The 57671-nt window shown below is 40.9% G+C and carries 45 protein-coding genes, 1 pseudogene and 1 riboswitch (2 of these 47 cut by a window edge); of the genes and pseudogenes, 16 read left to right on the top strand and 30 right to left on the bottom strand.

The annotated features are described in order from the left end of the window. The 4 genes from EV194_RS11575 to EV194_RS11560 form a co-directional block, all read right to left on the bottom strand. Positions 1 to 474: the 5' portion of a fructosamine kinase family protein gene (locus EV194_RS11575; RefSeq protein WP_132434199.1), read on the bottom strand. Its footprint begins 378 nt before the window's first position; the window shows 474 of its 852 coding nt (coding positions 1–474); the start codon lies at positions 472 to 474; the stop codon falls past the left edge of the window. Positions 475 to 483: 9 nt separating this feature from the next. Then, complete coding sequence (locus EV194_RS11570; RefSeq protein ID WP_132434198.1) at positions 484 to 2844, bottom strand: glycoside hydrolase family 95 protein; 2361 nt, start codon at positions 2842 to 2844, stop codon at positions 484 to 486. A 306-nt stretch (positions 2845 to 3150) separates the two neighbouring features. Next, the gene (locus EV194_RS11565) at positions 3151 to 6591 is read right to left on the bottom strand and encodes a hypothetical protein (protein WP_243699400.1); all 3441 of its coding nucleotides are present in this window, start codon (positions 6589 to 6591) and stop codon (positions 3151 to 3153) included. A gap of 269 nt (positions 6592 to 6860) precedes the next feature. Continuing rightward, positions 6861 to 7562, bottom strand: a complete 702-nt coding sequence (locus EV194_RS11560) for a cytidylate kinase-like family protein (RefSeq protein WP_132434196.1) — start codon at positions 7560 to 7562, stop codon at positions 6861 to 6863. A 433-nt stretch (positions 7563 to 7995) separates the two neighbouring features. Here EV194_RS11560 and EV194_RS11555 point away from each other — a divergent pair, with 433 nt between their 5' ends. Together EV194_RS11555 and EV194_RS11550 are read left to right on the top strand one after the other, a co-directional pair. Then, entirely contained in the window at positions 7996 to 9093 is a 1098-nt protein-coding gene (locus EV194_RS11555; protein ID WP_132434195.1) for a glycosyltransferase, read from the top strand. A 50-nt stretch (positions 9094 to 9143) separates the two neighbouring features. Beyond that, the gene (locus EV194_RS11550; RefSeq protein WP_132434194.1) at positions 9144 to 9905 is read left to right on the top strand and encodes a tetratricopeptide repeat protein; all 762 of its coding nucleotides are present in this window, start codon (positions 9144 to 9146) and stop codon (positions 9903 to 9905) included. A gap of 156 nt (positions 9906 to 10061) precedes the next feature. Here EV194_RS11550 and EV194_RS11545 read toward each other — a convergent pair whose 3' ends face one another. Then, entirely contained in the window at positions 10062 to 11129 is a 1068-nt protein-coding gene (locus EV194_RS11545) for an AMP-binding protein (protein WP_132434193.1), read from the bottom strand. Positions 11130 to 11196: 67 nt separating this feature from the next. Here EV194_RS11545 and EV194_RS11540 point away from each other — a divergent pair, with 67 nt between their 5' ends. The 3 genes from EV194_RS11540 to EV194_RS11530 all read left to right on the top strand — a co-directional run bounded on the left by EV194_RS11540 (position 11197) and on the right by EV194_RS11530 (position 15063). Further along, positions 11197 to 11922, top strand: a complete 726-nt coding sequence (locus tag EV194_RS11540; RefSeq protein WP_132434192.1) for a phosphorylase family protein — start codon at positions 11197 to 11199, stop codon at positions 11920 to 11922. Positions 11923 to 12017: 95 nt separating this feature from the next. Then, positions 12018 to 13634, top strand: coding sequence for an ABC-F family ATP-binding cassette domain-containing protein (locus EV194_RS11535; protein WP_132434191.1), 1617 nt, complete (start codon positions 12018 to 12020; stop codon positions 13632 to 13634). Between the two features lie 160 nt (positions 13635 to 13794). After that, the gene (locus tag EV194_RS11530) at positions 13795 to 15063 is read left to right on the top strand and encodes a hypothetical protein (protein ID WP_132434190.1); all 1269 of its coding nucleotides are present in this window, start codon (positions 13795 to 13797) and stop codon (positions 15061 to 15063) included. Between the two features lie 53 nt (positions 15064 to 15116). Here EV194_RS11530 and EV194_RS11525 read toward each other — a convergent pair whose 3' ends face one another. From EV194_RS11525 to EV194_RS11510, 4 genes are all read right to left on the bottom strand, one after another. Beyond that, on the bottom strand, positions 15117 to 15986 hold the full coding sequence (locus tag EV194_RS11525) for a DUF4249 family protein (protein WP_132434189.1): 870 nt from the start codon (positions 15984 to 15986) through the stop codon (positions 15117 to 15119). 15 nt (positions 15987 to 16001) lie between these two features. Continuing rightward, positions 16002 to 18362: a TonB-dependent receptor gene (locus tag EV194_RS11520; RefSeq protein ID WP_132434188.1), complete on the bottom strand. Its 2361-nt coding sequence runs from the start codon at positions 18360 to 18362 to the stop codon at positions 16002 to 16004. 106 nt (positions 18363 to 18468) lie between these two features. After that, on the bottom strand, positions 18469 to 18879 hold the full coding sequence (locus tag EV194_RS11515) for an acyl-CoA thioesterase (RefSeq protein ID WP_132434187.1): 411 nt from the start codon (positions 18877 to 18879) through the stop codon (positions 18469 to 18471). A gap of 257 nt (positions 18880 to 19136) precedes the next feature. Continuing rightward, a complete protein-coding gene (locus EV194_RS11510; RefSeq protein WP_132434186.1) occupies positions 19137 to 20366 on the bottom strand; it encodes a glucuronyl esterase domain-containing protein in 1230 nt (409 codons plus the stop codon). 151 nt (positions 20367 to 20517) lie between these two features. Here EV194_RS11510 and EV194_RS11505 point away from each other — a divergent pair, with 151 nt between their 5' ends. Both EV194_RS11505 and EV194_RS11500 read left to right on the top strand, forming a co-directional pair. Then, entirely contained in the window at positions 20518 to 21294 is a 777-nt protein-coding gene (locus tag EV194_RS11505) for a class I SAM-dependent methyltransferase (protein WP_132434185.1), read from the top strand. A gap of 101 nt (positions 21295 to 21395) precedes the next feature. Next, on the top strand, positions 21396 to 22943 hold the full coding sequence (locus EV194_RS11500) for an AbgT family transporter (RefSeq protein WP_132434184.1): 1548 nt from the start codon (positions 21396 to 21398) through the stop codon (positions 22941 to 22943). Positions 22944 to 22975: 32 nt separating this feature from the next. Here the strand turns inward: EV194_RS11500 and EV194_RS11495 are convergent, their stop codons facing one another. After that, positions 22976 to 23680 carry a YkgJ family cysteine cluster protein gene (locus EV194_RS11495; RefSeq protein WP_132434183.1) on the bottom strand — a complete coding sequence of 235 codons (705 nt, stop codon included), beginning with the start codon at positions 23678 to 23680 and terminating at the stop codon, positions 22976 to 22978. Positions 23681 to 23804: 124 nt separating this feature from the next. Next, positions 23805 to 24137 carry a YegP family protein gene (locus tag EV194_RS11490; RefSeq protein WP_132434182.1) on the bottom strand — a complete coding sequence of 111 codons (333 nt, stop codon included), beginning with the start codon at positions 24135 to 24137 and terminating at the stop codon, positions 23805 to 23807. 192 nt (positions 24138 to 24329) lie between these two features. On the opposite strand from EV194_RS11490, the gene EV194_RS11485 reads away from it, so the two are divergent. The 4 genes and pseudogenes from EV194_RS11485 (at position 24330) to menC (ending at position 27772) form a co-directional block, all read left to right on the top strand. Further along, complete coding sequence (locus tag EV194_RS11485; protein WP_132434181.1) at positions 24330 to 25136, top strand: XRE family transcriptional regulator; 807 nt, start codon at positions 24330 to 24332, stop codon at positions 25134 to 25136. A 174-nt stretch (positions 25137 to 25310) separates the two neighbouring features. Beyond that, complete coding sequence (locus EV194_RS11480; protein ID WP_132434180.1) at positions 25311 to 26210, top strand: 1,4-dihydroxy-2-naphthoate polyprenyltransferase; 900 nt, start codon at positions 25311 to 25313, stop codon at positions 26208 to 26210. A 128-nt stretch (positions 26211 to 26338) separates the two neighbouring features. Next, a pseudogene (locus tag EV194_RS11475) lies at positions 26339 to 26656 on the top strand (GxxExxY protein); the annotation flags it as partial. A 78-nt stretch (positions 26657 to 26734) separates the two neighbouring features. After that, complete coding sequence (gene menC / locus EV194_RS11470) at positions 26735 to 27772, top strand: o-succinylbenzoate synthase (protein WP_132434179.1); 1038 nt, start codon at positions 26735 to 26737, stop codon at positions 27770 to 27772. Here menC and EV194_RS11465 read toward each other — a convergent pair. The 8 genes from EV194_RS11465 to thiS all read right to left on the bottom strand — a co-directional run bounded on the left by EV194_RS11465 (position 27741) and on the right by thiS (position 34686). Next, a complete protein-coding gene (locus EV194_RS11465) occupies positions 27741 to 28421 on the bottom strand; it encodes a HesA/MoeB/ThiF family protein (RefSeq protein WP_132434178.1) in 681 nt (226 codons plus the stop codon). The genes menC and EV194_RS11465 overlap by 32 nt on opposite strands. Before the next feature lie 95 nt (positions 28422 to 28516). Beyond that, positions 28517 to 29635 (bottom strand): 2-iminoacetate synthase ThiH, encoded by a 1119-nt coding sequence (gene thiH, locus EV194_RS11460; protein WP_132434177.1) that lies wholly within the window; start codon positions 29633 to 29635, stop codon positions 28517 to 28519. Positions 29636 to 29646: 11 nt separating this feature from the next. Beyond that, entirely contained in the window at positions 29647 to 30420 is a 774-nt protein-coding gene (locus EV194_RS11455) for a thiazole synthase (protein ID WP_132434176.1), read from the bottom strand. Further along, on the bottom strand, positions 30413 to 31042 hold the full coding sequence (locus EV194_RS11450; RefSeq protein WP_132434175.1) for a thiamine phosphate synthase: 630 nt from the start codon (positions 31040 to 31042) through the stop codon (positions 30413 to 30415). The genes EV194_RS11455 and EV194_RS11450 overlap by 8 nt, the downstream gene beginning before the upstream one ends. 366 nt (positions 31043 to 31408) lie before the next feature. Next, entirely contained in the window at positions 31409 to 32149 is a 741-nt protein-coding gene (locus EV194_RS11445) for a hydroxymethylpyrimidine/phosphomethylpyrimidine kinase (protein ID WP_132434174.1), read from the bottom strand. After that, on the bottom strand, positions 32137 to 32742 hold the full coding sequence (locus tag EV194_RS11440) for a thiamine phosphate synthase (RefSeq protein WP_132434173.1): 606 nt from the start codon (positions 32740 to 32742) through the stop codon (positions 32137 to 32139). The genes EV194_RS11445 and EV194_RS11440 overlap by 13 nt, the downstream gene beginning before the upstream one ends. A gap of 4 nt (positions 32743 to 32746) precedes the next feature. After that, a complete protein-coding gene (gene thiC / locus EV194_RS11435; protein WP_132434172.1) occupies positions 32747 to 34441 on the bottom strand; it encodes a phosphomethylpyrimidine synthase ThiC in 1695 nt (564 codons plus the stop codon). Positions 34442 to 34488: 47 nt separating this feature from the next. Beyond that, positions 34489 to 34686: a sulfur carrier protein ThiS gene (gene thiS / locus EV194_RS11430; RefSeq protein ID WP_132434171.1), complete on the bottom strand. Its 198-nt coding sequence runs from the start codon at positions 34684 to 34686 to the stop codon at positions 34489 to 34491. A gap of 309 nt (positions 34687 to 34995) precedes the next feature. Continuing rightward, positions 34996 to 35087: riboswitch (TPP riboswitch) on the bottom strand. A 626-nt stretch (positions 35088 to 35713) separates the two neighbouring features. Between thiS and EV194_RS11425 the strand changes: the two genes are divergently transcribed. The 5 genes from EV194_RS11425 to EV194_RS11405 are packed head-to-tail and all read left to right on the top strand — an operon-like array spanning position 35714 to position 39287. Beyond that, on the top strand, positions 35714 to 36397 hold the full coding sequence (locus EV194_RS11425) for a fumarate hydratase (protein ID WP_132434170.1): 684 nt from the start codon (positions 35714 to 35716) through the stop codon (positions 36395 to 36397). After that, the gene (locus EV194_RS11420) at positions 36394 to 37113 is read left to right on the top strand and encodes a DUF3307 domain-containing protein (protein WP_132434169.1); all 720 of its coding nucleotides are present in this window, start codon (positions 36394 to 36396) and stop codon (positions 37111 to 37113) included. The genes EV194_RS11425 and EV194_RS11420 overlap by 4 nt, the downstream gene beginning before the upstream one ends. Before the next feature lie 9 nt (positions 37114 to 37122). Beyond that, complete coding sequence (locus EV194_RS11415; RefSeq protein WP_132434168.1) at positions 37123 to 37461, top strand: CidA/LrgA family protein; 339 nt, start codon at positions 37123 to 37125, stop codon at positions 37459 to 37461. Next, positions 37454 to 38149, top strand: a complete 696-nt coding sequence (locus EV194_RS11410) for an LrgB family protein (RefSeq protein ID WP_132434167.1) — start codon at positions 37454 to 37456, stop codon at positions 38147 to 38149. Before EV194_RS11415 ends, EV194_RS11410 begins: the two co-directional genes overlap by 8 nt. 4 nt (positions 38150 to 38153) lie before the next feature. Further along, complete coding sequence (locus tag EV194_RS11405; RefSeq protein ID WP_132434166.1) at positions 38154 to 39287, top strand: DUF819 family protein; 1134 nt, start codon at positions 38154 to 38156, stop codon at positions 39285 to 39287. A gap of 11 nt (positions 39288 to 39298) precedes the next feature. Here the strand turns inward: EV194_RS11405 and EV194_RS11400 are convergent, their stop codons facing one another. The 11 genes from EV194_RS11400 to EV194_RS11350 all read right to left on the bottom strand — a co-directional run. Then, a complete protein-coding gene (locus EV194_RS11400) occupies positions 39299 to 39700 on the bottom strand; it encodes an acyl-CoA thioesterase (RefSeq protein WP_132434165.1) in 402 nt (133 codons plus the stop codon). 182 nt (positions 39701 to 39882) lie between these two features. Next, positions 39883 to 40575, bottom strand: a complete 693-nt coding sequence (locus EV194_RS11395) for a hypothetical protein (RefSeq protein ID WP_132434164.1) — start codon at positions 40573 to 40575, stop codon at positions 39883 to 39885. A gap of 149 nt (positions 40576 to 40724) precedes the next feature. Next, entirely contained in the window at positions 40725 to 42305 is a 1581-nt protein-coding gene (locus EV194_RS11390) for a glycoside hydrolase family 43 protein (RefSeq protein WP_132434163.1), read from the bottom strand. Between the two features lie 217 nt (positions 42306 to 42522). Continuing rightward, positions 42523 to 43533: a glycoside hydrolase family 43 protein gene (locus EV194_RS11385; RefSeq protein WP_207916019.1), complete on the bottom strand. Its 1011-nt coding sequence runs from the start codon at positions 43531 to 43533 to the stop codon at positions 42523 to 42525. 578 nt (positions 43534 to 44111) lie between these two features. Continuing rightward, the gene (locus EV194_RS11380; RefSeq protein WP_132434162.1) at positions 44112 to 45281 is read right to left on the bottom strand and encodes an MFS transporter; all 1170 of its coding nucleotides are present in this window, start codon (positions 45279 to 45281) and stop codon (positions 44112 to 44114) included. Positions 45282 to 45380: 99 nt separating this feature from the next. Further along, entirely contained in the window at positions 45381 to 48134 is a 2754-nt protein-coding gene (locus EV194_RS11375) for a phosphoenolpyruvate carboxylase (protein ID WP_132434161.1), read from the bottom strand. Positions 48135 to 48390: 256 nt separating this feature from the next. Beyond that, entirely contained in the window at positions 48391 to 51546 is a 3156-nt protein-coding gene (locus EV194_RS11370) for a right-handed parallel beta-helix repeat-containing protein (RefSeq protein ID WP_132434160.1), read from the bottom strand. A gap of 162 nt (positions 51547 to 51708) precedes the next feature. Further along, positions 51709 to 54102 (bottom strand): pectate lyase family protein, encoded by a 2394-nt coding sequence (locus EV194_RS11365; protein ID WP_132434159.1) that lies wholly within the window; start codon positions 54100 to 54102, stop codon positions 51709 to 51711. Positions 54103 to 54607: 505 nt separating this feature from the next. Then, on the bottom strand, positions 54608 to 55393 hold the full coding sequence (gene nagB / locus EV194_RS11360) for a glucosamine-6-phosphate deaminase (RefSeq protein WP_132434158.1): 786 nt from the start codon (positions 55391 to 55393) through the stop codon (positions 54608 to 54610). A gap of 242 nt (positions 55394 to 55635) precedes the next feature. Beyond that, the gene (locus EV194_RS11355) at positions 55636 to 56772 is read right to left on the bottom strand and encodes a polysaccharide deacetylase family protein (protein ID WP_132434157.1); all 1137 of its coding nucleotides are present in this window, start codon (positions 56770 to 56772) and stop codon (positions 55636 to 55638) included. A gap of 12 nt (positions 56773 to 56784) precedes the next feature. After that, positions 56785 to 57671: the 3' portion of a glycoside hydrolase family 88 protein gene (locus tag EV194_RS11350; RefSeq protein ID WP_132434156.1), read on the bottom strand. Its footprint extends 178 nt past the window's final position; only the last 887 of its 1065 coding nucleotides appear in the window; its start codon lies beyond the right edge, outside the window; its stop codon occupies positions 56785 to 56787.

The following is a 57671-nucleotide window of genomic DNA, read 5'->3' as shown; positions in this document are numbered from 1 at the left end:
ATATCCATTTCTTTCGGCCAGATCAAACTGATACCTCAGTCTCTTATTCCAATAAAAATCAATCCAACTTACAGATTCATTCCCTTCGGGAATGTTCTTCTGTGGAGTACTTCCTATAAAATTATCTTCAAAAAAGCCGAATTTATCACTTTTGAATTGGTGAAGATGCGCCATTTCTGCACCAAATTTTTTAAAAAATCCTGAATTGCGGGAACCTTCCTTTATAAACTCAATAACCAGGCAACTTTCATCAGCATACACAACCTCCGGAACTCTGATTGCATTGGCTTTCCGAAGCTCACGAAGCCCATTGGCTTCGTTTATAAACATTTTATTATGCGATGCCGTTTTAACGGCATACTCTTTTCCCATTTTAGTTGTTACTTTTTGAGTATTAGCAATACATCCCCCCGAAAGGGGGGATGTAGCAACTATTTCATCCTGTAATATCTCAGACAGTTTATTCTTGTCCATAAAACAAATTTAAAAACTTACAACACCTGACTCCGGTACAACGAACTCATGTGTGACGTCCGCTGTTATGTATACTCCCTTTGAACCAGGATTTCCTTTGATAACAGCTTTAAGAACCTCTCCATTTCGCCATGTAAAATCAACCTCAAAGCCACCACGCGCCTTTAATCCTTTTACACTTCCATTTTTCCAATTATCGGGCAATGCCGGTAACAAATGGATGGTACCATCGTGGGATTGCAAGAGGATTTCAGCCATTCCGGCTGCACCACCCATGTTTCCATCCAATTGAAACGGTGGATGCGCACACAGAAGGTTATTATAGGATCCTCCTCCGTCAGGACTTCCTCCTTCCATTCCTGAGGGTCGCAACAATCGTCTCAGCAAACTGTATGCACGGTTACCGTCCTGCAAACGTGACCAAAAATTAATTTTCCAAGCCAATGACCAGCCTGTGCCACCGTCGCCTCGGGCATTTAAACTTACGCGAGCAGCTGCAGCCAGATCAGGTGTGCTGTGAAGAGTAATCTGCCGGCCGGGATGCAAAGCATATAGATGAGAAACGTGCCTGTGTCTGCTTTCAGGATCATCAACATCCTCGCGCCACTCATGCAATTGACCCCAACTTCCAATCATAGGAGGGCTCACTCGGTCTCGGTACGATTCATATCTCTCAACAATATGATCACCCAAACCCAGAACCCCGGCGGCCGTTGCACAGTTGTTAAATAAATCCCAGGCAATTTGATGATCCATGGACGCTCCGGTAGATATACCTCCATGTTCCGGTGAATAGGAAGGTTTGGATATAAGATATCCATTTTCGTCTTCAATCAGGTAGTCCATCCAAAACAAGGCAGCCTCCTTCATTAATGGAAATCCATGTTCCTTTAAATATACCGTATCCTGATTAAATTCGAAGTGCTCCCAGGCATGCTGACAAAGCCAAGCCGCACCGGCAGGAAAAAACCCCCAAGGAAACTCCCAACCCGGAGAGGTGAAACCATAAGCATTATTCATGGTGTTAACAATCCATCCTCTCGCACCGAAAAAGGTTGAAGCCGACAACTGCCCGGGTTCTACAAGTGTTTCCATGTAGTCCATCAAAGGGCGATGAGTTTCAGCAAGGTTAAGCACTTCAGCTGGCCAATAGAGCATTTGTAAATTTATATTGGTGTGGTAATCGCATGACCAGGGTGGATTGGTGCTGTGATTCCATTTACCTTGCAAATGCATAGGCATGGTTCCGGGGCGTGTTGAGGATATCATTAAATAGCGGGCATATTGAAAATAGATCATTTCCAGACCAACATCTTCCTGCCCATTTGCATACATTAACAGTCGCCGATCCGTTGGAATGGAATCGTGAGATGCTCCTTCAAGATTTAGCTCAACCCTTTTGAATAAAGGCTGATAATCGTTAAGGTGTAATTGTTTTAACTCTTCAAAAGTCAATTCGCCAACAGATGCCAAAACATCCCTGTTTTGCTGAACGTAATTATTTCCACGATATTCCGGAAACTCTGGAACATATGCAGTTGCGGCAGTATGCACCAATTTCAGAAATTCCGCATTTGTAACCTGCAAAACATTATTATGAAAGTTTGTGACACCATCTGTAGTGACCTCTATCACAGTTTCAAACCCAAGTTGATTATCACCCAGATGTCCTTTAAGCCGAAGAACATTCCCTTCAAAAGTATAACCATCAATATTATGGGGAGTTTCAATACGCAAAGAATAATCAACACCTTCGGAGGAGTTGTTTTCGAACATATAAACCAACACCCGTTTAGGGTAACATCCAAAAAAAGTTCTTTTATGTTTTACCTCTCCGGAGCGATAATGAACACTTCCAATTCCAGTATTCAGATCAATCTCCCTCACGAAATCATAAACTTCTCCAGTTTCCTGAACAGTCACAAATAAGTCACCCATTGTTTGCTGAGCTCCGTAATCTCCACCAAATCCGGGAACTTCATGCACCGTACCAGTCATATGGGTTGAAGTCATTTGGTGCGCTTCATCAAATTTTCCTTCCTGCAATAAGGCTCTTACCTTTGGTAAGAACTCAGCAGCGCCAGGCCTCAAGCCAAAATTATAATAAGGACTCGAGCCGGGTCCGCCTGACCAAAGAGACTCTTCAGAAAACTGTAACTGTTCCTCGTGAGGTTGCCCAAAAAACATCGTTCCTATATAACCATTACCAATAGGCAACGCCTCAGTCATCCAATCTTCCGCAGGAGAATCGTACCACAATCTCAACTCAGTTAATGAATGCTTTTGATCTTCACACGATGCCACAAACACCATAAGAAGTAAAAAAATCACATACCTCCAATTACAACAAGAAAATAGTTTACCTGCCATTACTGAAATTATTTAGAAGTTAATAAGATGATAGTGGCATGGGCTTGTAAACTCAATTGAAACAAATATATTGACTAATTATTAAATAATAAAACATAGTAGTGCATAAAATCGTTTTAAAAACAGAAAAGAAAAATTCTATAAATGCTTGAATGAATTGTCAGAGTTGATAACCGTGATATTAGGGAACTACTGATGCAAAATTTGCAGAGCAGGAAGTCGAATTAACACATAGAAATCAGTTGCAAAACACTATTCAAGAGAGTGTTTTGCAACTAAAACTTATGGGACAAACTTCAGCAAATACTATTTCACGTATGAATCCAAGCCAATAAATCCATCCAATGATTTAAGGTACTCCGCAGACTTGTAATATTTTAACCGCTCTTCGGCACGTGTAATATCCGACACTATTCTCTGATGAATTAAATCATTAAAACTTTTTTTGTCACTATGACTTTTAAGATAGTCAAGATGCTTCTCCCATCGTGAAATATCGCTTAATTGTTTATTGAGGAGGCGCTCCTTATACCAGTCGCTTTCAAGCATATTTTCACGCTCAAACAACCTTCTAACCTCCGCATGAGAAGCTCCCTTTCCTTCGAAGTGGCCGTATGCCATGATGTTCAAAATGGCTTTTAATGGCGGGCACGCACCTTCTATGCTCCCATCTTTAAAATAACTTTCGGCAACCCATTGCTGAGCCTCAACGATGTTATTAATTCCATCAACAAATACCTCCAAATCCTGTAATTCAGGCTTCAACATCTCTTCATTGAATACTGCATCGGGATTTTCAAATACCCGTCCAAGGAATGTTCGGGCAAACTTGGCGGTAATACGATATCCCAATCTTGACCCAAGAATTGTTTCCCCTTTATGTTCAAAATCCTCCAACTTTTCAAGATAACCATGTTCAATTAAAAATTGAGGCTCAGCTTCTTCCGGTTTCAAACGACTCCACAGCTCTGGCACCAACAAACTGATATCATGATCGACCCTGTAATTTGGACCAACATATCCGGCAGCAGAAGTGAATCCTCCATAACCAGTTAATATAAACGAGACAATGGCATTATTCAAATCGGTAACCGGGCTTAACGCATTAAATGGTCCTTTGGTAAGTGCTCCTTCAGATCCTGCTCCAGTAGTTGAGGGAGATTTCCCTGTGAGACTGCAAACAAAATCCATGAACAACTCAGGGAGTTCCTGATAATGAATCGGATTATAGACAGCCAATGGCCGAACCCCGGGTTGTGGCGGGTTGTTTCTTCTTCCACCCAATACCGCATTCACCGGCATTAATACCGGCTCGTTGACAGGTACTTTACGAAACAACCTTACACCCATTTCAGCGATATGTTTTTCGCGATGATAAATCAGACCCGGACGGTTCTGTAGGTACCTCATGTTTACAGATGGTTTGCCATCATAAATCCTGGGATGAGATGATGAGACAAAGTAGGTGCAATCCTGTTTTTTCGCCACCGAGCGGATAAGTTTCTTCATGGGCAACGTAAACTTATCAAACTCAATTGCATCCTCAATTATCTCTTTGGCATCTTTAACCGTTAATGGTTGGAAATTTGATATAAAAGTATTCGGAGATGCCAAATCTGATTCAGCCTGTTTATCGTATCCACGATGTATTGCTTCATCGGGTCGCTGAAAAAATCTGTACTCACAATTGTAGGTAAACTTAGCCGCCGGTTTGTTAAAGTCTGGAGACAGATACTTTAATCTGTGGGTGGGAATCACAGTAGTAGCAGTAATATCGTCCTCCATTTGTAATTTATCAGCTGCAATAAAATCCTGCCGGAGTTTAAAGGTTCTCCAGGCTCCTCCTTCAGCAAGACCCACTCTTAAGTAACCTGCCACCAGCTTTCTGTTCCTGAATTTCAACTCATTACCATATCGACCGTCAATAACATCTACGGAGAAATATTTTCTCCAATCGTCTGACCACTCAGGTTTATAGAAACGCTTTACAATATAGACCAAACCCTTGATATGGTGAGGAATGGTTCGCAACCACTCATTATACTCCTCCTTATAACGAATAGGTGATGGGGTAAGAAGTTTTATAACAGATCCCAAAGATCGTTTAGAACTTAATATTTTACGATCTTTATCGGTTTTTATCCCTTCCAGAAAGATATCTGAATAATCTTTGGCAATAATCTCCTCTACTCTCTTAAAATCATTTTCGTAGTCGGCAGTAAAAAAAGGACCGTAAATTACGGCATCGTTTATCGATTTTGAGATTTCTGACTTACCGCCTCCCGACACAGTACATGGTTTATGACAAAATGTTCCCTCAGCGACGGAACCAATCAGACGCCATGACGGAACATGCTGATTTTTCTCCATGCGAACCTTATATCCGGCAGGCAATATGTATGTAAACCTTGGGTTTAACCTGATTTGATGTTCATTTTGGCCGGTGGTCCAGATCACCTTTTGCTCCATCAGATTAAAAGCAGCATTTTCTGGAACATATACAACATCTTTATATTTTCTATCAATGGCATACCCTTCCGGTTTTGATTCCATCAGATCGGGGTACATGGTGATCATTTTTTCATAAGGAAGATCATTGCTTTGAAAATGATTCCAATCAGAAAACTCATCACCCAGATTATACGATGGAAAGGCAATTGCTCCTCCGGCGTGCTCTTCTTCAACATTGCCGAGCAAATTGGCTGAATAGCCAATTTGTGTTTTCACCTCTTTTTTTGAATATCCATAATAATTGTCGGCAATTAATGTAACAATAACCCCCTCAGCTGTGCGTGCAGTAATTTTAAAAGCACCTCCATCATTGTAAAGTTCGTTTTCTTTCTCCCAACACATCCCATCATGCTTTTGTCGCTCGGTTGCCTCACTTACGTGAGGCAATCCTAACTCTTTCTTCTTCAACTTAATCAGATGAGGTGCCAAAATAACACAACCTGAATGCCCTGTCCATCCGTCAACATCCAAAGCTGAATCATTCTCTGGCAGAAATGGATCTCCTGCATTTCCAAAAATGGATTCTACAAAGTCCAGGTTGCTGACAAGATTGCCTGGAGCAAAAAAACGAATCTCCATGCGCTTTTCTTTGCAATCATTGGTTATACAGGGGCTAACAACAGGTTTCAGCAATAACGAGACAAACAAACAAGCTTTTTCCTTTTGTGTAGAAGTAAAAGGAATTTCCAGTAAATCAACAGGCGGATTAAGCGCCTGTTCCAACAACTTTGCAAAGGTAATTTTAGGAACTGCCTTTTTATCATGAGGAATTGGCAATCCTCCCTCGGCCACATGAAACACTCCCTGTGTGGTTCTGCGATCGTACTTGGGATTGTTTAAAATACCTTGTTTTAAACGATAGGAACTCACAATGTCCGACACAAATTCATCTTTATCGGGCGGTAAAGACAATGCTCTTGCAATACCATGACTGTCCACAATAAATGTTCCGGTGGGTAATCTAAGGTTCATTTGATCCTTGTATTCAGCAAGATAATTGTCGATAAAGTCCTGTATGCGCTGATCGGCCGGACATAAGTATGACTGTAACAATCGGTTTTTTTCCCTCATGTTGTTTATCAGGTCACCGGCAAGATCGAGTAATGAAGTTTTTGACGAGGACTTATAATAAGGTTTTCCCAGAGCTGCAAGTTTTAAATTAACATACTCTATTACTCTCTTAGGCTTTGGCAAATTATTCTTTCCGGCATCGGTGAAGCCGAACGACTTTTTCATATCCATAACAGACTATTTTATGTTATAGTCAAAGCTAAAGAACAAAGTCTGCAATGTCCAATTATTACAAGGATAATATATTAAACAGTAGAAAAAGCGAATTAAAACGTGGTAAACATATACTTGATATTAATAAAAGATTTATCTCTTCCGGGGCTTCCGGACATACACGCAGGGAAGCATTTATAAATAATAATGTAAATCTACATGACACTAAAAAAAAGGATGGCTTACGGCCACCCTTTTAAAAATATTTTCAATTAATAATACTATACAAAACCTCTTGTTTCGGCCACAATTAGAATCATTTCTATAATCTCCTCATCGCTCATGGTAGCACAGTTAAAGAACATATCAAAAAACTCAATATCTGGTCTGTCTTTCTCGAAATAATTTCGAAATTGAGATCTTCTTTTATCCATTTCAATGGCTTCACGTTTTGCTTCGGTCAGGCTCATGCCATAGGTGTTGGCAACCTGCTCGGTACGCCAGTCAAGCGGAGCTTTTAATTTAACATGCAGAGCCTTTTCAAAATTTTTGGTAATGGATTCCCCTGCACGCCCAACAATCACCACATTCCCCTGGGAAGCTGCATTATAGATGAATCGCGCAATGGTGTTTTTTATCTTAACATCACCAGGGTAGAACTCGTCGGAAAAGAACAGAGCCAGGTTTTCAAAAAAACCGCGGGTTCTATAGTCAGATAAATCCTGTATTAAAGTTGGAGAGAGCTTCAACTCACGCGCCGACTCCTCAATGATCTCCTTACTCATCCACTTCCATTCAACCTCCCGTCCCAAACGTCGGTTTTTTTCGGTAAGAACTTCAGAGAGCAAACGAGCAATACGTCTTCCAGGACAGCCATAATCCCTTGAGATGGTGATTACCGGCCCCGGAGCATAAAAATTTGGCCCGCTGCTTTTGCGCTTACCAGTGCGTTCCCGCATGTACTTTAGGAAAAGGTTGTCCATATTGGTTATATTAGTTATTTCCTAATCCTTGCAAATTTTATCACATCCCATGTATTTTAACGTGGATAATTTGATTCGATGGGAAAGATAAAACATCAGAATTATATATTACACAACAATTTAAACTGATTCTTGTTAAAAAACAAGCGAAAATTCATCCCATGAAAATAGCAAGAATGCACGAAATATCAAAGCATAAAAAAAGGACAGATTAAAAAAATCTGTCCCTTTCCCCTAAATCAGCCTTATGAACCAAGTCCAATTTCTATGAAAAATCTTGATGCAAAGATGGTTGATTTTTTAATAAACATCTTTAAAAGGCTGTTAAAGCTTGTTAACAACATAAGCAAATTCTATTCTGTTCTAATTTTAAAAACGCAACTTTGCCACCGTTCAAAATATTCCTATCTTCCAAAATATTTCTAAAACAAAAATGATATACATTACCTATATCCTCTTCGCGATGTTATTTATCCGGTTTCTGGTTGTTACCATAAATTTCATCAGCAGACCATATCTTAAGCAAGTAAAAGAACCGGTTCAAACACCAATGGTTTCGGTTTTAATACCTGCTCGCAACGAAGAAAAAAATCTTCCAAAACTCCTATCAGATTTAAGTAAAACAGACCATCCCAATATTGAAATCATTGTTTGCAACGACCAATCAACCGACGGAACAGTGCAGGTTTTAAATGATTTTCAAGAACAAATGCCAAGCTTGAAATATTTCACCAATCATGAACTCCCCCATGGTTGGATTGGAAAAAACTACGCCTGCCATAAACTATCTGAAGCCGCAAAAGGAGATTTTCTGTTGTTTCTGGATGCAGACGTAAGACTCGCACCAGGGATCCTTAAATCGGCCATAGACCAAATGCAAAGAAAAAAACTCTCCCTTTTATCGGTCTTTCCGCAACAAATTATGGAAACCAAAGGTGAATTCTTATCCGTTCCGGTTATGAATTGGATTCTACTTTCACTTTTACCGCTTTTGGCGGTAAAAATCCCATGGTACTCTTCACTTTCGGCAGCCAACGGTCAGTTTATGCTGTTTCAAGGTGACGATTATCGGCAAAACCAATGGCATTTGAAAGTTTACAATCAAAATGTGGATGACATTCTAATTGCGCGAATATTAAAAAAAGCGAAGTTAAAAACCGATGTCAAGATGGGAAATAACGACGTATTTTGCAGGATGTATGAAAATCGAACTGATGCCATCAATGGTTTTGCTAGAAATATACATCAGTATTTCAGAGGGAAAAGAAGCTGGATGCTTCTTTTTACATTCATTATTTGGAGCCGATTGCCGTTTTTTGCGGCAAACGGAGAGTGGAGAATACTTTTTCTCTCAATTGGAATCATAATTTCTATGAAAATAATGACTGCGCATTTAAGCAGGCAAAACATCATCCAAAACATCGTTTATCACATTCATCATCTGACAAACATGACAAGAATGGTTTTTAAAAATATGCGAATGAATAGGAGCCAGACCATTGAATGGAAAGGGAGGATTTATAAAGGTTAGGCGACTGATTGAAACAGAAAACAATCCACAGGGATAATTGTTATAGAGTTATGATGAATCGATATCTAACGGCATATTTTATCGTTATCATGGTTTTTACCGGAACACTTAAAACCAGCGCCAGTTCTGTTGAAGAACTGAACAGCAGGTTTGTGCATTTTTTTCTGGTTGGAGACATTCCGGCGTGGACTCAAACACTGGACAGTCTGAGAAATAAGTCTCTAAACAGAGAAATAGAAATGACGCTTCTGTATGGGGAGTATGGCCTCATTGGAAATCTGATAGGTTCCGGAAAATCAAATGAAGCGCAAACACATCTAGAGCTGTTTGAAACAAGAGTGCAGAAGGCCTTGCAAAATCAACCAAACAATGGAGATTTACATGCTTTTGCGGCCGCAGCCACCGCCTACAGAATTGCCATTCAGCCTTGGAGAGCTCCGTTCCTAAGTCGCACACATAACGAGAACATCAAAAAAGCGCTTGAAAAAGGGAGTCAATACGGTTTGCCTCTGGTTGAGCAGGCCAATTCTTTCTATTTCAGACCGTCTTTTGTTGGTGGAAACAAAGAGAGAGCACTCGAATTTTATGAAAAGGCTTACGCTTTTTTCAGTACCAACCAACGAAACCACTGGATGTACTACAATGTGGCAGCATGGCTTGGACAGGCTTATGCAAATCAGGGAATGAAATCTGAAGCAGAAGCCATGTATCTTAAGATTCTGGAGGAAGCTCCGGAATTTACCTGGGTACGCGACGAACTGCTTCCTAAATTGTACGAAGGCAAATCCTACAACTTTTGGAGTTTTCAGTAATTCATAACAGATCGTTAGTCCCGAGATATTCGGGATCAGAATTTTAAATATTCGACAAGTATAATCTCTTGTTTTTAAGCATATTGCATTCAACACTGACAAATTCTTATACGCATATAAATCAAGCAGATTTAAAAAAATAACGAACTATTAAATTCAAGTCAAACCTCTTAATATCTCTTTTATCTGAAAGCGTTTTATTTTCCCATTATCGGTTCGCGGGAATGTATCCAAAAAGATAATTTTAGCAGGCTTTTCATATCTGCTCAACAAAGCACTGGTCTTTTCTTCCAAATTTCCGTATTCAAACAGCTCACCCTCAATCACAAGAACTACCCGCTCACCATAATCCTCATGGGGAATTGATGAAAAAACAAATGGTTTCTCAATCAGATGGGATATCCGCCGTTCCAGTAACTCGGGAGAAATTTTAACACCTCCGCTGTTAATGATGTTATCTGCCCTTCCGGTTATCACAAATGACCCGTCGGGTAAAAACTCGGCAACATCATTGGTTATAATCGGTTCAGGAGATATCTCAGGATAATCGACGATTAAACATCCGCGCGCATCTTTGGAAACTGAAACTCCCGGGAGTACAAAAAAACTCGTCTGAGAGCCTGTCCCGTTTATTTTTCTTAATGCAACATGGGTCAATGTTTCTGTCATTCCGTAAGTTTCCCATGCATCGAAAGGCATTTTCTTCAGTATTTCATTTAACGATTCGTCCACGCTCCCCCCACCAATGATGACTTTTTTCAGCAACTTGACTTTTTCGGGAGATTTTTCAATTATTGCGGTCATTTGCATGGGAGTGAATGCTGCAAAATCTACCGCAACCGACAAATCAACCAACGGATTTACAGAAGGTCTTAACGCAATCAGATGTATTTGAGCCACCATGGCTCGAATTACCATTAATTTCCCTGCAACAAAGGAAACCGGCAGTGACAACAGCGCCTTTTCGCCTGGTTTTAAGCCAAAAAAAACAATGGTATTTTTGGCAGACGCCACCATGGCATCTTTTTTCACTATAATAGTCGTCGGCTCTCCGGTGGAACCCGATGTGTTCAGTTCAACATAATCGTCACCACTAAACCACCCCACAAGAAATGGCAGCAATGCCTCATCTTCAAATGAATTTGCAAAATCGGTCAGGTTGCGATGAGAAACAACGCGACCGTTGATGTTTAACTCCCGATATTTTTGAAATTCATTTGGCATGATTCAATAATCCGAACGATTAACTATAAACCATAAACTCGAAAACATATATCTTTACTACAAAAAAATGACACCCCAAAAAGTCGATATATGCTTCATCGTTGCCATGAGAGCCGAAGCCAATGGCATCATCAAAGAGTTATCATTAAAAGAGGACGAAACCTTTGCGTCCAGTTATCCTGCACGAGCCTGGAAAGGCAAATTTAACAAAAAGTGCATAGCTGTGGTTATAAATGGACAGGATAATCGCCACAAACTGGATTTGATTGGCACACAGGCAGCAACTCTCTCAACCCATCTGGCCATTACGCATTACAACCCGGGTTTGGTAATTAGTGCAGGAACAGCCGGCGCTTTTAAGGAAATGGGTGCAAATATTGGCGATGTATTTCTAAGCTGGCCTTATGTGGTATATCACGACCGCAGAGTAGAAATTCCCGGTTGGGACGAAATGGGGATTGGCCGTTACCCGGTTTTCGATGTAAGGGAAATGGCTCAGCAACTGGGTCTAAAAACAGCCATTGTAACCTCCGGCAATTCACTGGACATGCCCGAAACCGACGAAAAAACGATTCGCAAACTCAACGCCGGCATTAAAGAGATGGAAGCCGCAGCTGTGGCATGGGTTTGTTCACTAAACCGAACTCCGGTTTTCTGCATAAAATCTGTAACCGATCTGGTGGACGTTGACCACCCAACGCATCAACAGTTTCAAACCAACTTAAAAATGGCAGTGACCAACCTTTGTGCTGAAACATTAAAGGTTTTGGCTTTTTTAACCGACAAACAATAATTAACAAATCTTACCATCCTTCTATTGAACTTATAACTACTTTTGCAGATTCATTTCCGGAGCAAAACAGCTCCTTTATTTTTCAAAACAGATCAATGATTACAGTATCCAACCTCGCCATTCAATTTGGCAAAAGATTCCTTTTTCAGGACGTTAACTTGAAATTCACTCCCGGCAATTGCTATGGCATCATAGGTGCCAATGGAGCCGGCAAATCCACTTTCCTGCGACTCATCAGCGGAGATTTGGATTCCACCCGTGGTTCTGTAACCATGGCACCCGGAGAAAGATTATCAGTACTCAGGCAGGATCACACCGCATTTGATAATTGTAAGGTTCTGGATACTGTTCTAATGGGACACGAGCAATTGTGGAAAATAGGCAAAGAGAAGGACGAGCTATACGCAAAAGAGGACTTTTCAGAGGCGGATGGCATCAGAGCATCGGAGCTGGAGGAGCAGTTTGCCGAGATGGATGGATGGAATGCCGAAAGTGATGCAGCCATGCTGCTGAGCGGACTTGGCGTAGCAGAAAACCTTCATCAAAAACAGATGATTGATTTGAACGGAAAAGAGAAAGTTAAAGTGCTGCTGGCGCAGGCTCTTTTTGGCAAACCCGACAACCTGTTACTGGATGAGCCTACCAACGACCTTGACCTGGAAACCGTGAGATGGCTGGAAAACTATCTGGCAAATTTTGACAGTACCCTGTTGGTCGTATCCCACGACCGACATTTCCTTGATTCCATCTGTACACATATTGTTGATATTGATTTTGGAAAAATCCAGCTTTTTGCCGGAAACTATACCTTCTGGTACCAAAGCAGTCAGTTGGCTTTACGCCAACAATCGGCTCAAAACAAAAAGGCCGAAGAGAAAAAGAAAGAGCTGCTCGAATTCATTCAGCGATTCAGCGCCAACGTCGCCAAATCGCGCCAGGCAACCAGTCGCCGAAAAATGCTCGAAAAGCTCAATGTGGAAGAGATTCAGCCATCAACCCGCCGATATCCGGGAATCATATTCACCCCCGAACGTGAAACCGGCAACACCATTCTCAATGTCACCGGGTTATCAAAAAAGAGCGAAGATGGCACTCAACTTCTGGATAACGTGAGTTTCACCATCGAAAAAGATGAAAAAGTGGTGTTTTTGTCAAAAAACCCATTGGTTACAACTGCGCTGTTTGAAATTCTTAGTGGCAACCAAAAAGCCGACGAAGGTAATTACAAGTGGGGAGTAACCATCACAGACGCCTATCTGCCAATGGAAAACAACCACTTCTTTGAAAGCAAACAAACGCTTGTTGAGTGGCTAAGCATGTATTCTTCCGATACCAGCGAGTCGTTTTTGAGAGGATACCTTGGAAAGATGTTGTTCTCGGGTGAAGATATTTACAAAAAAGTGAATGTGCTCTCGGGAGGTGAAAAAATGCGATGTATGATTGCCCGTATGATGCTGCGTAACGCCAATGTGATGATGCTGGATAACCCAACCAATCATCTCGATTTGGAAACCATACAGGCATTCAACAACACCTTGATGAATTTCCCCGGAAACATCCTGATGAGCTCCCATGACCATGAATTCATCAACACGGTTTGTAATCGTGTGATTGAAATCACCCCCAAAGGAACCATCGACAAACTCATCAGTTACGACGACTATATAAATGATGAAACCATTTCTGAGTTGAGAAGGGAGATGTATTCATAAAAAAGTCCTTTTTAATCAAAATATTGAGGTTGTTTGTAAAAAAGATCTTGCTCTTTTTGATATTGAAATTATCTTTGGTATATTAAAAATTCCATTTGCCAATCTTTAAATGTGGCAATAATATCATATTTAAGGAATTAACCAATAGAAGAATTCAGTTATGAAAAAGACAAAGTTTTTTACCATTTTTGCTGCTGCAATCATCATTTTTTCTGCTTGTAGCAAGGACTCTTCGGACAAATTTGAAGATCTGAGCAAATACAAGTTTGCAGATGAATCTGCAGACAAAGGAAAAGCGGCTCTCGAAAATTCCGGTCAACAGTTGATGACTCACATGACTAATATGCAGTCGTTAGCTGCCATGGATGTAATGGAATCCATGATGCACTATCTGGAGTCAGGATCTATTTTTACCGATGAATTTGACTTATTCCTAAACAATTTTACATCCCCGGTTCAGGATTTGACTACGGGAGAAAACCTTCCGATATTAAAATCAACAGACTATGATAACCCCGGAGAAGCATTCAGGGCTAATGCAGGCATTTACACCTGGAATAATTCCCTTGAGGATTGGGAAAAAGTTGGAACTTCCAATAAAATAGAACTCCGCTTTCCTTCAGTTCCTGAAGGCCTTACCAATGATGCAACAGCCATATTCGACTATAAAGGCAAAGCTGCCAGAACTATGCCAGGTGAAGAATTACCTGAATTATTGTCTTTCAGTCTTCTACAAAACAGTAACCAACTGATCTCCTACAAATTAACAGCATCGTATAACAGCGATGACATGCCAACAAACGTCAAAAGTGATGTAACTATCGAAAACTATACGTTCTCGGCAGGAATTAAATATGGCAGTAAAGACATTTCTGTTGAATACTCGTTAAAAGAAAATTCAAATACAATCATAGAATTAAAACTTAATGCCAAGGGAGACTTCGATCCTGATAATATTTTGATGGGGTATTATGATGATGATCCATCTGAATTTATTGACAACGCTAATGTTTCATTGCAAATTGCAGACATTAAGATATTGGGACAAGCCAATGTGAAAAGAATCGCAGATGCTCATGACCGGATATACAAGGATGAGGAACTTCCCGGGTTTGACGATTTGGCAGCAGCTACCCAAATGGCCAAAGTATACAACGACAATGCAAAACTCATAGTTGTTTATGCAGATTCCAATATCAAATTTGCTGAAACGGAGTTTTATGTTGCAGAAGACACTTGGTGGGGAGAGCATTATGTCGATTTGCAATTGATTTTTGCAGATGATAGTCGTGGCGATTTTGAGGCCTATTTCAATTCCGCTTTTGAAGAGATTATTGAAGAAATATTGAGGATCCTTGAAGAGCTCGGAATAGACTTTGATGATTGGGATGACTGGAACGATGACGACTGGGACGATTGGGACTGGTAGTAAACATAAAAAAAAGTGCCGTTGCAACGGCACTTTTTTTTATCTATAATTTTTTATTCTTCTCTGGGATAAATATGGTAATGGACAACGGAAAAGCCTCCCCAATTTCCCAAACCCCCATTTATATTTGAGCGAACCTGTCGATTACCAGCTGTAAAAGGATTCGACCCTCCAAAAACCTCTTCCTGATAAGATTCCCAAAAAAGATATTGTTCCCGATCCATCCGGCACACTTTAACCACAATGGTATCCGAAGCACTAAACAAGAACTCGGCATCTTCCATTTTCATAAAAGAGGAAGGCCCCTTATTCAATGACAAAATCATCTCTCTTTCGGGAAAAAAGCGACCGTCAAAGTTTGGCAATAAGGATGGATGAAATACCTCTGAATCAGAATAAACCATTGTGTAAAATCGGTAAAACAATTGCTGTTCCGGTTCATTTATCATTCGAACAGAAACCGTGCCCAACTCTGGATCAAAGTTAGATGGTTCAAACCATGCTGAATCAACGACTGGCATATCGGGGATCGTAGTAGTGGATGTTAACTCCATTTCTCCCAAACGAATGTTAAGTTCATATGTTTTACCAGGCTCACCACGCATCAATCGCCCCTGATAGAAGTATGGGGGGAAATACCGCTCATTAAATCGCAATGTCAATACTTCACTGTTTTCTCCGTCGGAAATTTCTACCCTGGCTTGCCGTATTACAAAATCCAGCATCTGAGATGAATCCAGATCAAAATAATATGGAATAGTGCGGGTGATAAAGACCTGCGCTAATGCATCTGTCTCAATTCGGCCGTCAACTACTAATTCTGTTTGAAAGTGACTTACCTCATCAAGCGGAGACTCTTCACACCCGAAGAGAGCCAGCATGCAACCAACCAACAGACAATTATACAACAGACGATTTCTCATATCAGTTAATCTTTACTAAAAACGAAATTGCCAGCTAATTGATGGCAATATAGGAAATATAGAAACCTTATAGGGTTCTACACTCATATTATACTCGTTCAAATCTCCGGTAACCTTTGGGAAAATAAAAAAGGGATTATTTCGGCTATAGGCATTATAAATTGAAAAAACCAATGCCGAATAGCGTTTTCCGGTATCCCTCAGAATACGTGTAGCCGACAAATCTAACCGGTGATAATCCGGAAAACGGTCAGAATTGCGTGCTCCATATATGCTTACCACATTATTTTCCAGAAAATATCGCCCAATGCTTGGCGTATAAGGTCGACCGGTGGAATATACAAATGTTCCTCCAAACTTCCACTTTTCACTGTGATTATAACTCACCACTAAAGAGACATCATGGGGACGATCGTTCGTTGTGGGGAACCAACGACCATTCTCTATCTCCTTTATACTAGCAATGCTTTTGGAAAATGAATATCCAAGCCAACCTTGCCATACCCCTTGATTTTTGCTAAACAAGAACTCAGCACCCCACATTTTCCCATTTCCATATACAAGACTTTCAACCAATGGTGTATTATCAACCGATTGCATAAAATAGTTGTCAAACTCACTATGATTTTCAGACTCCTTGTAATAAGCCTCTACTGAAAACCGAAACATTCTGTTTTCGCTAATCTTATACCACCCTCCGGCTAGTTGCCATCCCGATTGCACCGGAATATCAGCTCCCGAAGCTATCCAGAAATCAACAGGAAAGGCAACAGTTGTGGCATTCACCATGTGTGTAAACTGATGATTGCGGTTAAATGACAGTTTTAACGATGAACCGGTGGATAAAAGGTATCTTAACGCAAGCATATAATCGGGACGGGTAAATCGCTCTGCGACTTCCCCTCTGGCAAAAACAGTTGTGTCGGACAAAACACCGGGATCATTGTAGTGAAATCTCCGATACGGCCCATAGTGAACTGCTCTGTTCAAACGCAGACCAGCCGTAATAAGCCATCGAGCATTTACCTCTCCCTCAAATCCGGCGAAAAAGCTATACTCTCCAAGGTAATGGCGATCAACAGTCCCAAAATCAAAATCAACTGATTCTGTACCTGCCCGACTGGAGTTGGGTGTAAATCTCTGGTATTTATTATCAATCCCTGCATGCAAACTCAAATGATTGGTAGAGTAAACAATTTTAGATTTATGTCCCACAGAATTTACTCCTGAGTGCATCAGGAGATCATAAGCCGGGTTTCTTAATTCTATTTCAAAATCATAATCTGAATAAAACAGGGTGTGCGTTGCAGAGAAACTTCTATTTATTCGGTGATCCCAATTAAATGCTAAAATCTCATTACCCCAATTCATGTCAGCATCTAATAATATTGCCGGGGTATGCATTGTAAAGATATCTCTTCCCTTATAGAAGCTTAACGAAAGATTATGATTTCGGTTAGGTGTATAATTAATCCCGCCGTTTACATCATAGAAATCATATCCGGATTCAAACTCTATCGATCGGCTGCTAACCATGTCAAATTCATCCATCAAACCGAGGATCATATTAATGTGTGTGCGTCTGAATCCTCCATAAACAGAAAGTTGATTTTCTACAAAAGGTGTTTCCACATTTATGGCCGTTGAAAGAACTCCCACACTTCCGCCACCGGAAAATTCAGAAGAAACATTTCTGCTAGAGGTAGAGTTGATAACTGAAGAGAGCCTATTACCATACTCAACAGGAATCCCTGATTTTATCAACTCCACACTTCTAATAATATCGGGATTAAAAACCGAGTAGAAACCGAGCAGGTGAGACGGGTTATAAACCGGAGCGCCATCTAATAGAATCAAGTTCTGATCAAATGAACCTCCCCTGATATAAATTGCCGCATCGCCCTCTCCGCCTGTCTGAAACCCAGGCATTAACTCTAGAGTTTTAAACAAATCAGTTTGCCCGAGAAACTGAGGTATAAATTGACTTTCCCTTGTTGAAATCTCAATAACACCTGTTCGCGAATCTCTAATAAACCGGCTGTCCGCAGAGTGGGTTATGGTAATTTCATCCATTTCAACTGCCAATGGAACAAGAAAAATCTCAATAGAGTCCTTTATCTGGTCTGGATGAATGTAGTAAGTTTCAAACCCAACATAAGAAATCGTAAGTGTTGATGATTCTTCAGGCAATCTCATCTCAAAAAAACCATTTTCATCCGTTTTCGTGATAAAAAGATTATCAAGGGAAATAATAGCACCTGGCAGAACTTCACCTGTTGATTCATCAACAACCTTGCCCGTGAGAAGACTTTGTGCCTTCGTCTCCGAAGCACAAATAAAAATCATCAAAAACAAAAACAGGGTGCGGTTTCCCATATCAAATCTTTATTTCCACCATCTATTCACAGATAGAATAGCGTCCAATTGAACCATCAATCATCAATTGCGAATAAAAGTAGAAAAAAAATATGAGATGACTTTATTAAGGATGAAACGCGGATTTAAGTTTTCTCAGCACAAACTCCGGCGCCCTCATAGGTTTACGTGTTTGTGCGTTCACAAACACAACCGTTGAAAATGCCGAACATATAAGCTTTCCGTTTTCATTATGAAACTCGAAACGGAAAGAAAAACGAGTCGTCGGTAACTCTTCTGCTATAGTAGTAATGGTTAGTGGTTCATCGTAATGTGCCGGGCAATGATATTTGAGATTCATGTCGATGACAGGCAGCATGAACCCCATTTCCTCGAGAACAGAATCATTAACACCATATTTTCGAAGCAACTCGGTACGTGCCTGGTGACAATACGTAACGTAATTGGCATGATAGACATACCCCATTTGGTCAACTTCGTTGTAACGGGGACGAATTACCAGTGTATCCTTTAACATTTCTGTCTATAATTTATTTTTCAATGAATTACGAAGCCTTGGGAGAATTTGTCCCAAAGCATCGCGACTCGTTAAATTTTAATTTTTGAAAAACTAAAGAGCAAAGATATACCAAGAATAACTTTTTCTGTTCAAAACAGAAAATTTCATTCTCATTTTATAGTTAAAAGTTTAATATACGAATTACATCTAATGATAAAACAGTTTAGTTAAAAGAATGCCAAAAACATTCAATTTTCTTATGCCTTTCACATTTCTCATGGTGCAGCAGTATTTACCGGCCAATTAATCCATGAATCCGGATTAACAAACTCAAGGAAATTACCAGTAACCCGAATATTTGTATCGGCACTCTCATCCCCATGCAAGAATTTGTCTATAAAAGCTTTTATTTCTACATCCAGCTGGGTGCTGGTGGCGCAATGGTTACTTGTTCCTCTGAATGAATAGCCAAACCGGTCATCTATTTCAAAAAACTCGTAAACTTTCTCCACAGCTTTACATGAAACATATCCTGCTTCATCACCAAGCCATTCCCAACCCGGGTTTCCCATTACAAAAAGAGCTCTGGGAGCAATCATAGACATGAGTTCATGATGGTCATGAGGGAGTAAACCGGGCTGTCCGCTAAAGTTGGTTTGCATACTTTGCATAAACCAGGTGTAATTTGTGTTATCAATCTTCTCAACGTTGCGTTCAAGAGACTCAGCAACACGCCATGAATTAATTCCACCGCCACCGGACTCCTGAGCAAATGTTAACGCAATGCGTTCGTCAAAAGCGCCGGCAAACAATGCCATTTTCCCGGCATACGAGCAACCCGACACCCCAATTCGCTCAAGATTGGCGTTAATATCTGCCTGTACAATTTCAATTCCATCGATTAAACGACTGATTCCCCATGACCATGCACTATAATATCCAACATGAGTGAGTTCAGGATATAGCCTGAAATATGGTGCATTGTTATCTCGACCTGAGTGTGAAGGCACAACCTGATTATGCATAAAGGGAATCTGAATGACTCCCTCAAACAATGCCGCCGGGATACTTCCGGTACCGGAATTCATTCCGATTATTACCGGAAAGGGACCTTCACCATCCGGAATAACAACATTTGATGTAAGAGTTAATGATTCACCATTTTCAGTAATGCCTACAGTTAATACTCCATCTTCAAAGGCAGCTGTAATATTTTCAGGCCGGGGTGGTTTCGGCCCAATCTCATACTCTTCAATTTCCGCTTTGATTTCGTTTCTCCGCCGCGACCAATCAGAATATTCTTCAACCCAACCGCTTCCATCTGAAAACTCAAAGGGATCGGGTAATAACGGATAAAAACTTAAATCCTGATGAGCTGGAAGTGGTGGTTCCGGATAGTGAACTCCACGGTTTTCTTCACTATAGACCAACGGGATTTGGCCGGATACACTAACTGAATAGCATGTTGCAATTGTCAGCAACAATAAGATAAATCTAAGATTCATTTTTTATAGTGATTAGGTTTTAGAAACATAAACGATTGACAAATTAGACATAAATAATAACGAATGTTATTATTTATTAAATTTATCCACCAAAAAGACAGAAAAGTCAACCTATTGCCATATAATTGTTTATCCTTTCAAAAAAACACGCATGAAACCACTTGAAGAGTCTATTTTATCGGCCATGGATTGTCGGGATAAGGAGATACTCCCGCATCTTCCATATATTTTGCAGGATTTTTGGGACATCGGTACAGATGCCGACACCATTATTAGTATAATAAAGAAGCATTTCAAAAACACATCTGATATTTGCATTCTGGATTTGGGATGTGGGAAAGGTGCTGTTTCAATAGAAATTGCAAATGAATTGGGATGCCGATGTCATGGAATAGATGGCATACATGAATTCATCTCCTTTGCAGTGTCTAAAGCGATTGAATACAGCGTTGAGGAAATATGCAAATTTGAAACGGAAGATATTCGAATCAGGATTAATTCTCTTTCTGAGTATGATGTTATCATACTCGGCTCCATCGGTCCGGTTTTTGGAAACTACTTCGAAACTCTTTCACAGCTAAAACCTCATCTAAAAAATGATGGAGCAATTATAATTGAAGATGGATACATTGAGGAGACCTGTGATGTTCCTCATCCTGATTGTCAAAAGAAAAGTGAATTACTAACACAATCATTGCAGGCTGGCATGCAACTGGTGGAAGAGGTGTTTCCGGACAATCAGATAACTCTTCATGCGGAATATGAGAAAGAGTATAATAATCTGGCAATTCGTTGCGATGAACTGGTCATGAAGTTTCCTGAAAAAGCGGAGCTTTTTTGCAGATATAAAAATCAGCAAAAAGAAGAGTATCACGCTTTAAAAACTGACATCACTTGTTCTACCATGGTTTTCAAACACATAACATAAATAAAAAGTGCATCACAACGATGAAACACTCATATATAATGACATCACTCAGCCGGAAAAAGAACAAATAATTGCATATTTGCATATCAAAAAAATAAAATATGACGGCACCTGCGAAGAAGAAAAAAAGCTTTTTTGATTATTTTCTCAACTTTCTTGAAAAAGGAGGGAACGCTCTCCCCCACCCGGCAACCTTGTTTGCACTATTTGCAGTTTCAGTTCTGGTTCTTTCTGCAGTGGGATTTTGGATGAACTGGCAAGCCACTCATCCGGCAACCGGAGAAGTCATTAGCACCATCAATTTGCTCTCGAAAGAAGGGATAGCTCAAATTTTGGAAAAGATGGTAACCAACTTTACCAGTTTTGCGCCGCTTGGAATCGTGCTTGTGGCTATGCTTGGTATTGGAATTGCTGAAACGAGCGGACTCATAGGTGCTTTTATTCGTATGCTTGTTCTCTCTGCACCAAAGAGAATTCTCACTTTTGTCATCGTATTTGCAGGAATTCTTTCCAATGCCGCCAGCGATATAGGTTATGTTTTGCTCATTCCATTAGCGGGTGTTATTTTTCAGGCCATGGGACGGCATCCGTATGTGGGTATGGCAGCTGCTTTTGCGGGAGTTTCCGGCGGATTCAGTGCCAACCTCATCATTGGAACCATCGACCCGCTTTTGGCCGGCTTGTCCGAAGAGGCTGCCCACATTCTTGACCCCGGGTACCATGTCAACCCAACTGCCAATTACTATTTCATGGTCGTTTCTACATTTCTTGTGGCATTTATAGGAACCTGGATTACCGAGAAAATTATTCAACCCCGATTTGGGACTTATGAAGGTGAAGTTAAACAGGAAACCATTGAGCCGCTCTCCAAAAAAGAGAAAAAAGGAGTTCTCTGGAGTTTAATTGTTCTAACTGGCTGGCTTGTTGTTATAGCCATTGGCGTTATTCCCGAAAATGGTATTCTCAGAGATACTGATGGAGGTCTGCTCTCCTCTCCGTTAATGACCGGCATTATCACATTCCTGTTTCTGATTGCCGGGAGCATGGGTGTGGTTTACGGAGCCATCAACGGGGTGTTTAAAAACGATACCGATGTTGCCAACGGCATGGCACAAAGCCTTAAAACGCTGGCTCACTATATCGTTTTAGTGTTTTTTGCGGCGCAGTTTGTCGCCTATTTTCGGTGGAGTAACCTTGGCGTCATCATGGCCATTACCGGAGCCGAAGGCCTGGTTGAAGCGAACCTTGGCGTGGTGCCCCTGATGCTTCTTTTCATTCTGCTGGCAGCATTCGTTAACATGTTAATGGGGAGTGCTTCGGCCAAATGGGCCATCATGGCACCTATTTTTATACCCATATTCATGTTGTTGGGCTACTCTCCCGAATTGTCGCAGGCAGTTTACCGAATCGGAGATTCGGTAACCAATGTCATCTCACCAATGATGAGCTTCTTTGCGCTCATCATCGCCTATTTCCAGAAATACGATAAAAATGCCGGACTGGGTACCATCATAGCGACCATGATTCCATACAGCATTGCATTTTTTATTGGATGGAGCATTTTATTGATTGGATGGATTATGCTCGGCATACCTTTAGGACCGGGAGCTGAACTTTTTTACGAGCTTCCGGCGGGAGTTGGACAATGACTTGGATAACGAATAAGAATTAACCGTGTAGGTTACTCAAACTCATAGGCATCATTCAGAATGGCTCCTTCGAGCCATTCTTCCATGGCATTTTCTTTGTTTATTAAATCGTTTAAAAGCCACTCCAGTGGTGCTTCGTTGGAATGCAAACCCTTATTTTTCAAACCCGATACAAATCCAAAATTCATATATCGACCCGCATCGAGAATAAACTTGAACAACGCAGGCCTTACCCCTTCCTGAGCGGGTTTTTGATATCGTTCAATACAGGTATTTACGTCAGATGAGAGATAGATGCGACAAGCCATTGGACGTGCCGAGTAAACCATGCACTTATTATTTTGCAACAAGGGACAGGCAATTTTATTCCCAAGCAACTCTGAGCGAGTCATCCCCTTTGTCTTTTGCGACTTTGACAGAGCCCTCTCCGCAACACCCTTAATTGCATCGGGTTTATACCTGCTTTTTAAATAATGAACCAGATATAGCATTTCATGAGTGGACGCAAATACAGATTGATGACAGCACCAACCACATCCCATCTTACAATCAACAGGCTTACCACTTTTCGAACAACTTTCGATAAATGAATCCGTAAGCAATTCCGTTTGATGATATAAATTTCGAAGAACTTCAAAGAATTCCTCTTTGGAGGAATTCTTTTTAAAAGAAGTCGAAAGCCCTAATCCATCATTGATAAAAACCTCCTCCATTTGACCAAATGCCTTATCACTCATATTTAAATTAACATCTGTTTATATTTATTGCAATATACAACAAAAGAAGAAACCCGTTTCATAAATTTATGAAACGGGTCAATTCACCCGGCAAGAAACCCACAAAATAACCCCAAACATTCTTTTATCTGGGTGAAACATCCTCCTCAATATCAGAAGTTATATTCTCCTGAACTTCTGAAATATGTTTTACACATTCGAACTTACTGCCGAATGGAGCACTCATAGCCAACAAGTGTCCATCATTACTTTTCAGATGAAACACGTAACGACCACTATCTGTTTGCCACTTATCAAATTTTGGCTCTCCCTGCACATGCCTGCGAAGATGTGCAATACCATCCAAACATTGATTTTTAGTGGCAAATCTGGGACTCCAGAGAACAGGCTTATTCTCTGCATTTTTTAGAAAAAACTGGTAAGCCCCTTCCGATTTTTTAGAAATAACAAATTTCATACATACATGGGTTTACAGGTTTGTTGATGAATATTATAAATCTATCATAATCGGTCTTCATTTATGTAATATAATAAATTATTTTGTTTTTGTCAACTGTTCTCTTTTTCGAATTAAATATGGATTTTATAAAATCATATTGCCTTGCTTATATTTAAATCGTATTTTTGCTTTAATATTAATCTGTTTGTTATGTTTCTTTCAAATAACTTAAAACTGCTACGAAAGCGCAGGCTTTTAACACAGGATGACCTTGCGGCCATCCTCAAAATAAAGCGTCCTACCCTCAATAATTATGAAAACCAGGTTTCCATGCCACCCATCGAAATGCTGATGAAGCTTTCCGATTACTTTAACATCTCCATCGACACACTGGTAAGAGTAGATTTGTTAAAATTATCGCAGTCGCAAATGCGGGAACTTGAAAATGGGAATGATGTTTTCATTAAAGGAGCTAAGTTGCGTGTACTTACTTCCACTGTAGGCGCAGACAATGAGGAGAATATTGAGTTGGTTCCGGAAAAAGCCAAAGCTGGCTATCTCACTGGTTTTTCTGACCCGGAGTACATTGTTTCACTTCCGGTTTTCAGATTGCCGTTTCTTGACAAAGAGAGAAAATACAGAACATTTCAAATCAGCGGTGATTCCATGTGGCCAATACCTGCAGGAGCCTACGTTACGGGAGAATACATCCTCAATTGGAACTCTATAAAGAACGGACAAGCGTGTATCATTTTCACCCTAAACGATGGTCTTTCATTTAAAATCATTGAAAACAATATTGTGCAGAACGGGTCGATTAGATGCATCTCTTTAAACCCTCTCTTTGAACCTTATGATGTTCCCGTTGGCGATATTCGTGAGATATGGAAATTTGTTCACTACATAAGCGGTGAAATTCCTTCTGAACAACTGGAGATGAATCACGTTGTAAAAACATTGGCTGACATTAAAAGTGAAGTGGGTGAGATAAAAAACAAACTTCTGGATCATAACTAAACTCTATATACATGATAATACGAGTCTCGAAACAGCGGGTCTCGTTCTCTCGAATCAATTGAAGCAACCGAGAAACAAATCCATTATTTTCCCATTTCATCAATGGATAGAAAACTTTATTCACGTTCCTTCTAATCCCCTAAATTTCAAATAATCTAATAATCTTTTCGAATTATGAGCAACATCAAAGCGTGGCTGGTATCATTTCGGTTAAGAACTCTACCTTTGGCACTTTCAACAATATTTATGGGCAGCATCATTGCGGCATGGCAAAACAGTTTCAATGCCGATGTTTTAATATGGGCCGCCATCACCACCTTATTTCTGCAAATCCTTTCCAACCTGGCCAATGATTATGGCGATGCCAAATCGGGTGCCGACAATGAAAGCCGAGTTGGGCCGCAAAGAATGATTCAGAAAGGGGTCATTTCTTTAAAGCAGATGAAAACTGCCATGGTTATTTGCGTTTTACTTTCGCTTATATCGGGAATTACCCTGCTTTTTAAATCTTTTAGTCAATTACAGTGGCAACAGCTTCTATTTTTCATACTTGGCATATCGGCCATTGCTGCTGCCATTCGCTATACAGTTGGAACAAACCCCTACGGTTACCGGGGACTTGGCGATGTATATGTATTTATTTTTTTCGGTTTGCTGGGAGTGGCAGGTACATGGTTTTTACATACCAACATATGGCAATGGCATGTGTTGCTGCCTGCAGTAACCATTGGCCTCTTCAGTGCCGGAGTTTTAAACCTGAATAACATCCGCGACTTAGATTCTGACAGGCAGAGTAATAAAATCACTCTGGTGGTACGCATGGGCAAAAAAGCCGCTGCATGGTATCACTTATCCTTAATAACAGCTGGTTGGATTAGCATGGTGACTTTTATTTATCTAAACGATGCTATTTCTCATTTTTGGCCATTATTAATAACATTACCATTGTTTATTAGAAACATTTTGGTGGTATTTCGCAATAAAGAAGCACAAAACCTGGATGGAGAACTTCGAAACCTTGCATTAAGTACATTAATGTTTGTCCTGTTGGGTGGAGTGAAGCTATTTTTCTGACAAAAAAACAACCACAATGAACAGAATTAAGCCACAAAGTTCACAAAACTTGGTTGATAAAAATTATGGGAGAAAATGAAATAGCTCATAAAATAGTAGGTTGTGCCTTATAGTTACACAAAGCTTTAGGGCCAGGACTTTTAGAGTCTGCCTACCAGCAATGCCTTTGTTATAAAATTCAGAAAGCAGGCTTGCTTATTCAAAAAGAAAAACCAATCCCTCTTATATTTGAAGAGGTAGAACTTGAATGTGGATACCGCATTGATATTTTAGTAGAAAACAAAGTAGTAATAGAGATTAAAAGTGTTGAGACTTTGAATGATGTTCACCTTGCCCAGGCACTTACTTATATGAAACTAGGCAACTACAAGTTAGGTTTGCTTATTAATTTTAATGCCGCATTGCTTAAACAGGGTATAAAAAGAGTAATAAATGGCACATTATAAATTATAACTTTAAAGTTCTTTGTGAGCATTGTGAATTCATTGTGAACATTGTGGTTAACTCTAAATAGAATTAAAACCATGTACAAAGCATCTTATAAACCATATCAACTAAAATTCAATGAGCCGGGAGGAACATCCAGAGGTGTTCTGACCACCAAAATGAGTTATTTCATAGAAATAACTCACCAAGATAGACCCGGAATAAAAGGGATAGGTGAGTGCTCCATCTTGCCGGGATTAAGTCCCGATGATTCTCCCCAACTGGAAGATAAATTGCAATGGTGCTGCAATAACATCAACACCATTGCGGAGAATTTCCATAAACATTTAATGGAATGGCCTGCCATCAGATTTGCTATCGAAATGGCGCTTCTCGATTTCCAAAATGGAGGAAATAAAATTTGGTTTCCTTCAGATTTCACCAACAGCAAAAAGCAGATTAAAATAAATGGACTCATTTGGATGGGCTCCATAAAGGAGATGCATCGCAGAATTAAAGAGAAAACTGAAGCGGGCTTCGATTGCCTTAAAATGAAAATTGGAGCACTGGATTTCGACAAGGAGTTTGAACTGCTCGCATCCATAAGAGAGCGCTTCGCTCCCGATGAACTGGAAATACGTGTGGATGCAAATGGAGCCTATACAGCTAAACAGGCTGAGTCTGTGCTCAAAAGGCTTGAATCACTTCACATTCACTCCATTGAGCAACCCATAAAGGCAGGACAATGGGAGGAGATGTCTGTTTTATGTAAAAATGCACCCATTCCGATTGCTCTGGACGAAGAATTAATCGGGGTAAACGACCCATTGGAGCGTAAACGTATGCTTGAAATCATACGTCCACGGTACATCATCTTAAAACCAAGCCTCACAGGGGGGTTCAAATCATCTGAAAACTGGATTGATTGGGCTCACACTCTCAATATCGATTGGTGGGTAACCTCTGCTCTTGAAAGCAACATTGGATTAAATGCCATAGCACAATGGACTGCAACGCTAAACAATCCTCTACCCCAGGGCTTAGGTACCGGACAGGTTTTTACTAATAATCTGGATGCTCCTCTGAGGGTAGAAAATGGACATCTTATATATCAAAAACCAGATTCTGGTTATTAAGAACATCAAAAACCATCAGTTTTCCGGCAAGAACCTCACCCTGTCCGGTTATTATTTTAATGATCTCCAGAGCCTGTCGGGTTCCGATAAAACCGGGCATAGGCCCCATTACGCCAGGAGGCGTTTTCTTTACTTCCGGAGCTTCCGGATATAAATCACTGTAACCTTTTGCTCCATTGAAGTGAAAAACCGATAGTTGACCACCCCACTGTTCTGCCGTTCCATAAACCAATGGAACGTTGAGCTTTCTACAGGCATCATCCACCGCGTACCTCACCTGAAAATTATCGGTAGCATCGGCCACAACATCAAAACCGCGAATAGTATCCGCTGCATTTTCGGTTGTTACTTTTCGGTTAAAACAGGTCACCTTGCAATCAGGGTTTATTTCCTTTACCCGCTTTGCGGCTTCTTCGGATTTCAGCTCCCCAACCAATCCGGGATGATATAAAATCTGGCGATTTAGGTTGCTGGTGGAAATCACATCGAAATCCAGAACTCCAATATGGCCTACTCCTGCCGCAGAAAGATATAACAACAGAGCAGAACCCAAGCCACCTGCTCCAACCACCAATACAGACGATTTAGCTAGTCGTTCCTGATGGGATTCATCGAAATTATCTAATAATAAATGACGTGCGTATCTCATATGATGTTTCTTTTAGGTTGATAGGTTGTTAGGTTAAGAGGCGAAGCATCGCCAAGTCCAGTGAAATGAAATGACAGGGTTTTAAACCCATTAACTTACAAACTCTCTTGCAAGTATAGCGACCAATCTTTCCAGACCGGTTCCATTCCTTTTTGTCGCAGCATATCGGCGATGACATCGGGAGTGCGGTCATCATTGACAGCAAACTGCTCAAGCTCTCCCGAGCCGGAGTATCCGCCCGGCTCGGTTTTGCTACCGGCGCTCATGGCTGTAATTCCTATGGGAAAAGCATTATCCCTGAACCGTGCACTCTCACGTGTTGATAGTGACAACTCCACATCATGGTCAAAAAGCCGATAGGCACACATAAGTTGCGTCAAATTTCGTTCGGTGGTTTCAAAGTTTGGCTGAAACCCTTCACCCGGAAACGGACGCAAACGGGGAAAAGAGATGGAATATTTCACCTGCCACCACTGCTTTCGCAAATAACTCAAGTGCAAGGCTGTATACCAGGCTTCGGTGCGCCAATCTTCGAGTCCAATGAGATTTCCTATGCCGATTTTTCGAACTCCGGCGCTTCCTAAACGGTCAGGCGTTTCAAGCCGATACCGAAAATCCGATTTTCGTCCTGCTGGATGATACGTAGGATAACGACTTTCATTATAGGTTTCCTGGTAAATGTAAACCGCGTGCAAACCGGCATTCACCAATTTTGCATACTCTTCTGTTTCCAGAGGCTGAACTTCCAGAGAAATCTGACTAAACCATGGTTTTAGAGTTTCGATGGCATGGCAGAAATAATCCACGCCCGCACGCTTTTCAGCCTCACCGGTAACCAGCAGAATGTGGCGAAACGAATGCCTGCGAATGATTTTAGCCTCTTCAATCAACTCTTCCATGGTCAACAACTTTCGTTTTAAGCGGTTTTTGCCGCTAAAACCACAGTAAACGCAGCTGTTTTCGCAATAATTTGAAAGATAAAGAGGAATATAAAGCTGCATGATGTTCCCAAATCGCTGACGTGTTATGAAATGGCTCTTTTGAGCCATTTCTTCAAGAAAAGCATCCGCTGCCGGAGACAGCAAAGCCTTTAAATCTTCCAGACCGGGGTAATCTTTTCGCAAAGCATTAACCACATCATCTTCATTTTTTGAAAAAATTGAAGCGGTAACATCTTCCCAGTTATATGATTGTATGATGTTATAAAACGACATAAAAATCTGCTTTAGGATAAAAACGAAGTCAACGGGCTTGTGGCTGATGCTTTAGCACCCTTCGAAACCATTGGCAAACCTGCTTCGTAGGCCATGCGTCCGGCTTCTACTGCCATTTTAAAAGCCTTACCCATAGCAACAGGGTTGCCGGCTGCAGCAATGGCAGTATTTACAAGAACCGCATCAGCTCCCATTTCCATAGCTTCAGCGGCATGCGACGGAGCTCCAATTCCGGCATCTACCACCACCGGAACGTTGGATTGCTCAATGATGATTCGCAGAAACTCGCGCGTTAACAACCCGCTGTTGCTTCCGATGGGGGAACCCAAGGGCATTACAGCAGCTGCACCCGCCTCTTCGAGCCGCTTGCACAGCACAGGGTCGGCATGAATATAGGGGAGCACCACAAAACCAAGTTTTGCCAACTCTTCGGTTGCTTTTAGCGTCTCCACAGGGTCGGGCATCAGGTAACGGGCATCGGGATGAATTTCAAGTTTTACCCAATTGGTTCCAAGAGCCTCCCTGGCCAACTGTGTGGCAAAAACCGCTTCGGATGCGGTTCGTACGCCGGATGTATTAGGAAGCAAGTTAACTCCCGGGATTTTAAGATGCTCCAGCAAATCATCGTGCGGAGTTTCCAAGTCCACTCGTTTAAGAGCCACTGTTACCAATTCGCTGCCGCTGGATTGAACCGCATCAGCCATTAATCTATTGGAACTGAACTTGCCGGTACCGGTAAAAAGCCGACTGGTAAAGGTTTTATCTGCAATGGTTAGTTTACTCATGGTTGATATATTTATGGGTTGTCATTGAGATGAATCTTTTTGTTATTTTAGGAATATCATTATCATTTGCGAGCACGCCGGAAACGGCAATGCCGTTTACGCCAGTATTCATAATGGCTTCAACATCATCCGGCAAAATACCTCCAATGGCGGTAACAGGAGTTTCAAAACCAGCTTCCCGAAAGTTTCTCATTCGTTCTGCATATCCCTCCAGTCCAATGATGGGACTCAGATTTTTTTTGGTTGATGTAAACCGAAACGGACCAAGACCGATGTAATCAACACCCGATTGTGCAAGTGATATCATATCCTCAACTGTATTGGCCGTTCCCCCTATAATGAATTCACTTCCAAGCAAATCTCTCGCTTGTGCAACCGACATGTCATTCTTCCCCAAATGGACTCCATCGGCTTGAGTCTTCAGTGCAATATCCGGATGGTCGTTGAGAATAAACAGAGCACCGGCGTCTTTACACATGGCTTTGATTTCTTTGGCTGTATATATGATTTCATCAGGCTGACAATCCTTTAACCGCAATTGCAACCATCTTCCACCACCTTCCAGATATGCAGAAACAAGCGGAACTAAATCTGCCAAAGGCAGATTAGGTGTAATGAACATTAACGGATGATATTTTAGAAACATATAATTACTAGATTTTTAGATGTATAAAAAGCTAGTGTCAAGTCAATCATATATTGACGGGTTAATATAGCACGTTTGGCTTTCCCCTAGGCTTCGAAGTGAGTGTTCGACTGAGTGTTCGACTGAGCTCACACCGAAGTCTCACACCGAAGTCTCAGCCGAACGGGGCTAGGGGTGAGCGCTGGCTACAATTCAAATTTGACATGGCACTAGATATTTGACAAAACATTCCCTGATTAAACTTAGAACAATAACCTCATAACCTTTCCACCATTCTCACCGAAACCTCAAACCTCAAACTTTGAACATCGAACATCGAACATAAAACTTCAAACAACAACCTTAAAAATGCCACCCCAACAACTCATTTGAAGAGAGGATAAAACGCTCAGTATATTTCTTTGCTTCCCTACAAGCTTCTGATAAAGATTTACCTTTAGCCAATAAAGCACAAATAGCCGCTGAAAACACGCAGCCACTACCATGCTTTCCGGGATTATTGTACCGCTCTCCTTTTATCACTTCGACAGAATCAGGTTGAATCAGCAAATCGTTGGCATGATTTTCGGCATGGCCTCCTTTTAACGCAACGGCTTTCAATCCAGATTTTTCCATTTTTTTCTGAATATCCGAAGCATTGGACGCGCCAAACAACCATTGAGCCTCGGGAATGTTTGGAGTCACCAAATTCACCACGTTTAAAACATCCAACAGTCCCTCCCTGGCTCTGCTTTCGTGAAAGCAGAAACCGGCAGAAGCCTTAATCACAGGGTCCCACACTATTATCGCATCCGGATTCGCCCTTTTTATCTGAATAATGCATTCATGCAGCACTTCAGGCGATTCTATAATCCCAAACTTAACCGCTTTAATGGAGTAACTCATCAAAAGCGATTCCAATTGGGAGCTTATAACCTTCTGAGATGTCCACCGCAGGCTGTCAAAACGGTTATGAGCCTGACTGGTGATGGCAGAACAGACACCCATTCCTCGCATACCCAACCTCTCAAATGTTTTAATATCGGCTCCCAGTCCGGCTCCACCGCAAGGGTCCCAGCCTCCTATTGATACTACTGCTTCCATATGTGATATGCGTTTGTAAAGTTTTCGGCGGTTGCTTTTACATCAGCAACAAGTCCATTCAATCTCCACACACTCCCAAGCAATGCCGCACCCGAAAACCCCATGCTTTTAATTTCTGCAACATTATCCATTGAAATGCCACCAAGGGCAATAACCGGAGCTTGCTGCCCCCCTCTTTCCTGAAAAAATGCAATCAACTCCTCACGTGAAAAAGCAGAACAGTAACCCACTTTGGAAATGCTATTAAAAACAGGACTCAAAAACATGTAATCCAACGACTTTCTATCGTTTACAAAAACCTCCTCTAACGAGTGACAACCCGCACTCTGCCTCACACCCGCAACCTGTGGCGCTTTAAAATGGCTGCTGTTATGTAATCCTCCTAAACCCAGTTTCAATGCCACATTAAAATGATAGTGCATGGTGAGTTTTGAATAATACTTTTCAGGGATTGATTGCATTAACCTGAAAACTTCTTCATCGGATGCACCCGGTTTGCGGATGTGTATGTAACAGGCACCGCTGTTCAGAAGCGCGGTAATGGCCGCTGCTTCATTACGCAAAATGGATGGATGTGTGATGACTATCAACATTGGTTTAACTACTCAGCTCACGAATTTTCCTATTAGCCCGCATACTACAAAAATGCTCACCGCACATGCTGCAATAATGGGCCTGTTTGTCGGCTTCATCGGGCAATGTGGCATCGTGAAAATCATAAGCAGTATCGGGGTCAAGAGCCAGGTGAAATTGGTCGCGCCACCTAAACTCGTAACGCGCTTTACTCATGGCATGGTCACGAAGAATGGCACCGGGATGTCCTTTGGCAATATCGGCTGCGTGGGCAGCTATTTTAAACGTCACCACTCCGGTTTTTACATCATCACGATTTGGCAACCCCAAATGCTCTTTAGGCGTTACATAGCATAACATGGATGCTCCCATCTGTGCAATCATGGCTCCCCCTATGGCCGATGTAATGTGGTCATAACCTGGCGCAATATCGGTTACCAGGGGACCAAGTGTGTAAAATGGGGCATCAAAGCAGTGCTTAAGTTCCATTTCCATATTTTCGGCAATCATGTGCATGGGCACATGTCCCGGCCCCTCAATCATCACCTGAACATGTTTATCCCAGGCTCTTTTGGTTAACTCTCCAAGTGCCTTCAGTTCTCCAAACTGAGCTTTGTCGTTGGCATCGAACTGAGAACCGGGACGCAGTCCGTCACCCAGAGAAACACCTACATCGTAGGCTGCCAAAATATCACAAATATCATCGAAATGGGTGTAAAGGAAATTCTCCTTTTTATGAACCGAGCACCAGTTAGCCATTATTGATCCACCACGGGAAACAATCCCTGTCATTCTGTTTACGGTATGTGGAATATGTTCCCGCAACAAACCGGCGTGAATGGTGAAATAATCCACCCCCTGTTCAGCCTGCTCGATGAGTGTGTCACGATAGATATCCCACGTTAAATCTTCAGCCTTCCCTCCTACTTTCTCCAGCGCCTGGTAAAGAGGGACGCTACCAATGGGTACAGGAGAGTTGCGCAGAATCCACTCCCGGGTCTCGTGAATGTTTGCTCCGGTGCTTAAGTCCATCACTGTATCAGCACCCCAGCGAATAGCATGAATGGATTTACTTACCTCCGAAGCAATATCTGAAGTCACCGGGCTGTTTCCAATATTGGCATTGATTTTCACAAGAAACTTGCGACCAATTATCATCGGTTCACATTCGGGATGGTTGATATTGGCCGGTATGATGGCGCGTCCTGCAGCTAATTCATCGCGCACCATTTCCGGGGTAACAGGTTTAAACTGTCCGTTCATCTTCTCTTCCAACCGCTGGTTCTCCCTGATGGCCACATATTCCATTTCAGGCGTAATGATGCCTTGCCTGGCATACCACATTTGTGTAACCGGCTTATCTTTGGCTTTCCGCGGGTTGCGGTTGACATGACTAAAACGAAGGTGCGACAAGGAATCATCGGCCAGACGAGCACGCCCATACTCTGAGCTTAACTCTTTCAGTTTTTCTGTGTCGTTTCGGGATTCAATCCACTTTTCCCTGATGGGATTTACGCCATTGGTCAAATCTACTGATTCTTTTTCATCGCCAAATTGTCCGGAAGTATCGTACACCGTTAAGGTATCGGGATTGGTTACAGGACAATTGCCTGTTGATAAAACAATTTCGCGCATTCCTACACGTATGGGAAATAGTTTCCCCTCAACATAGGTTTTTCGTGAACCTCGAAGCGGTTCACCTTTGATGGAGTTTTGCATATTATTGTGGGTTGTTTACTGGTTTATAAGTTCAGAAATAGTAATCCTCAACCTCCGCGGGTAGCGCCAATGAGCATCACCTCATCGTTTTCTTTTAACAAATGAGCTTCCCATTGGTCTCGGGGAATAATTTTGCTGCCCACCGCAACAGCAAGGCCGTTGAGGGGAACTCCCATATCCGACAATAAATCCAAAAGGTAAGTTTTACTGAATTCTGTCTCTTTTCCGTTTACTGTTATTCTCATAATTGAACACTTTATTTGGCAAATCAAATTTTCCAAAGCCTATTACGCATAGTCAATAAAAACCATCAGACAAAAACCGCCTCGTAACCAAACCATTAAAAAGGCCTGCATGGGATTAAAGAAATCAGCAAACCGCAACAAATTAGTCACAAGTCAAAACCGGAATCAATCATCCCGACTTACGTAAATAAAATAAAACAACAGAATTCAACAGGTGAAACGAGCCATGGTAAACTCTTCGATACACAGGAATATGATTTTCTGGGGAGTTCTATGTGGCTATTTAAAAACAAATAATAAACACATGAAAATAAATACACTAAGACTCCCTTCGACGGTATTAACCGTATCAGGTTCAAGGGTATGATCTCAGCCGCTTATTGGCACCCCTGTCATTCTTGTTGATGATGCAAATATATATTTTTTGAAGAGATAAACAATAGCCGCATTGCTGTTTAAGGAAAAAAAGAAGGATGCTCATAAGAGAAAAATTAACATGATTTATGCGGTTTTTGTTATTAAGTGCAAATATGTCAATCTTTTAACCACGCAGGTGGTTAAAAGAAAATGAAAAATACCCACATATATTTAAAACGATTCTATTCCAACATCTGAACAAACAACAGTTATAAGATAGGTTTAAAAACTTATTAAATCCTTTTATAAGTGTTTTTACTTATATTTATATTTCATAGGTTTATTTGCTGATATTAATACATTATTTCTAATTTGCCAGATTAGGATTGTCCTTTGAGTTATTTCGCAAAATGACCATGCTTTAAAAAAGGAAGGTTTGTATAGCTCCAACGAGGCGACATCATCAGCATAGGGCAACGTAATATGAAAAAGTATATAAAGCGAATTTATGGGCAAAAACATCATTACCCAAATGAATAATATCGAATGTGTTAAAGTAAAATTGTAAGCGTTTTCATTCCCATTATAGAAGCTAAAGCAAAAAAACACACAACAACCATAAATATTGCCAGTTAAATCACTAAATTTGAACAACCTATACCATATTAACATGAGAGCTACCATTTCCGGAGATATAATAGCTTCTACATCATTAACAGACAAAGGCAGAGAAACACTTGCAAAAGGGTTCAGGCGGCTTATTAGAGTTCTGAAAAAAGAACATGGCGTTTATGCACGTGTTATCAAGGGAGACTATATTGAATGCTACCTTGAAAATCCTGAAGAGGCTTTAAGAATAGTGCTGATTATAAAAACCTTCATAAAATCGCTTTCAATAAACACGCGTTCGGGAGTAATTGGAGTCCGCCACTTTAAAATACATGGAATACGCCTTGCAATGGGCTTGGGGAGCATAACCAGATTTGACGCGCGAAGGGGAATTATTGATGGAGAAGCCATTTACATGTCGGGCAGGCTTATCAACCTAAACACCAAAGTTTATAAAGAGCGAAAAATTATAAAATCGACCCTTTTTATTGACTCTTCGCAGAAACAGATAACAGAAGAGAGTGAACCCCTACTGGCGCTGCTTGATGTTATCATTGCGCGTTGCACAGCCCGACAATGCGAAGTCCTCTACCACAGGCTATCCGGAAAAAGCGAAGCTGAAGTAGCAAAAATCTTAAAAGTATCGCAACCAACCATCAATCAACACTCTACAGCTGCCGGCTGGAATGCCATTGAGAAAACCGTAAATCGGTTTTCGACCATCATTAAAAACCTTAAATCATGAGCTTTTACCAACTCCTAACCCTCCAACTGATGGCTCATTTATTGGCCGATTTCTTCTTCCAAACCGATAAGTGGGTTGAAAGCAGAAATAATTCGGGCATAAAAAGCCGGTACTTTTCAGCTCATCTGTTGATTGTATTTATTACTTCTTGGCTGCTTTCGTTTCAGTGGAAATTTATTTTTGCATCGGCAATAATAACTCTGTTGCACGCTGCTATTGATTATCTTAAAATCAAATTTTCCGGTGTAAAAAAGCTTAAACGATACATTTTCTTTATTGACCAGTTTATTCACGTAGGCATCATTATGTATGTTACCTTCATCTATGGTTCCTACTTCGACCTAAACCCCTGGTTCTTGCTTCCGCTAACTGATACAGAAATCATTATCATAGCAGCCTTCCTCTTTTGCTTAAAACCATCAAACATATTAATTAGAGAGATTCTTCATCTTTATAAGGTGTCTGCCCCCATCAATGAAAATGAGCCGGGAGAACTACCCAACGCCGGAAAACTAATTGGCAACCTGGAACGACTTCTCACCCTTACATTCATTCTTACCGGACGATACGAGGCTGTGGGGTTTTTAATTGCCGCCAAATCAATTCTAAGGTTTGGAGAGAAAGATGCAGTTAAATCGGAATATGTACTCACCGGCACCCTCCTGAGTTTTGGAATTGCCATAATTATTGGGATATTTGTGCTCCAATTTTTATAAAACAAAAGCATGTACGGCATTTTCATTATATTTCTTTTTTATGCCATAGGCATACTAATCAGCAAATTATTTGGAGAGATTATACCCGGAAGCGTTATTGGAATGGTGTTGCTTTTTGTGGCATTAATGACCAGAATTGTAAACACTGAAAAAGTAAAGCCCGTTGCCTGTTTTATTACACGTCACATGGCACTCTTCTTTGTTCCGGTAGGTGCCGGACTGATGGTTACAGCCCACTACTTTAAAGGAGCCACCCTGGCAATTGTGACTGCATCGGCCGTAAGCACTGTTTTAGTTATGATTACTGTAGGATTAATCCAGCAATTCATGGAGAAAAAAAATGATTAATACACTATTCACCATACAGCCGTTCACTCTTGCATTTGTAATAGGAACCTACCTGGCTGCACTCTGGCTTTATCGTAGGACAAAACTGAACTTGCTGCATCCGGTGTTTACCAGCATTTTGGTTGTAATTGGAGCTCTTTTGTTGTTGGATGTAGAATATGCTGCGTTTGAACAGGGGAGTTTCCTGATTGATTTTATGCTGGGACCATCAGTGGTTGCGCTGGGCTTTGGTCTTTATGAACAGGTGCATCTTATCCGAAAAAACTTATTATCAATATTAACAGCAATAACCATAGGAAGTATTGTGGGCATTGTCTCAGTTGTATTTATAGCAAGATGGATGGGAGCCGATGAAACCGTGGTGGCTTCACTTGAACCAAAATCAGTAACAACCCCCATCGCCATTGGCATTTCAGCCAGGTTTGGTGGTTTGCCTCCTTTAACTGCAGTAGTTGTGGTGGTAACAGGAGTTTTTGGTGCTGTGGTTGGGCCGTTTGTTATGGATAAAACAGGAATTACAAGTAAAATTGCCCGGGGATTGGCAATGGGAAGCAGTTCGCATGGTGCCGGCACCGCTCGTGCCATTGAAATGGGAGCTGTACAAGGTGCCATTAGTGGATTAAGCATTGGGTTAATGGGGGTAGCAACCGCCATTATGGTTCCATTGCTGCGGTTAATCATTAAATAAAGAGATGATACCATCAGCCATATTCTTCATATTTACTCCATTTTTAATATTGGTGGCATGCCAACGCTACCGATTTTTAAATAAAATCGGTGCCATTGTGCTGGCATACATAATTGGAGCATTGGCAGGAAACAGCAGCCTTTTCCCGGAAAACATCCACAAATTACAGGATTTAATGACCATGATAACCATCCCACTGGCTATACCCTTGATGTTATTTTCAACCAATTTAAAACAACTAAGCCGGATGGCAAAGCCGGCTTTAATAAGCCTGGGGATAGGCATCGTGAGTGTTACCATTATGATTGTTACCGGGCATTGGATATTTCGAGACTATATTGCGGAACCACATAAAATCAGTGGCTTAATGGTAGGGGTTTTTACCGGAGGTACACCTAACCTGGCATCCTTAAAACTTATTTTGGATGCCGATGACACGATGTACCTTATTACACATTCGGCAGACATGATTATTGGTGTGTTTTATTTGCTGTTTTTAGTAACAGTGGGCAAAAAGGTTTTCTCATATTTACTTGGCGTAAAATACGCCCCATTGGCAGATATAAATATAAGAGAAGAGTATTTAGAGTCGGCACCATATAAAGGAATTTTTAAGCGCACAATTCTTGTGCGCTTAATTCAACTAATATTTCTGGCTATCGCATTGGTAGGGCTTTCTATTTTAATTGCCCTGCTATTTAATGAAAATGCAAGAATGGCTGTGGTAATGCTTTCTTTAACCACTTTATCACTGATGGCGGCCACATTGCCAAGGGTAAACAAAACTCCCAAAACATTTGAATCCGGAATGTATTTTGTGCTAATATTCAGCGTGGTTGTAGCTTCAATGGGCGACATCAACAACCTGGTTATTTCTGCTCTTCCGGTGGTTTATTATGCTGCATGGACTGTAGCGGGGTCACTCATTTTACAGGTCATATTCTCCCGGCTATTCCGTCTGGATGCGGACACCTTAATAATTACCTCTACTGCACTGATTTGCAGTCCGCCATTTGTACCAATGGTGGCAGGTGCTCTACACAATCGAAAAATAGTAGTTCCCGGGTTGTCAATTGGGATTATTGGTTATGCTTTGGGCAATTATTTGGGATATATTATTTCGATGGTTTTAAGGTAATTCACTCTTTATTATAATTTATCCAATGCGCTTACAATTTCTTCCGAAACAGCCAACTTCCCATTTATAATACTTGTGGTAGTTACAATGCCTTTCAGGCATAGTTTTTCATCAGGCAGTCTGTAAATATCCTGATAAAAAATATACTTTACTCCACTGTGTTCTACCCTCAGGCGGACTACAAATTTGTCACCACTTCTGAGGGGAGTCTTATAAGCCAAGTCAACGCGAGCAACAACAGCTAAAATATCCCGTCGTGCCAGATCTGCAAAATCAAGTCCTATGCTTAGCAAAAATTCGTGACGTGTATGTTCCAGGTAATTTTGATAAACACTGTTATTTACAATTCCCTGCAGGTCGCACTCATAGTCGCGCACTTTAAATTCCAATTCGTATTGATACTTTTGAGGCATAGAAATTAGTTTTACTTACAAAAAAATAAGAGACTGTTTAAATTTGTATCGAATAAATTAAATAGATTTTTAGATGCTGTCCCGAGACATTCGGGATAAAGATCTATTATCTATAAAAATCTTTAAGACACACTTCGGCTCTATCGTGTTTAAGAACTGATTACAAGGCAAATTTAAAATATTTAAGGGAACGGATGAAACTCCTCCATTGCAACACTAATTATACCTGCAAAACTGATATTTAGGATAAAAGGAGCCAACACAATAAAGACAAAAGCTAGCAAGAACAAGCAAACTGCCAAGTAATCAACTACATTCCATTTACATGTCCATGAAGTAGAAACTTTAGTATTCTCATCTGGATTACTGTTAATGACGTTCGCATCATTTCCATTTTCATTAGAGTCTTTCTTTGTTGATTTACTTTGATAGATAGCTTTTGCTGCATTCCCTGCATCATCTAGGGATAGTAAAATTCCTCGGATGGCTCTGTTCCAAGTTGCAAAACGTGCTGAAATCTCAGCGCCTTTAGCTGCCACAGAACCGGTGCGTGATGCAGATTGAACACCGACTCTTGCCAATGCTCCAACACCGGCAATTCCAAAAATGAAATCAAGATAAATTGCCAACCATAATGCAAAAATAACCAAAGCAAAATCAAGTTTTGTTTCCCATAAACTTTCCAGGAATATTTGGTTACGTTTTTTATAAATTTGATTTTGCCTGATCAACTCAAACATAAAATGAATAAGCACGGCGAATAAAAGCCAAAATAAGCTAATGGTAATGCTTAGCACCAGTGATAACCCAATGTATAATACTATAAATAAACGTTTACTGTCGTGCTGAGACACCCAATTAATAAGACTTTGCATTATTCAGATAACATATGGTTTTCAGAAGTCAAAAATAGTATTTTATATAAACCTAATAAACAGGTCGAATCTATTATAAAAGAAATCCCTTCTTTTGGTAATAAAAATTACCATAAAGAAGGGAGTTCAAAACGAAAACCTAAAATAAATCAGTATGGGTTAATGATCTCATCATTAACCCTGAAAAAATCAAAATCAACATAGCCTCCTGCAGTTTCTGTGGCATAATTAAACAGGCCAAACCGATAACCCATAAAATGATGTATTAAAGTATAAACCATTTGGAGCGGTTTTCCAATTCGAATCCACTCATTGCCATCAAGACTATAATAAAAGTAAGCGAGATCAACCATGTCATTAAAATCGCAATCAATTCGCAAATAAATATGATTCTGGTTAAGAAGAACCCTTTCCAGCTCCTGAGGATTATTGTTTTCTGCAAGTTCAAGAACCAAATAATATTCATCATTCTCTTTGCGTACCCCCACAAACCCATAATCTCTTTGTAAAGCAATAAGTCCAGCGCAATCGCCATTATTCATATTTCCTATATCAATCCTTGTTTGAGCAGAACTTTGCGGGCCAAAAGTACGTTGAGTAAGTGTATTACGTGCCTGAAGCACGTTAGCGTCGACACGTCCGGTAGTTAATCTCAAATATCCGGGCCGATCACTTAATGACCAAAAGCGATGATCGGGGTTATGATTCCATTGCCACACAAGAGGAAGTTTCTCATCACCAGGCTCTCTGTTAAATTCATCAGAGGCAACAATACCAGAAATTCCGCCATCACCGGCAGGAATATCCAGGGTATCAGGAACTTTTCCGGCAATGCCTAAAACAGGCCAACCGTCAACCCAATCTACAGGCATCAAGTAGGGAATTCTTCCAACAGCACCATAGTCGCGAAACATATACGCATACCAATCTCCTTCCGGAGTATCAATTAGACTACCCTGAGCAATCCCCCGGTCTTTTAAAACCACACGGCCTTCATAAGGACCAGCAATATTATCCGCTCTATGCACAAGAACCGTCCTTATGTCGTTTACAGGCCAGACAATGTTAAAGAGATAATACATCCCTTCATGTTTTAACAATTGGGAGCCTTCAGCGCATAAACCAATGTGTTCCCCTGCAATACGACTGGCATCCTCTATTACAACTATTTCTGAGCCGGGAATAACACCAGATAAATCGGGTTCCAACTCAACTAGACGCAATTCGCCACAAGCGTAAATCATATAAATACGTCCATCATCATCAAAAAACAAAGTATGATCATGTAAATCAGGTTCAAAAGATATCTCATTCCATTCCCCATTTTCAATATCAGTTGTTGTATAGATATGTGTTTTGCCTGAAGTGGCTGCAAAAGTTGAAACATAATATACGCCATCGTGAAACCTCATGCTGCTGGCCCAGGATCCAAAGCCATAGCTTTCCTGTCCATTTTCAAGGCGCATCATTTCATTGTCAATTAAAACGTCGTAAGCATAACTAACCAGTTCCCAATTTACCAAATCGTTAGAACGCATAATAGGCAATCCGGGACTCATGTGCATGGTTGTACTACTCATATAATAAGTATCTCCAACCCTAACAATAGCGATGTCAGGAACATCGGCAAAGATTATTGGGTTTGTTGCCATTGGTGTTTCCTTTTGTGTGCTACAGGAAACGGCCAAAATTAAAATCAGAAAAGTGGCCGTAAAAAGATTTTTTTTCATTGGAATTATTTTAAGTAAATCATTGACTTAACGAAAGTATGGTGCAAATATCATTTTAAGACATAACCATTAATAGATAAGGGAAATTGATTATATAACGGAAAAATCAAAAGGATCTCGATGTAATAAAATTCCCATATTGAATTAAGAATGGGGTCAAACCCGCTTAAACTGGATTTGTGCCCCATTATATTAGAAACAATGGTAAGAGAATTAATTAGTCACCAATTTCTTGTGCAAAATCTGGAAATCCATCGTCATTCCAACGGAAGGTTCTAACACGTGTATCTCTGTTTGGATCGTCAAGGGCAAATCCGTCAATCTCCTTATATTCTCTGGCATGATATACCAAAACTGGCGTTTTGCCATCTTCTGCCACTGTAAAGCTATTGTGTCCGGGACCAAACCGGTTAAACTTCTCATTGGTATAGAATACCGGCTCCGGAAGTTTGTGCCATGAGTTTGGATCCATCAAATCAGAGTCTTTGTAAGCCCATAATAAGCCAATAGCATAAGTGTGGTCTGTGGCACTGGCAGAGAATGTCATAAAAATCCGATTACCATGTTTAATAACAGCGGCTCCTTCATTAACGGCGTATGTGTGCATTTCCCATTCATATTCAGGCTCAGAGATAACCACTTCCGGACCAATTAATGTAACACCATCTTTCATTTTTGACATGATCAGTCCTGAATTGTTATCTGGCCGGGTTTTTTCAGCCCACACATAATAATAATTACCTTTATGCTCAAACACAGTTGCATCAAGGGCAAAATCGTCTCTTTCCGTTCTAATTTGCCCTTCCTCAACCCACTCTCCTGTAGTTGGATCATCAGAGTCGTTTGATAATGCCCACATGCGAATTTTCCATATATTTTCTGCGCGAGCTGCGGCAAAATATATATACCATTTCCCATCTACCCTGTGCAATTCTGGAGCCCAAATATGGTGGCTCATCGGACCACTGTCATGCTTTCTCCACACAACAACAGGCTCTGCTTCTGCCAAGCCATTGATTGTATTCGATTTTCTGATTTCAATTCGATCATATTCAGGAACAGTAGCAATAAAATAATAGATACCACAATCTGTTCTATGAATCCAAGGATCTGCTCTTTGACGAATTAAAGGGTTGTCATAATTAAATTCCTGCGAGTTCGCAATTTCTACCAATGCACCTGCCACCAATAGTGACAATACGACTAAAGATCTGATCATTTTTTTCATTTGTATAAAATTTGTTTTTAAGTAATCACAGGGAACTCGCCATCATAGTCATTCTTACTTCGACAGGGCTCAGTACTTTGCCTGTGTGAGAAGGTTTTCTCATGGCTCGTTTCATCTGTTTATAATTTGTTTTTTTAAGTAACTCCCGAGTACTCGGGAGTACTCGTCAATCTAGTCATTGCTTACTTCGACTGGCCTCAGCACATCGCCTGTGTGAAAATCTTTGACTTCGTCGATCTGGCGATTCTCATGGCTCGTTTCATGTAATTAATACATAATCGGTTTAAACTGTCACCAAAACAAAATTAAGAAGGTTATGTCCCTGAAAGGTGGACTTAATGGTAATTCTTTCGTAAGCAGCGTTACAATAGCCAATCATAACCCCTATACATGAGAAAAAATTGCTTATTGTTGACAATATTCATCGAGATCAATTTGGACAATCCAATTATATAAACCTGAATAGCAAGCTCTTGTATTGACCAAAACAAAAAAACCACTAATGTAAAGCTACATTAGTGGTTTAATTTATAAATGGAAGCTTCCAGAAAACTTCTTTATTAGCTCACAAAATCAATTTATAAAGATTTTGTAGAATTTGAGGAGGATTTAACACGAAATAAAAACAATATTGCACCCATCATACTCATAAATGCAGCAATGTATATTGCTGTATTAAACGAACCTGTTATGTCATACAAAACGCCACCGGTTACAGGACCAACAATTCCGGCAACAGCGTATCCAAGCAAAACATATGGATAAACTATGCCTAAATTCGCTATACCATATAAGTGTGAAGTTTCTTTGGCAAACAGAACAAAATTTGCTCCAAACCCAAATCCAATCATGGCAGACAGAACAATATAGCTTAACTCGGTAAGATTTAGAAAACCAAGTAAGAAGATCGATACCGCCTGAAGGGTTAATGCTGAAAAAATAACTATTTCTGTATTTAGATAATCACTGACCATGCCCCATGAAAGCCGGCCTAGAAAATTTGCTACAGCAAATACTGACACCCCCACAACCAACACATGGCTATCTATATAATAAACCTCCCCAATTGGAGACAAACTACCAATAACAAGCAGTCCAGCAAAGGTTCCAAAGAAAATACCAAACAAAAGTTTTACAAAACTTTTGCTTTTAAAGAAATAACGCACATCAACTCGATGGCCTGACACAGCTGAAGACGGAGCCTTTAAAAAAAACGACAGAAGAAAAATCACCAAGCCATAACCCAAACCAACCTTTGTAAATATATGCAATACATCCCTTCCCTGATCAAGCAGAGTCTCAGCAAGAAATGAGAGGACAACAGCCGCAAGGCCAAATCCTGCAGCTGCGATGCCTGTTATTAAACCCTTTTTTTTGGGGAACCATTTTACAGGTGTTGTTAAAGAGACCAAATAGCCAAATCCCGTGCCCACTCCGGAGAGAATACCTATACCGAATAGAACCATCCAAAAATTTCCGTTTGAAAATCCTGCCATAAGGTAACCCGTTGTAAACAATGCGGCTGAAATCATTCCCATTGTAACAGGTTTGAGTTTCTTTTCTAAAATGCCGGCAAGAAGCATTGTGGTAGGAAAGACAGCAATGATTGACCCAAAGATCAACTGCGTTTGAAATGAAGAGAAATTATACTCAGTCATTAATCCGGGAACAAATACACTCCAGGCGTACACACCACCCAGACAAAGCATAATAAAAAACGCTGATAATACTGTTAAGAATTTCTGCATTATTAAAAGGGTTTACTTCAGGACATGTCAATAAGGATACTCATGTCTGTATCGATCAACGATCCTGGAAATTGATTTAGTATTATGGTTAACAATTAATCATCCTGTATTTTTCACCCCACCTGAAATGGCGGTGGTTATGATAAGCAGCTTATCCAATAACACTGCTGCTTTTTCCGGGTTCTCGTCTTTAACCAATCGCCATTGTCTGAGAAAATCAATTTGCATTTGGTGAAGGGTTTGCAATGAATCCTTTCGACGATTTATATTCTCAAGCAGGCTGATTCTTCGGTTCTCTGTCTGGTCTCCGAGCAGTGCAGCCACCTGTTTTATGCTTTTCTGATGTTCAGACAGAATATTGGTCATAAAATCGTTGCGGATTTTATCATCATCAACCAGAGAAGCATATGCCTCCATTAACTTTTTATCGGCATTCAAAAGGTTGGTTTCAATATGGATCAAAGTGTATCTGAGGAATGGCCATTTATGGGCAAACACTTTCAACTGGTCGTACAATTGAGGATGATCGTTCTTCATAACTTCAAGACCATAACCAACCCCATACCAGGCAGTGAGATTAAATCTGGATTGTTTCCAGCTAAACACCCATGGAATGGCTCGCAGATCATTTAATGTGCGTTGTCCGGTTCTCCGGGAGGGACGCGACCCTATTTTGCTTTGCTCAACTACATCAATGGGCGTACATTGACTATAGAACTTAATGAAATCGGGATGTCTGATCAATTCCTGATACCGCTCCAAAGAAAGGCGGGCTAAAAGATCCAGTGCCTCATCGGGAAATTCTACCACAGAAGGCGCATGCAAACAATATCCCGTTTGCAGTGCTGCCCCCGAGAGCAGCATCTCAAGGTTATAATTGGCATTAACCAGGTTGGCAAACTGTTGCGCAATGGCCTCTCCCTGAACAGTTAGTTTTATTTCTCCGGAAAAAGAACCCTCAGGCATGCTGTCGAGGAAACGATGATACTTCCCTCCTCCACGACTGATGGTCCCTCCTATACCATGGAAAAATCTTAGTTCGGCATGATGTTTTTTTGCAACATTGGTTAAGTCCCGTTCGGCTTTATATATATTCCAACGGCTGGCAACAATACCTCCATCCTTGTTGCTGTCGCTGTATCCAAGCATAACTTCCTGAACAGACCTCTGAGATCCTTTAACAGATTTCACCACCGGATGTGAAAGATATCCATCCAAAACAATATGCGATTGGTTTAGATCCTCAATGGTTTCAAATAGAGGAACAACCTGAAGGAGTTTTGGATCAAGGCCAACTTCGCGCATAAAGAGATATACAATCAGCAAATCGCTTAACCCGCGAGTCATACTCACTATAATGGAGCCGATGCCATCGGCTCCGTATCTGTCAACATGCTCCTTTATCACCCTGTAACAGGCCAACACCTGATCAGCTTCAGTACCGACCGATATTCCGGATACGACAAAAGGTCTGTTGCTTTTTAATTCATTTGTAAGAAATTCAATTTTCTGCTCCTCACTCCAAGTGGTGTAGTTTCTTTCTTCGGTGGAAGCATAATTGAGCATTTGTTCCAGTGCCTTATCATGAAAGGCACTGTTTTGCCTGATATCCAGTTTGGCGAGATGAAACCCAAAGCATTTAACATGACGTTCCAGCGGAAACAGGAATGTGTCTATAATTTTATATGCACCAATGGCTGATAAACTTTCCCTGAGAAAAAGAAGATCATCCTGCAGCTGAAAAGAAGAGTCATAAACCATATCACCCGATTGTGCACGTTCCTTTCTGGTATTGATCAATTTAGCAAGCATCAATTCCACTAATTGCCTCCACGGTTCATGTTGGTTTCTTGATACAGCTTTATACCCGGCTTTACGAAGGCTCAGCGACATCTCTTCAATTCGTTCGTACAGTTTCTCAGGAACCTGATTGCGGGTATCTGAAAAACTCATTTGGGAAGCCAAAGCTTCCAACTGACCTTCGAGCAAACTAAAAGCCGCTTTACGATGCTCCATTAAAGTGTCGCGTGTAACTTCCGCTGTAACGTAAGGATGGCCATCACGATCGCCACCCACCCAACTTCCGAAGGAGAGCAAGGGATAATGCTCAGGACGACTTAACTTCTTTGGATCAAAGCCATAAGCCTTCCATGTATATCTTAGTCTTTCGTCGCTCAATTTCAAGGCCTCTGGAAACACTCTTGTAAAGTAGTGCAATACACTGCTGCGTTCCGAGGGAACATCGGGCTTTTCACGATAAACCTCCCCACTTCTCCACCATCGTTCAATTAATGCCCGAATGGTGGCATTGATCACTTTCCGCTCGGTTTCGGACCAAACAGCATTCTCTTTTTTGACAAGTTGAAGATATATCTCGCGGTGCAGTTTGAGGATGGTTGTACGCTTTGCTTCAGTAGGGTGTGCTGTTAAAACCGGCATGATGTGAATTCTGGAAAGCAACTCCCTGATCTGATCCTCGTTTAAACCCTGCTTTTTCCACTTATTGAATGTCTCGGACCAGGAACCTCTAATACTGGATGCTCCCAATCTGTTCTCAATCTTTCGTCGAAACTGTGCGGCAGCATTCTCCTCCACCAAATTCATCAACTGAAAAAGAATACTCAGAGCCTGCACCAGTTTCTCGTCAGAAACCTTATCATTAAGATTTACCTCCCCGCTTTTTTCATGGATGGAGTTAAGCAATTTAACCAGTGAATCTTCATTCAGATCCTTTAAAACCTCTCGCAAAAAAACAGATACAGAATTTAAATCTTTACTGATCTTCTGCAATCCATCGCTCTCAATCTGCTGTTTTATTTGCTTTATTTCGACATCTGATAACTCTTTTCTCATTTAGTTGATTGATTGGTACCCGGTTTCTAAACAATAATATCTGTGGTTAGTTCATACTTTTGTTGTATAAACAACAAATGCATTGGTACAATTTTCCGCAACAAAAATAAGAAAGTAGTTTTTATAATTGTCATTCTGAAATCTTAATTAAAGAAAAACTTCTTTAATTGTTAAAAATAACGGAAGTCTTCTCATCAGAAAACAAAATGGCTATCCGAACGGATAGCCATTTCTAATTTACATAATTAACACCTCATCATCTGTCACTTACAACAACCTTACTACTCTTCACATAACCATCCTTACATCTGGTCAATTGGATAAAGATTCCTGGAGGCAGTCTGTTAAAATCATTTCCTACTTTAACTCCATTCAGATTATAATATGTAATGGACTCAATATCGTCGTTTGCATATCTATTCTCGGGAATAAAAGTCGGTACATTTTGTATGGCATTCATTGGGCCTTCTGTAATATTTTCAACCCTTACATGATACAAATTAACTCCGCTGTTTGGAGAGAACAGATAAATAGTGGTTGCCCCGCCGAAATAGTTGTAAACCGATTTTTGAAGGTTAGCACCTGGAGCCGAAATAGTTTGCAACACATTGTTTGGAGAAGTGGCAATGTTAAGGATGCGATTAGAACTACTGCTGGCAGACTGACAAACAACGGTAATTCTTGAGTTTCCAGCTACATCGAATGCAAAAACACGCCCAACAGGCTGTTGTCCACTGAACTGCCCCGTACCGTTGAGTTTAACTCGTCGGGTGTAAGTGTAGATCTGGCCACCAATATCCTGACTTCTTGCAGACATGCCATCAACTTCAATGCCATTGTAGAGCACAGCTCCTGCAATAGTTTGCGATCCATTTACAGCAAAATTTGATGAATAGGCAGGCATTTCTGTAAAATACCAATCGTTTGCAATTTGCTGATTGTCAACCTCGACCCTAACGTGGTATAAATTCACCCCACTATCAGGAGAATAAAGAAAGATAGTGGTTGCACCACCAGTGTATTGATAAACCGACATGGCTAAATTGCTTCCGGGAGCTGGTACTGTATGTAGAACGTTATTTGATCCATCAGCAATTCTTAGAACACGGTTTTGGCTGCTGCTGGCAGATTGACAAACAATAGTTATGGTTGCATCTCCCGAAACATCGAAAGCAACAACCCTTCCAGTCGGTTGTTGACCACTAAACTGACCGGAACCGTTCAGTTTCACCCTTCGATTATAGGTATAACTAACCCCATCCATTGTCACACTGCGGGCGCTCATTCCATCCACATCAATACCATTGTAAAGCGTAGCCCCAGCAATAGTTTGCGATCCATTAACAGAAAAGTTTGATGCATATTGTGGCATGGCACTAAAATTCCAGTCGTACAAACCTGAGCCATTACCCGGCGAACTTCCGTCTCCCTGATCCACGGGGACAAAATGAGCTGTTGCATTAATGTCCGACTCGATGGTTAACACAATAGGATTACTGGTTCCGCTAAGATCTCCAGTCCAGTGGCTAAAAGCATATCCGCTATCCGGGATTGCGTTCAACTGTAATTCACTTCCACTCTCAAATTCACCATCTGAAGGCATAACTGCTCCATTTGAGGCATTGATGTTAAGAGAAAACATTTCAGGTTTCTTTGATTCAACTCTGACGTGATAAAGATTAACACCACTGTTTGGAGAGTAAAGAAAAATCGTTGTTGGAGCTCCTACATATTCATATACCGACATTGCCAGATTGCTTCCTGGAGCTGACACCGTTTGCAGAACATTATTTGATCCGTCTGCAATTCTCAAACTGCGATTCTGACTACTATTAGCTGATTGGCAAACGATGGTGATGGTTGCATCTCCGGGAACATCAAAAGCAAAAACCCGATCGGTGGGCTGCTGTCCATTGAATTGACCGGTGCCATTTAGCTTAACCCGACGATTATAAGTGTAAGTCACCCCGTTAATGGTGGCAGTTCTTTCTGCCATACCGTCAACTTCGATACCGTTATAGAGTGTTGCACCGGAAATTATTCTTGATCCGCTAACAGAAAAGTTTGAAGCATATTGCGGCATGGCACTAAAATTCCAGTCCTGAGACGAAGGAGTACCACCACTTGGTGGAGGTGGAGGAAGCGATACAACACCAAACTCATAAGCCCCTATATCAGGAGCCGTACCACTAAAAGACTCACCAATATCAACGCCTCCATTTATAAGAAAACTACCATCAACCAGTTTGAATAAAGCTGTTTCAGGCAATGAACCATCCGCTTGACGAGGTTGACGGGCGAGTGAGGTATTAACACTTTGAAACATGCTATTGGTTACCGTTCCTCTTTGCCAGCTGTTTCCCTGTAAAAGGGCGTTCGATGGCGTTTGAGCAATAACTCGAGAATTTGCGCTCAGATTATTTTGGAAAACAGTGCGACCGGAAGAAGGATTATTGGGAAAAACATAGTTTCGATCATTGTTATATGCAGTATTATGAATAAAAGTCATTGCACCGGTATTGTTGTTATGGTCAAAACCTTTTCCGGTATTATCAAATGCCATTGATCGTTTTACGATATGCGGCCCCGGTTGATGATCACCTCCCAACTTAAAACCATTCCCACCTCCATCAAACTCAGATCTTAATCTGTTCAGCTGGGTCTGGTTATTGCTAAAATAACTTTCAAATACTGATATATCTCCATTCCCAAATGCCCAACACTTCTCTACAATAATGGTATTCCGTGCTCTCCAAAAATCAAAACCGTCATCGGAATTACCCCACGAACGACAACCATAAAAATGGTTCCCAGGACCAATATCATACTTAGCGGCAAAGCCATCGGACATATTACCAACTCTCCCACGCCAATTGAAATTGTGATAACTATCGCAATTTTTAATCAAGTTATGGGAGGCCCTTGGTGCAGGATCCCGACTTTCAATATGAATTCCGGTAAGACGGTTTCTATAGGCCACACAGTTTTCCAATATATTATAACTACCCTCTATCCGAAAACCATTTCCTCCGGCACCATGAATATGTATTCCAATAATATGCCAGTAATTGGCCAACAATCGCAATCCATCGCGCCCCGACAACTCCTCCTGCGCCCAAAAATCAAGTATTGGCACTTCGTTTTCGTAAGCACGCAAAACTGTTCTGCGTGAAGCGTTACCACTTAAGTTGGTATTGATGGTTATTCTTGAGTTGTGGTAATACCTGCCTCCTCTCATTACAATCTCATCCCCAGGGCTTATCATAGATAGGGCTCTATTTAGAGTAGCAACCGGACTGCTAATCGTTCCGGAATTAGAGTCGTTCCCTGATGGGGAAACATATATCGTATTATTTGCCACAGACAGTGACACAAATAACACAGACAAAAAAGTAAATAAAATCTTCTTCATAAAAATGGATTATTGATTATTAACAAAAAATGCTGCAATTCGCAATCTGACAACTATATAATCTTATAAACAATTAACCGCTAAACAATATTCTCAGGCAAAATAGCTCTGGTGAATCTCGCTTAGCGGTTATTTTGTTCTATGATAATATTAACAGACTGATTATCTTCTCTCTTTTAAAACCTTTTTGGTTTTGAAAGAGCCATCTTCAAACTGTTTTACTTTGATATAAAATCCGGCAGGTAATGCATCAAAATTCTTACCCAGATTTACACCATTCAGATTGTAATAATTTACAGAAACTACTACTTTACTAAAAGGCTGTAATTCCTTCATGGTAGTTGAAGATCCATAATCAGGTTCTTCAACACGAACATGATATAAATTTATCCCACTGCTTTGTGAGTAGAGATAAATGGTTGTAGCATCGCCGGTGTAGTAATAAACATCCATCGCATGTGGGCTTCGCGGTGATGTGAAAGTTTCAAGAACCTGGTTGGCTCCATGTGCGATGCGAAGCACTCTATCTTCACTAGAACTGGCCGATTGGTGAACAACAGTAATCTTTACATCTCCCGATACCGGAAAGGCAAAAACTCTTGCGGTTGGATTGCCTCCACTGAAAGAACCTGCCCCTCCAAACTTAACCCTGCGATTGTAGGTATAGGTTACGCCGTCAATTTCAGAACTGCGATCAGCCATACCATCAACCTCAATGTTATTGTATAAGGTAACTCCGGCAATGATTTGTGAACCCGAAACTGAAAAATTTGATGCATATTCAGGCATAGCTGAGAAATTCCAGTCATAAAGGATCTTCCACCCTATTTGTCCATCTCCATTATCACCACCTCCCGGAATCTCAATGAATGTAGCAGTTACTGACTTATTGCTGTTCATGACCAAAGTCAAAGGATTGTCTGTTCCGGAAGCATCACCACTCCAGCCATCAAATTGCCATCCCGATGCTGGAGTTGCAGTAATTTGCACTTCGCTGTTCTTCGCAAAAGATCCGGAGGCAGGATTCACACTGCCCTGACCTTGAACTGAGGATGTCAAAGTATAAGACTCAGGCATAGGATCTCCCCATGACAGGACTCCCGCTCCTGCATAAGTCTGCACCATGTCGCGTACACTCAAAGCCGGATATAAAGTGTATGAATAATAATCCTCAGGTCCCCATTCTAATTCACTGGTAACAATTCGCGGATCGTGGTCATGATTGATTCTGTTAATCAAACTTCCCTGTCCTCTCTCCAGCACTTTACCCGTTGCATGATACCAATCGGTAAACCTGCCGGATTCCCATACATGATTGTTTTCTGAAACGATTTCAGCTTCAATTCCGGGTCCCATCACGTAATCACCAATCTCTTTAAAATAATTATTAAACAAGTGTGCACGACCATACCGCATGCGTGGATGACGTGATTGAGAATTATAAATATAATTGTGATGATAAGTAACTTTTAAGAAACCCCGGTCATGATGATGACTGTCATCATGTCCCAGCAACATGGTTTTATGGTTGGTGTTAATAATATTCCAGGAAATGGTTATAAAGCTAGATTCCCTTTTAACATCAACAATTCCATCGTTGTTTGGTCCGTTAAACGTATTATGATCAATCCATACATGACTTGCACCCCATTCAATATTTATAAAATCATCCGGAGAAGGCCCTTCAAATGTAAGATTACGAATGATGATGTTGCTTCGGGTAACCTCTCCTACACCATTGTTTCTGGTTCCACGGATATTAAATCCTCCTCCTTTAATGGTTGCTCCCTCCAAACCAAACAGGGTTTTATTTGGTGCAATACTGTGCATATTATCCGAAGGACTGTGGTGGTTTCCGGGACCTAAAGTAATGGTACCATCAATCAAAATGATATATGGATCCTGATGCTGCATATAATGAATCAGATCGGCCTCATTGTTAACAACAACCACATCGCCGCCTGCTCCACCGGTAGTTCCATGTCCAACAGAGGCAAAACCCTGCAAATTAAAATCAGGCACGATGGGCTCTGCATAAACTCTTAAAATTTGCCATTGCTGGGCTGCACTGCCATTGGGAGCAGCTCCAACCACATTATTTCCATCAACCGCTAAAACTACATTACTGGATGCAGCATTGACCAGACGGAAATATGTTCCCTCAATGTGTTCAATTTTCCAGCGGTGGTGGTTGCTGCTCCCCCTGCGCTCCTGCCTCACATTGCCATCGCGATTGCGCACCACTTTATCACTGTGGCCATTCGCCAGGTTGAAAACATCCCCGCCCATATCATCCATTCTCCAAACCTGGTGCATGGAATAATCGGCATCTGCAACAATGATGTTTATATCGTTCATAATACTGCGTCCTTCAACATCCATTGCCTGACCTGTTTCGCGGTTAACAAGCATATAAAAGGAGCGTTCGTCAAAATCAACAGAAGTAGCGGCTTCTGTTAGTAAATTGCCTGTGACCTGTTGTGCATGAACAACTGGAATTAACATAAATAAAATCAATAACAAACTGACTTTAGTAAAAAATAGGATTCGCTTCATTTTTATAGATTTTCATTTTGGTTATTATAACGCCAATTAAGGCAGGTACAAGAATTAATTGCAATAAAAACGCATGGGTTGAAATTTCTACGCAATCACACAAAAGATCAGCTCTTCTGCAATAAATGATTACAAAAATCAGGGCATACCCAAATCGTTCAATAGTGGTAAGTTTCAGAGGAGGGTCACTTGAATAAAAGTGACCGGACAAAACTACCTTTTAAATACCTTTCATAGTAGTGTTAAATTATCCAAATTAATAAGACAAATTAATAACATCCCTTAACATTTGGCTCTATACAAATAAACACAAGAAGCGCTCCATTCACTCAAACTCCTCTATTACAATAAATAACAATAATCAGTAATTAATTATTGAGAATTTAAACCAATTGGTTTAAAGAAACACCGAAATTACTACTCATAAAAATACCCCCCGGACATTGTCCGGGGGGTTGCAAAACATTTTAATTAACTTCCTTCCTCGTAAAAAAGGGAAAATGAGTTAAATAATATTTCCTTCTATCTCCTTAAAATAACGGTAGGTGCCTACTTTTAATTCAGTTGTAGCGTCTTCATCGCATACAATGATTCCTTTAGGATGCAGTTGCAATGCAGAAATGGTCCACATTTGATTTACAGAACCCTCCACGCCCTTTTTAAGTGAGCGGGCTTTGTTGTGACCACAAGCTATAATAATTACTTCCCGGGCACTCATAATGGTTGACACACCAACGGTTATAGCTGTTTTTGGCACATCAGAAGGGTTGTTATTGAAAAACCGCGCATTATTCAAAATTGTATCGTTGGTTAGAGTTTTTATCCGCGTCTTAGATTGCAATGATGATCCGGGTTCATTAAATGCGATGTGTCCGTCCTCTCCTACGCCACCAAGAAAAAGATCAATACCTCCATATTGAAGGATTTTTTCTTCGTATTGAATACACTCCCGATTTATGTCGCAAGAATTCCCGTCAGGGATGTGACAATTTTCGGGCAGGATATCAACATGGTTGAAAAAATTTTCCTCCATAAACGTGCGGTAGCTCTGAGCATGCCCCTTCTCCAAACCAATGTACTCATCCATATTAAAGGTCACAACATTTTGAAAGGAGACTTTTTTATTCTCATACAATCGGATCAGCTCCCGATACACACCAAGCGGTGAAGAACCGGTTGGTAGCCCCAAAACAAAGGGCTTGTCACCATTGTGTAGATTGATTTTTTGAACAATATATTTGGCAATCCATTCAGAGACGGTGCCATAATCGGGTTTGATAATTAATCGCATTTCGTATTATAATAGATCGTTAGATTATTAGATTTTTAGACAATAGATGCAAGCAAACTTTTTATTATCAACTGGTTAAATGAGACATCCATAAACTCTCATATGTTTATTAATCAAGCAAATAAAAAAGATTAATAAACTGCAATAATAATTGGAGGTTTACTTGCCAGTTCAACTAACTGATATACTGGGTATATTTGTAGCTGCAGTGATTTTCAGAATAAATAGAATCAACTACTTGTTTACTTCGTAAACAAATAGTTATCTGGATTAAAATGTTTCTTATCTACAGGGTTTCTCATATAATGTATTACTTGCGCACCTGTTACAAACCATACATCATCAAACTGAAGAGCATAGTCGATAAACTCCTCAATAACAGCACGCCGATCAACAGCCTTTGAGATGTTCTGGAATCCTAACCCATTAAAGTCATCGGCATAGTATTGAGAGTGCATACCAATGGTCATTGGAGCCCTGTTCCCTTCCAAGTTTAGTTTTAAAGTATGTTTCAGAACTGCCAGGGACTGATCCTTATTTAAAAGCCAACCGCTTCGCGGTGCAGACCACATGTTGTAATCCAGCCCGGTGATAAGTCCGTTATGGGTTCTTCCCGCAACTGAATCCATGAATGCAAAGAGAGAATCAGGAGCCTGAAATGAATAACAAGGCAATTGCCAAAGTCCCGGGTGTCGTCCCACGGATGTGCCATGATTCTCTGTCCACCACGAACCAATTGTTCCGGAAGCACCATGATCCATGGTAAATGGCCATATATAGCGACCCGGCCCGTGGCGCGACTCGGTAATGGAGCAGTCATACCAAAAACTTTTGTTGTTTATCACATAGAAGACCGAATCGCTCCAGGCCAGGTATGGCGTACGAAAACCGACAATATGCTTGGGATTCATTCCAACCAGGTGAACAAGATCATGAGAAAAATCATTCACTATGCGGCAAATGGAATCCCGCGTGATTCTGATTTGGCCTTCCCCTGTTTGTCCGTAAACACAAAAAGCATGGTTTGAGGTGTGATTTCCCAATTCATGACCAAGGTTGTAAGCCCTTTTGTGAACTTCAACCAGTTTACGGTTTTCAGGAAGATGCCAATCCGAAGAAGAGCGGGAGTTTGAATAAAATGACATCCTTAAAGAGGTTCCATCTTTATGGCTTCTGGAAGCCATAAAGTCAAGGATCCAGTTCATTCCATCAACACTTGTATTGTCATCAGATCCCAGCACAATCATTTGGGGAACATCCCCATCCGGAAACCCTCCCGGGTTGACGGGTGACTCAGTTCTGAAATCTTCACCCCTCTTGTCACCGCAAGATATCACTGATAAAACAGTGATGACCATTAATAATAAATATTGATTCATATAGTAAATCGCCTAACTGATTTGCAAATCATCAAATGCTGCTTCCATCATTAAAAAGCAAGCCTGCCCCTCTGTAGATGTACCAGGTTCTGAGTAAGAAGGTGGTCCCAGAATTCCCCGAACAAAACCAAACTCATCAACTTTACTGTAAACAGCATCTCTCATTTTCAGGCCGGTTTCAAGATAATCTTTATGTAGCCAGCCCTGTTTAATACCCTTAAAAATGGTGTAAGCCAATCTCTCAGAAAGGCTGGTCTCCACAAAGGTTGAAGAGTTGTCAATGGAGTCATGAAACAGAAAATCGGTGCGCATATAATTTAAACAGCCCTCCAGGTGATCCTGAACTGCTACAATCAATTTCTGTCTGTCGGCTTCATATTCAGGTGGTAGGTACTCAATAAGTTTCACTTTCCCATGAATTGCATGACCATTTGCAAGCCCCCATAATTTAGGATTGGAAATTTGTTTAGTTATATCGCTCCATCTATAGGCGTAAAGACGTTTGTCCTTATCCCACAATTTCTCTCTGATTCCATTTAGCTGTTTCAAAGCTTCCTCCGGATGACCTGCATAGGCGAAAAATGGAGGAGCCATATACATGGAATCAGCCCACAATTCAGGTCCATGGTGAGAATGGTAAATCAGTCCCTCATCGGATTTAGGTGCACCATTGAAAAAATAGTCCAGCATTCGATCGGTCGCCTCCTTCATTCGAGGGTCATTAAGCAATACAGAAGTTTTCAGCACAGCTTCACCGGGTGTTGCAGAGTCGGTGATTCCATTTGCCACCCCCAAAACAGCCAGCCTCCCGTCACTGTCCTGCCTCACAACAGCTTCCTTTGCCATCAGTATCATCATTTTTTCATCACTCGCCTCCACAAAAGCCTGAGTGGCCATGC

The sequence above is a fragment of the Natronoflexus pectinivorans genome (assembly GCF_004345615.1).
Classification (GTDB): domain Bacteria; phylum Bacteroidota; class Bacteroidia; order Bacteroidales; family Marinilabiliaceae; genus Natronoflexus; species Natronoflexus pectinivorans.
This window is presented reverse-complemented; position numbering and strand designations above follow the sequence as displayed.

Coding starts and splice junctions, on each gene's coding strand:
- EV194_RS11450 (WP_132434175.1), bottom strand. CDS start 31,042: ATGTTCATTACACCTAATCTGCCTTTGGCAGATTTAGTTCCGCTTGTT.
- EV194_RS11365 (WP_132434159.1), bottom strand. CDS start 54,102: ATGAAGCGAATCCTATTTTTTACTAAAGTCAGTTTGTTATTGATTTTA.
- EV194_RS11400 (WP_132434165.1), bottom strand. CDS start 39,700: ATGCCTCAAAAGTATCAATACGAATTGGAATTTAAAGTGCGCGACTAT.
- EV194_RS11565 (WP_243699400.1), bottom strand. CDS start 6,591: ATGAAAAAGTCGTTCGGCTTCACCGATGCCGGAAAGAATAATTTGCCA.
- EV194_RS11390 (WP_132434163.1), bottom strand. CDS start 42,305: ATGAAAAAAAATCTTTTTACGGCCACTTTTCTGATTTTAATTTTGGCC.
- EV194_RS11375 (WP_132434161.1), bottom strand. CDS start 48,134: ATGAGAAAAGAGTTATCAGATGTCGAAATAAAGCAAATAAAACAGCAG.
- EV194_RS11445 (WP_132434174.1), bottom strand. CDS start 32,149: ATGGAAGCAGTAGTATCAATAGGAGGCTGGGACCCTTGCGGTGGAGCC.
- EV194_RS11545 (WP_132434193.1), bottom strand. CDS start 11,129: ATGCCAAATGAATTTCAAAAATATCGGGAGTTAAACATCAACGGTCGC.
- EV194_RS11560 (WP_132434196.1), bottom strand. CDS start 7,562: ATGGACAACCTTTTCCTAAAGTACATGCGGGAACGCACTGGTAAGCGC.
- EV194_RS11480 (WP_132434180.1), top strand. CDS start 25,311: ATGAGCAACATCAAAGCGTGGCTGGTATCATTTCGGTTAAGAACTCTA.
- EV194_RS11510 (WP_132434186.1), bottom strand. CDS start 20,366: ATGAATCTTAGATTTATCTTATTGTTGCTGACAATTGCAACATGCTAT.
- EV194_RS11520 (WP_132434188.1), bottom strand. CDS start 18,362: ATGGGAAACCGCACCCTGTTTTTGTTTTTGATGATTTTTATTTGTGCT.
- EV194_RS11395 (WP_132434164.1), bottom strand. CDS start 40,575: ATGCAAAGTCTTATTAATTGGGTGTCTCAGCACGACAGTAAACGTTTA.
- EV194_RS11440 (WP_132434173.1), bottom strand. CDS start 32,742: ATGTTGATAGTCATCACACATCCATCCATTTTGCGTAATGAAGCAGCG.
- thiC (WP_132434172.1), bottom strand. CDS start 34,441: ATGCAAAACTCCATCAAAGGTGAACCGCTTCGAGGTTCACGAAAAACC.
- EV194_RS11540 (WP_132434192.1), top strand. CDS start 11,197: ATGACACCCCAAAAAGTCGATATATGCTTCATCGTTGCCATGAGAGCC.
- EV194_RS11490 (WP_132434182.1), bottom strand. CDS start 24,137: ATGAAATTTGTTATTTCTAAAAAATCGGAAGGGGCTTACCAGTTTTTT.
- menC (WP_132434179.1), top strand. CDS start 26,735: ATGTACAAAGCATCTTATAAACCATATCAACTAAAATTCAATGAGCCG.
- EV194_RS11420 (WP_132434169.1), top strand. CDS start 36,394: ATGAGCTTTTACCAACTCCTAACCCTCCAACTGATGGCTCATTTATTG.
- EV194_RS11485 (WP_132434181.1), top strand. CDS start 24,330: ATGTTTCTTTCAAATAACTTAAAACTGCTACGAAAGCGCAGGCTTTTA.
- EV194_RS11455 (WP_132434176.1), bottom strand. CDS start 30,420: ATGAGTAAACTAACCATTGCAGATAAAACCTTTACCAGTCGGCTTTTT.
- thiS (WP_132434171.1), bottom strand. CDS start 34,686: ATGAGAATAACAGTAAACGGAAAAGAGACAGAATTCAGTAAAACTTAC.
- EV194_RS11385 (WP_207916019.1), bottom strand. CDS start 43,533: ATGAAAAAAATGATCAGATCTTTAGTCGTATTGTCACTATTGGTGGCA.
- EV194_RS11410 (WP_132434167.1), top strand. CDS start 37,454: ATGATTAATACACTATTCACCATACAGCCGTTCACTCTTGCATTTGTA.
- EV194_RS11370 (WP_132434160.1), bottom strand. CDS start 51,546: ATGAAGAAGATTTTATTTACTTTTTTGTCTGTGTTATTTGTGTCACTG.
- EV194_RS11530 (WP_132434190.1), top strand. CDS start 13,795: ATGAAAAAGACAAAGTTTTTTACCATTTTTGCTGCTGCAATCATCATT.
- EV194_RS11495 (WP_132434183.1), bottom strand. CDS start 23,680: ATGAGTGATAAGGCATTTGGTCAAATGGAGGAGGTTTTTATCAATGAT.
- EV194_RS11570 (WP_132434198.1), bottom strand. CDS start 2,844: ATGGCAGGTAAACTATTTTCTTGTTGTAATTGGAGGTATGTGATTTTT.
- EV194_RS11500 (WP_132434184.1), top strand. CDS start 21,396: ATGACGGCACCTGCGAAGAAGAAAAAAAGCTTTTTTGATTATTTTCTC.
- EV194_RS11525 (WP_132434189.1), bottom strand. CDS start 15,986: ATGAGAAATCGTCTGTTGTATAATTGTCTGTTGGTTGGTTGCATGCTG.
- EV194_RS11550 (WP_132434194.1), top strand. CDS start 9,144: ATGATGAATCGATATCTAACGGCATATTTTATCGTTATCATGGTTTTT.
- EV194_RS11535 (WP_132434191.1), top strand. CDS start 12,018: ATGATTACAGTATCCAACCTCGCCATTCAATTTGGCAAAAGATTCCTT.
- EV194_RS11505 (WP_132434185.1), top strand. CDS start 20,518: ATGAAACCACTTGAAGAGTCTATTTTATCGGCCATGGATTGTCGGGAT.
- EV194_RS11405 (WP_132434166.1), top strand. CDS start 38,154: ATGATACCATCAGCCATATTCTTCATATTTACTCCATTTTTAATATTG.
- EV194_RS11555 (WP_132434195.1), top strand. CDS start 7,996: ATGATATACATTACCTATATCCTCTTCGCGATGTTATTTATCCGGTTT.
- EV194_RS11380 (WP_132434162.1), bottom strand. CDS start 45,281: ATGCAGAAATTCTTAACAGTATTATCAGCGTTTTTTATTATGCTTTGT.
- EV194_RS11425 (WP_132434170.1), top strand. CDS start 35,714: ATGAGAGCTACCATTTCCGGAGATATAATAGCTTCTACATCATTAACA.
- nagB (WP_132434158.1), bottom strand. CDS start 55,393: ATGCGATTAATTATCAAACCCGATTATGGCACCGTCTCTGAATGGATT.
- EV194_RS11465 (WP_132434178.1), bottom strand. CDS start 28,421: ATGAGATACGCACGTCATTTATTATTAGATAATTTCGATGAATCCCAT.
- EV194_RS11515 (WP_132434187.1), bottom strand. CDS start 18,879: ATGTTAAAGGATACACTGGTAATTCGTCCCCGTTACAACGAAGTTGAC.
- EV194_RS11355 (WP_132434157.1), bottom strand. CDS start 56,772: ATGAATCAATATTTATTATTAATGGTCATCACTGTTTTATCAGTGATA.
- thiH (WP_132434177.1), bottom strand. CDS start 29,635: ATGTCGTTTTATAACATCATACAATCATATAACTGGGAAGATGTTACC.
- EV194_RS11415 (WP_132434168.1), top strand. CDS start 37,123: ATGTACGGCATTTTCATTATATTTCTTTTTTATGCCATAGGCATACTA.